General features: G+C 61.0%; 55 protein-coding genes and 6 pseudogenes (2 of these 61 only partly in view). 29 read left to right on the top strand and 32 right to left on the bottom strand.

Features of this window, described 5'->3' with window-relative positions:
* The 8 genes and pseudogenes from ABVK50_RS30155 to ABVK50_RS30120 all read right to left on the bottom strand — a co-directional run.
* Positions 1 to 327, bottom strand: the 5' portion of a protein-coding gene (locus ABVK50_RS30155) for a lipocalin family protein (protein WP_353646615.1). Its footprint begins 39 nt before the window's first position; only the first 327 of its 366 coding nucleotides appear in the window; its start codon is at positions 325 to 327; the stop codon falls past the left edge of the window.
* Positions 328 to 361: 34 nt separating this feature from the next.
* Positions 362 to 1,739, bottom strand: a pseudogene (locus tag ABVK50_RS30150) (FtsX-like permease family protein); the annotation flags it as partial.
* Positions 1,736 to 2,397 (bottom strand): annotated as a pseudogene (locus ABVK50_RS30145) (ABC transporter ATP-binding protein). The pseudogenes ABVK50_RS30145 and ABVK50_RS30150, both read right to left, overlap by 4 nt.
* 1,208 nt (positions 2,398 to 3,605) lie before the next feature.
* On the bottom strand, positions 3,606 to 4,160 hold the full coding sequence (locus tag ABVK50_RS30140; protein WP_353646935.1) for a transposase: 555 nt from the start codon (positions 4,158 to 4,160) through the stop codon (positions 3,606 to 3,608).
* A 145-nt stretch (positions 4,161 to 4,305) separates the two neighbouring features.
* The gene (locus ABVK50_RS30135; RefSeq protein WP_353646614.1) at positions 4,306 to 4,818 is read right to left on the bottom strand and encodes a helix-turn-helix domain-containing protein; all 513 of its coding nucleotides are present in this window, start codon (positions 4,816 to 4,818) and stop codon (positions 4,306 to 4,308) included.
* A 497-nt stretch (positions 4,819 to 5,315) separates the two neighbouring features.
* The gene (locus ABVK50_RS30130) at positions 5,316 to 5,795 is read right to left on the bottom strand and encodes an SRPBCC family protein (protein ID WP_353646613.1); all 480 of its coding nucleotides are present in this window, start codon (positions 5,793 to 5,795) and stop codon (positions 5,316 to 5,318) included.
* A gap of 421 nt (positions 5,796 to 6,216) precedes the next feature.
* Positions 6,217 to 6,597: a VOC family protein gene (locus tag ABVK50_RS30125; RefSeq protein ID WP_353646612.1), complete on the bottom strand. Its 381-nt coding sequence runs from the start codon at positions 6,595 to 6,597 to the stop codon at positions 6,217 to 6,219.
* A gap of 25 nt (positions 6,598 to 6,622) precedes the next feature.
* Entirely contained in the window at positions 6,623 to 7,240 is a 618-nt protein-coding gene (locus ABVK50_RS30120; protein ID WP_353646611.1) for a TetR/AcrR family transcriptional regulator, read from the bottom strand.
* 392 nt (positions 7,241 to 7,632) lie between these two features.
* On the opposite strand from ABVK50_RS30120, the gene ABVK50_RS30115 reads away from it, so the two are divergent.
* From ABVK50_RS30115 to ABVK50_RS30105, 3 genes are read left to right on the top strand one after another with little or no spacing between them, the layout of a single operon-like run.
* Complete coding sequence (locus ABVK50_RS30115; RefSeq protein WP_353646610.1) at positions 7,633 to 8,232, top strand: Hsp20/alpha crystallin family protein; 600 nt, start codon at positions 7,633 to 7,635, stop codon at positions 8,230 to 8,232.
* Positions 8,233 to 8,244: 12 nt separating this feature from the next.
* The gene (locus tag ABVK50_RS30110) at positions 8,245 to 8,649 is read left to right on the top strand and encodes an Hsp20/alpha crystallin family protein (RefSeq protein WP_353646609.1); all 405 of its coding nucleotides are present in this window, start codon (positions 8,245 to 8,247) and stop codon (positions 8,647 to 8,649) included.
* Between the two features lie 25 nt (positions 8,650 to 8,674).
* A complete protein-coding gene (locus ABVK50_RS30105) occupies positions 8,675 to 9,172 on the top strand; it encodes an Hsp20/alpha crystallin family protein (protein ID WP_353646608.1) in 498 nt (165 codons plus the stop codon).
* 393 nt (positions 9,173 to 9,565) lie between these two features.
* Here ABVK50_RS30105 and ABVK50_RS30100 read toward each other — a convergent pair whose 3' ends face one another.
* From ABVK50_RS30100 to ABVK50_RS30075, 6 genes are all read right to left on the bottom strand, one after another.
* Positions 9,566 to 10,303, bottom strand: coding sequence for a Crp/Fnr family transcriptional regulator (locus tag ABVK50_RS30100; RefSeq protein ID WP_353646607.1), 738 nt, complete (start codon positions 10,301 to 10,303; stop codon positions 9,566 to 9,568).
* 147 nt (positions 10,304 to 10,450) lie between these two features.
* Positions 10,451 to 10,645, bottom strand: coding sequence for a hypothetical protein (locus tag ABVK50_RS30095; RefSeq protein ID WP_353646606.1), 195 nt, complete (start codon positions 10,643 to 10,645; stop codon positions 10,451 to 10,453).
* A 448-nt stretch (positions 10,646 to 11,093) separates the two neighbouring features.
* Positions 11,094 to 11,393 (bottom strand): hypothetical protein, encoded by a 300-nt coding sequence (locus ABVK50_RS30090; protein ID WP_353646605.1) that lies wholly within the window; start codon positions 11,391 to 11,393, stop codon positions 11,094 to 11,096.
* 64 nt (positions 11,394 to 11,457) lie between these two features.
* Positions 11,458 to 11,985 (bottom strand): ferritin-like domain-containing protein, encoded by a 528-nt coding sequence (locus ABVK50_RS30085; protein WP_353646934.1) that lies wholly within the window; start codon positions 11,983 to 11,985, stop codon positions 11,458 to 11,460.
* A gap of 78 nt (positions 11,986 to 12,063) precedes the next feature.
* Positions 12,064 to 12,291, bottom strand: coding sequence for a hypothetical protein (locus ABVK50_RS30080; protein ID WP_353646604.1), 228 nt, complete (start codon positions 12,289 to 12,291; stop codon positions 12,064 to 12,066).
* Positions 12,288 to 12,515, bottom strand: coding sequence for a hypothetical protein (locus ABVK50_RS30075; protein ID WP_353646603.1), 228 nt, complete (start codon positions 12,513 to 12,515; stop codon positions 12,288 to 12,290). The genes ABVK50_RS30080 and ABVK50_RS30075 overlap by 4 nt, the downstream gene beginning before the upstream one ends.
* 138 nt (positions 12,516 to 12,653) lie before the next feature.
* On the opposite strand from ABVK50_RS30075, the gene ABVK50_RS30070 reads away from it, so the two are divergent.
* On the top strand, positions 12,654 to 12,911 hold the full coding sequence (locus tag ABVK50_RS30070; RefSeq protein ID WP_353647078.1) for a hypothetical protein: 258 nt from the start codon (positions 12,654 to 12,656) through the stop codon (positions 12,909 to 12,911).
* 6 nt (positions 12,912 to 12,917) lie between these two features.
* On the opposite strand, the gene ABVK50_RS30065 is transcribed toward ABVK50_RS30070, so the two are convergent.
* The 3 genes from ABVK50_RS30065 to ABVK50_RS30055 all read right to left on the bottom strand — a co-directional run bounded on the left by ABVK50_RS30065 (position 12,918) and on the right by ABVK50_RS30055 (position 15,630).
* A protein-coding gene (locus ABVK50_RS30065) for an IS630 family transposase (protein ID WP_353646601.1) occupies positions 12,918 to 13,866 on the bottom strand; the annotation gives its coding sequence in 2 pieces (ribosomal slippage) (positions 12,918 to 13,529 and positions 13,531 to 13,866; 948 coding nt in all).
* Between the two features lie 171 nt (positions 13,867 to 14,037).
* Positions 14,038 to 14,529, bottom strand: coding sequence for a GNAT family N-acetyltransferase (locus ABVK50_RS30060; protein WP_353646600.1), 492 nt, complete (start codon positions 14,527 to 14,529; stop codon positions 14,038 to 14,040).
* A gap of 210 nt (positions 14,530 to 14,739) precedes the next feature.
* Positions 14,740 to 15,630 (bottom strand): AraC family transcriptional regulator, encoded by an 891-nt coding sequence (locus ABVK50_RS30055; protein ID WP_353646599.1) that lies wholly within the window; start codon positions 15,628 to 15,630, stop codon positions 14,740 to 14,742.
* A gap of 49 nt (positions 15,631 to 15,679) precedes the next feature.
* Between ABVK50_RS30055 and ABVK50_RS30050 the strand changes: the two genes are divergently transcribed.
* The 4 genes from ABVK50_RS30050 to ABVK50_RS30035 all read left to right on the top strand — a co-directional run bounded on the left by ABVK50_RS30050 (position 15,680) and on the right by ABVK50_RS30035 (position 19,717).
* On the top strand, positions 15,680 to 15,901 hold the full coding sequence (locus tag ABVK50_RS30050) for a hypothetical protein (RefSeq protein ID WP_353646598.1): 222 nt from the start codon (positions 15,680 to 15,682) through the stop codon (positions 15,899 to 15,901).
* Positions 15,898 to 16,653, top strand: a complete 756-nt coding sequence (locus tag ABVK50_RS30045; RefSeq protein WP_353646597.1) for an SDR family oxidoreductase — start codon at positions 15,898 to 15,900, stop codon at positions 16,651 to 16,653. Before ABVK50_RS30050 ends, ABVK50_RS30045 begins: the two co-directional genes overlap by 4 nt.
* Positions 16,654 to 17,171: 518 nt before the next feature.
* The gene (locus ABVK50_RS30040) at positions 17,172 to 18,191 is read left to right on the top strand and encodes an AraC family transcriptional regulator ligand-binding domain-containing protein (protein ID WP_353646596.1); all 1,020 of its coding nucleotides are present in this window, start codon (positions 17,172 to 17,174) and stop codon (positions 18,189 to 18,191) included.
* 566 nt (positions 18,192 to 18,757) lie between these two features.
* A complete protein-coding gene (locus tag ABVK50_RS30035; RefSeq protein ID WP_353646933.1) occupies positions 18,758 to 19,717 on the top strand; it encodes an alpha/beta fold hydrolase in 960 nt (319 codons plus the stop codon).
* 155 nt (positions 19,718 to 19,872) lie between these two features.
* On the opposite strand, the gene ABVK50_RS30030 is transcribed toward ABVK50_RS30035, so the two are convergent.
* Together ABVK50_RS30030 and ABVK50_RS30025 are read right to left on the bottom strand one after the other, a co-directional pair.
* On the bottom strand, positions 19,873 to 20,796 hold the full coding sequence (locus tag ABVK50_RS30030) for an alpha/beta hydrolase (RefSeq protein WP_353646932.1): 924 nt from the start codon (positions 20,794 to 20,796) through the stop codon (positions 19,873 to 19,875).
* Positions 20,797 to 21,212: 416 nt separating this feature from the next.
* Positions 21,213 to 22,142, bottom strand: a complete 930-nt coding sequence (locus ABVK50_RS30025; RefSeq protein ID WP_353646595.1) for an AraC family transcriptional regulator — start codon at positions 22,140 to 22,142, stop codon at positions 21,213 to 21,215.
* A 350-nt stretch (positions 22,143 to 22,492) separates the two neighbouring features.
* On the opposite strand from ABVK50_RS30025, the gene ABVK50_RS30020 reads away from it, so the two are divergent.
* The 4 genes from ABVK50_RS30020 to ABVK50_RS30005 all read left to right on the top strand — a co-directional run bounded on the left by ABVK50_RS30020 (position 22,493) and on the right by ABVK50_RS30005 (position 26,891).
* Positions 22,493 to 23,152, top strand: coding sequence for a (2Fe-2S)-binding protein (locus ABVK50_RS30020; protein ID WP_353646931.1), 660 nt, complete (start codon positions 22,493 to 22,495; stop codon positions 23,150 to 23,152).
* A 1-nt stretch (position 23,153) separates the two neighbouring features.
* Positions 23,154 to 24,158 (top strand): xanthine dehydrogenase family protein subunit M, encoded by a 1,005-nt coding sequence (locus ABVK50_RS30015; RefSeq protein ID WP_353646594.1) that lies wholly within the window; start codon positions 23,154 to 23,156, stop codon positions 24,156 to 24,158.
* A complete protein-coding gene (locus ABVK50_RS30010; protein ID WP_353646593.1) occupies positions 24,155 to 26,320 on the top strand; it encodes a xanthine dehydrogenase family protein molybdopterin-binding subunit in 2,166 nt (721 codons plus the stop codon). Before ABVK50_RS30015 ends, ABVK50_RS30010 begins: the two co-directional genes overlap by 4 nt.
* 151 nt (positions 26,321 to 26,471) lie before the next feature.
* Positions 26,472 to 26,891, top strand: a complete 420-nt coding sequence (locus ABVK50_RS30005; protein ID WP_353646592.1) for an ester cyclase — start codon at positions 26,472 to 26,474, stop codon at positions 26,889 to 26,891.
* Between the two features lie 95 nt (positions 26,892 to 26,986).
* Here the strand turns inward: ABVK50_RS30005 and ABVK50_RS30000 are convergent, their stop codons facing one another.
* The gene (locus tag ABVK50_RS30000; RefSeq protein WP_353646591.1) at positions 26,987 to 27,928 is read right to left on the bottom strand and encodes an AraC family transcriptional regulator; all 942 of its coding nucleotides are present in this window, start codon (positions 27,926 to 27,928) and stop codon (positions 26,987 to 26,989) included.
* A 118-nt stretch (positions 27,929 to 28,046) separates the two neighbouring features.
* Between ABVK50_RS30000 and ABVK50_RS29995 the strand changes: the two are divergent.
* The 5 genes and pseudogenes from ABVK50_RS29995 (at position 28,047) to ABVK50_RS29975 (ending at position 31,465) form a co-directional block, all read left to right on the top strand.
* A pseudogene (locus ABVK50_RS29995) lies at positions 28,047 to 28,519 on the top strand (MarR family winged helix-turn-helix transcriptional regulator).
* Positions 28,500 to 29,041: pseudogene (locus ABVK50_RS29990) on the top strand (cytochrome b/b6 domain-containing protein). Before ABVK50_RS29995 ends, ABVK50_RS29990 begins: the two co-directional pseudogenes overlap by 20 nt.
* Before the next feature lie 29 nt (positions 29,042 to 29,070).
* A pseudogene (locus tag ABVK50_RS29985) lies at positions 29,071 to 29,257 on the top strand (transposase); the annotation flags it as partial.
* Between the two features lie 166 nt (positions 29,258 to 29,423).
* Complete coding sequence (locus ABVK50_RS29980; protein ID WP_353646590.1) at positions 29,424 to 29,627, top strand: hypothetical protein; 204 nt, start codon at positions 29,424 to 29,426, stop codon at positions 29,625 to 29,627.
* A 533-nt stretch (positions 29,628 to 30,160) separates the two neighbouring features.
* Positions 30,161 to 31,465, top strand: coding sequence for an amidohydrolase family protein (locus tag ABVK50_RS29975; protein WP_353646930.1), 1,305 nt, complete (start codon positions 30,161 to 30,163; stop codon positions 31,463 to 31,465).
* A gap of 363 nt (positions 31,466 to 31,828) precedes the next feature.
* On the opposite strand, the gene ABVK50_RS29970 is transcribed toward ABVK50_RS29975, so the two are convergent.
* The 6 genes from ABVK50_RS29970 to ABVK50_RS29945 all read right to left on the bottom strand — a co-directional run bounded on the left by ABVK50_RS29970 (position 31,829) and on the right by ABVK50_RS29945 (position 37,662).
* The gene (locus ABVK50_RS29970; protein ID WP_353646589.1) at positions 31,829 to 32,812 is read right to left on the bottom strand and encodes a bile acid:sodium symporter family protein; all 984 of its coding nucleotides are present in this window, start codon (positions 32,810 to 32,812) and stop codon (positions 31,829 to 31,831) included.
* Between the two features lie 116 nt (positions 32,813 to 32,928).
* The gene (gene ggt / locus ABVK50_RS29965) at positions 32,929 to 34,521 is read right to left on the bottom strand and encodes a gamma-glutamyltransferase (protein WP_353646588.1); all 1,593 of its coding nucleotides are present in this window, start codon (positions 34,519 to 34,521) and stop codon (positions 32,929 to 32,931) included.
* A 37-nt stretch (positions 34,522 to 34,558) separates the two neighbouring features.
* Entirely contained in the window at positions 34,559 to 35,251 is a 693-nt protein-coding gene (locus ABVK50_RS29960; RefSeq protein WP_353646929.1) for an ABC transporter permease, read from the bottom strand.
* Entirely contained in the window at positions 35,248 to 35,958 is a 711-nt protein-coding gene (locus tag ABVK50_RS29955) for an ABC transporter permease (protein WP_353646587.1), read from the bottom strand. Before ABVK50_RS29955 ends, ABVK50_RS29960 begins: the two co-directional genes overlap by 4 nt.
* Before the next feature lie 76 nt (positions 35,959 to 36,034).
* A complete protein-coding gene (locus ABVK50_RS29950; protein ID WP_353646586.1) occupies positions 36,035 to 36,886 on the bottom strand; it encodes a transporter substrate-binding domain-containing protein in 852 nt (283 codons plus the stop codon).
* Between the two features lie 104 nt (positions 36,887 to 36,990).
* Entirely contained in the window at positions 36,991 to 37,662 is a 672-nt protein-coding gene (locus ABVK50_RS29945) for a GntR family transcriptional regulator (RefSeq protein WP_353646585.1), read from the bottom strand.
* Between the two features lie 216 nt (positions 37,663 to 37,878).
* On the opposite strand from ABVK50_RS29945, the gene ABVK50_RS29940 reads away from it, so the two are divergent.
* From ABVK50_RS29940 to ABVK50_RS29925, 4 genes are all read left to right on the top strand, one after another.
* Positions 37,879 to 38,949, top strand: a complete 1,071-nt coding sequence (locus tag ABVK50_RS29940) for a LysR family transcriptional regulator (protein WP_353646584.1) — start codon at positions 37,879 to 37,881, stop codon at positions 38,947 to 38,949.
* Between the two features lie 239 nt (positions 38,950 to 39,188).
* Positions 39,189 to 41,528: an aminotransferase class III-fold pyridoxal phosphate-dependent enzyme gene (locus ABVK50_RS29935; RefSeq protein WP_353647077.1), complete on the top strand. Its 2,340-nt coding sequence runs from the start codon at positions 39,189 to 39,191 to the stop codon at positions 41,526 to 41,528.
* 66 nt (positions 41,529 to 41,594) lie between these two features.
* Positions 41,595 to 42,692, top strand: coding sequence for a polyamine ABC transporter substrate-binding protein (locus ABVK50_RS29930; protein ID WP_353646582.1), 1,098 nt, complete (start codon positions 41,595 to 41,597; stop codon positions 42,690 to 42,692).
* Between the two features lie 223 nt (positions 42,693 to 42,915).
* Positions 42,916 to 43,887, top strand: coding sequence for an acetylxylan esterase (locus ABVK50_RS29925; RefSeq protein ID WP_353646581.1), 972 nt, complete (start codon positions 42,916 to 42,918; stop codon positions 43,885 to 43,887).
* A gap of 458 nt (positions 43,888 to 44,345) precedes the next feature.
* On the opposite strand, the gene ABVK50_RS29920 is transcribed toward ABVK50_RS29925, so the two are convergent.
* Positions 44,346 to 44,978, bottom strand: coding sequence for a tyrosine-type recombinase/integrase (locus ABVK50_RS29920; protein WP_353646580.1), 633 nt, complete (start codon positions 44,976 to 44,978; stop codon positions 44,346 to 44,348).
* A 257-nt stretch (positions 44,979 to 45,235) separates the two neighbouring features.
* Entirely contained in the window at positions 45,236 to 46,153 is a 918-nt protein-coding gene (locus ABVK50_RS29915; RefSeq protein WP_353646579.1) for an NADP-dependent oxidoreductase, read from the bottom strand.
* 222 nt (positions 46,154 to 46,375) lie between these two features.
* Here ABVK50_RS29915 and ABVK50_RS29910 point away from each other — a divergent pair, with 222 nt between their 5' ends.
* From ABVK50_RS29910 to ABVK50_RS29890, 5 genes are all read left to right on the top strand, one after another.
* The gene (locus ABVK50_RS29910; protein WP_353646578.1) at positions 46,376 to 47,251 is read left to right on the top strand and encodes a LysR family transcriptional regulator; all 876 of its coding nucleotides are present in this window, start codon (positions 46,376 to 46,378) and stop codon (positions 47,249 to 47,251) included.
* A 103-nt stretch (positions 47,252 to 47,354) separates the two neighbouring features.
* Positions 47,355 to 47,804 (top strand): peptide-methionine (R)-S-oxide reductase MsrB, encoded by a 450-nt coding sequence (msrB, locus tag ABVK50_RS29905; protein ID WP_353646577.1) that lies wholly within the window; start codon positions 47,355 to 47,357, stop codon positions 47,802 to 47,804.
* Positions 47,801 to 48,313 carry a peptide-methionine (S)-S-oxide reductase MsrA gene (gene msrA / locus ABVK50_RS29900; RefSeq protein ID WP_353646576.1) on the top strand — a complete coding sequence of 171 codons (513 nt, stop codon included), beginning with the start codon at positions 47,801 to 47,803 and terminating at the stop codon, positions 48,311 to 48,313. The genes msrB and msrA overlap by 4 nt, the downstream gene beginning before the upstream one ends.
* Before the next feature lie 39 nt (positions 48,314 to 48,352).
* A complete protein-coding gene (locus ABVK50_RS29895) occupies positions 48,353 to 48,769 on the top strand; it encodes a hypothetical protein (RefSeq protein ID WP_353647076.1) in 417 nt (138 codons plus the stop codon).
* 337 nt (positions 48,770 to 49,106) lie between these two features.
* Complete coding sequence (locus ABVK50_RS29890; RefSeq protein ID WP_353646928.1) at positions 49,107 to 49,634, top strand: AAA family ATPase; 528 nt, start codon at positions 49,107 to 49,109, stop codon at positions 49,632 to 49,634.
* Positions 49,635 to 49,689: 55 nt separating this feature from the next.
* On the opposite strand, the gene ABVK50_RS29885 is transcribed toward ABVK50_RS29890, so the two are convergent.
* From ABVK50_RS29885 to ABVK50_RS29870, 4 genes and pseudogenes are all read right to left on the bottom strand, one after another.
* Complete coding sequence (locus tag ABVK50_RS29885; RefSeq protein WP_353646574.1) at positions 49,690 to 50,130, bottom strand: GNAT family acetyltransferase; 441 nt, start codon at positions 50,128 to 50,130, stop codon at positions 49,690 to 49,692.
* Positions 50,131 to 50,441: 311 nt separating this feature from the next.
* Complete coding sequence (locus ABVK50_RS29880) at positions 50,442 to 51,242, bottom strand: SRPBCC domain-containing protein (RefSeq protein WP_353646573.1); 801 nt, start codon at positions 51,240 to 51,242, stop codon at positions 50,442 to 50,444.
* Positions 51,243 to 51,253: 11 nt separating this feature from the next.
* A complete protein-coding gene (locus ABVK50_RS29875) occupies positions 51,254 to 51,844 on the bottom strand; it encodes a helix-turn-helix domain-containing protein (protein ID WP_353646572.1) in 591 nt (196 codons plus the stop codon).
* A 216-nt stretch (positions 51,845 to 52,060) separates the two neighbouring features.
* Positions 52,061 to 52,222 (bottom strand): annotated as a pseudogene (locus ABVK50_RS29870) (VOC family protein); the annotation flags it as partial.
* 119 nt (positions 52,223 to 52,341) lie between these two features.
* Between ABVK50_RS29870 and ABVK50_RS29865 the strand changes: the two are divergent.
* The 3 genes from ABVK50_RS29865 to ABVK50_RS29855 all read left to right on the top strand — a co-directional run.
* Positions 52,342 to 52,542: a hypothetical protein gene (locus ABVK50_RS29865; RefSeq protein WP_353646570.1), complete on the top strand. Its 201-nt coding sequence runs from the start codon at positions 52,342 to 52,344 to the stop codon at positions 52,540 to 52,542.
* A gap of 261 nt (positions 52,543 to 52,803) precedes the next feature.
* Positions 52,804 to 54,240, top strand: coding sequence for a site-specific integrase (locus ABVK50_RS29860; RefSeq protein WP_353646569.1), 1,437 nt, complete (start codon positions 52,804 to 52,806; stop codon positions 54,238 to 54,240).
* 60 nt (positions 54,241 to 54,300) lie between these two features.
* Positions 54,301 to 54,666: the 5' portion of a DUF3168 domain-containing protein gene (locus tag ABVK50_RS29855; protein WP_353646568.1), read on the top strand. 39 nt of this gene lie beyond the right edge of the window; 366 of the gene's 405 nt are visible here — the first part of the coding sequence; the start codon lies at positions 54,301 to 54,303; its stop codon lies beyond the right edge, outside the window.

Genomic DNA, 54,666 nt, shown 5'->3' with positions numbered 1-54,666 from the left:
CTTGCCGTGATGGGTGCCGTTCACCCGCACCGGACCTTTCCCGTAGGGAATGCTGAGCCCCATCCACGCATGAGTGTTGAGCGCGGAGACGGTGATATCTAGGCCGCGGTCGGACAAGGCGAGGCGCCAGCGCGTGGGAACGTCGCGCCCCTCCACCCGGCTGGTCTCGAGCGGTGTCGCCTCAAACTTGTCGTCGCCGTAGGGTGCCGGGGCACCGTCCGCCCCGATCCAGGTGGCAGAGGTGAAGCCGCCGCCCGCGGCTTCACCTCTGGCGGAAAGCCCATCAGCTTCTGCCCCGTGTCGAAGGAGAGCGAGAACCAGTCCCATCCGGCCTGGTCCTCCGCTAGCGGCTGCGACGACGATTCGCGGCCATGGCGAGCAACAGCGCCATAAGCGCCAACCCGAGGCCGGCCAGCTGCTGGCGCGTGTCGGCCCAGAACCATTGCGCCATGGCGCGGACGGACTGCCCCTCGCCGAGGCGCAGGATCGTGGCGAGACAAAACGGCAGCGCAAGTGCTGCGCCGAGCAGCAGGCAGGCGAGCAGCGCGAAACCAGCGGCCAGCCCGACTCCGGTGATGGCCAGCACCCCCGCTGCCGCGAGCAGCACGACCGCGGCTGCAGCCTGCAGCTTTCGCGTCCGTCCCGAGACCAGCGCCCAGGCGCGCCCGCCGGCGCTCACAAGGACCGGCATCCGCGCCAAGCGCCACAATGCGCCCGCGGAGGCGAGTAGTGCGCCGCCCAGCGCCATGGCTATTCCCGAAAGCCACCATTCCGGACGGATTTGCAGCGTGCCTGCGACGCCGGCGCCATAGAGTCCCCTGAGCGTCGCGGCCACGTCCGGCAGCAGGAGCGCTGCGATGAGATAGCCGAGCGCGGTGCCGAGCGCGCCCGCAAGCGTCGCCAGCACGACAAGCTCCAGCACCATCAGCACGATCAGGTGGCGGAGCGGCACGCCCAGCGCGCAGGGTGCGGACCATCCCGCGCCGCTGCTCGAAAGCAAGACCGATCGCACCGTGGACGATGAAGATGCCGACCGCGAAGCTGAGGAAGCCGAAGGCCGTGAGGTTGAGATGGAAGCTATCGGTGAGCCGGCCGACATCGGTCGCGCCATCCGCGCGCTGGAGCAGGAGGTCCGGCGCGATCTCGGCCAGCGGCCGTTGTCGCAGGGGCTGCTCCGGCAGGACGATCAGACGACTGATGAGCCCGGCCCTGCCGAGCAGTGTCTGGGCGACGCCGATGTCGGCGAGTACGGTACTTGGTGCAACCGCCTGGTCGACCAGAATCGGGTTGGGCAGGTTCGCCGCAAGAAGTGTCGCCATCTCCGGGCCGGCGACCAGCGTGTGCGCGCGCAGGAAGCCGTTGAGGTCGGTGCGCGCCAACGCCGCGCTCGCAGCCGAGCCCGGCGGCGCGGTCAGCGGATCGACGCCGACCAGCCTCAGGGCGGTGCTGCCGACGCGCAGCCTTCCCTCCACGACGGGGCTGACCAGCCAGCCGGCGCGGCGCAGCGCGACGAAAAGCTCCTGGGGAATGGAACCACCATCGCGAGGCAGAAGCTGGTCGAACTGGCCGTCGGCCAGCGTGGCGGCAGCCGCATCGTAGCTGGCGCGCGCCTCGGCGTTGATCGCCTGCACACCCGACCAGAGGGCTGTCGCCAGCGCGAGGCCGAGCACCAGCGTCAGCAATTGGAGCCGGTTGCGTCGCCAATGCGAGGCCAGTGCCGAGAGGACCGCGCCCGTCATGCAAGGCGGCCCTGACTGAGATGCGCCCGGCTCCCGAGACGTGCTGCAAGGCGCGGGGAGTGCGTGACCATCAGGAGCGCCGCGCCGGTCTCCGCCACAAGCGCGAGGAATTGCTCCATCACCTCGTCCGCGGTCGCCTCGTCGAGGTTGCCGGTCGGTTCGTCCGCGAGGATCAGCTTTGGCCGCGCCGCAAGCGCGCGGGCGATCGCAACGCGCTGCTGCTGGCCGCCGGATAGCTGCTCCGGATATTTCTGCAGCTGCGACTCCAGACCGAGCGCACTGGCCAACCGTGAAAGCTCCTGCGGTTCCGGCTTGCCGTTGAGACGCGCCTGGAAGGCGATGTTGGCGGCAACGTCCAGAGAGGGATGAGGTTGAACTGCTGAAAGACGATGCCCACCGCGCTTCGCCTGAGTCTCGCGCGGCCGTTATCGTCGAGCTTAGTGGCCTCTTGCCCGTCGAGCAGTACGCGCCCGCCGTCGGCAGCGTCCAGCCCTGCCACGAGGTGTAGCAGCGTGCTCTTGCCCGAGCCGGCTTCGCCGGTCAGCGCCAGCGTCTTGCCGGCGTCCAGCGAGAACGTCACGCCGCGCAGGACGGGTACCGGGCCTTCCGGGCCAGGATAGGACTTCAGTAAGTCTCGATCAAAAGCAGCATGCAGCATAGCTATCTTCTGTAACGAAAAGGGAAGCCGGCGATTTGAACCCTGCCCAAGAGTACTGATAGGCGTCCGTTGATGTCATCGATGATGAAGGTGGCGACGCATCGCGCTTCAACGAGCGCTTCTGTGCTCTTTCAAGAGGCTGTCGGTGGAGCCAAACGCACGAGCTGGCTTTTCGACGCAACAGGACCGATCGCTCGGATATTCGGCAATTCGGGCCACACCATGCATGTTACCCGACTGCGGGCCCAGCAGGGTATAGCTATCATGAAGGGCGACTTCCTCTCGGCACGAAAGCGAACGGCAAATGCAAAGCCGCCTGCGCGCACCAAGACGATCAGCAATTATGCGCGGAGCATCAGCGAGAATTCATGCACCTTCAACCGAGCGGCTGCTTAGCTCCATCAGGACCGCCGCACTGGCGCGGACATCAGGCAGTCCGGAGAACCAGCTCATATCCCTCTGGTCAACCGTGGAGGTCCTTCTGAGCGAATTCAAGGACGAAGCGAGAATCGTTCATTACGCATCCCTGATCGCACCGTGTATTGTGTCCCGCCATGGTCGCCGACAGGTTAATGCGGTCTATGAAGAACTCCTCATCGGACACCGAACGAAACTCAACCGGCTGCTGCGGGCAATGCTCCAGACTACAGGGGAATGCAGGGCTACCGGGCGTTCTCACAGCTCATGTTCCTTCCCGAGCATGCCGACCGCCGGACGATCCTGACCGGCATCCTAAAAGACAACCCTCTAGCACTTCACAGGGTTTGGAAGCTCCAGAGTGACTATAAAGATGTAAAGTCGGCAAACCGGACAATTTGCGACCATGCGGACTGCGTCCGTTGGCAGATCCATCGGGTTTACAGGGCGCGTAACCAGCTTGTGCACGCCGGGCGGACGCCGAGCTACCTAGAGTCGATAATACTCAACTTGGCCGAATACTATCGGTCTTCGATCGCTACGATCGTGAATCGAGCCCAACAGGAGGACGGAAAGTCGGACATCGATCAAATCGTTGGCGAGATCGGCATCAAGTACTCAAGTACGGCATTTTCCGAGACGCGTATGCCGCCGAGCAACGACTCCCCCTGACCTCTGACCAAGTGGCGATGCTTATGGACTGGCTTTAGTTCGCATCAGAACGGCCGCTTCTCAACAACAGCATCTCGTAAGCTGCCAGTCCGTTCTCGGCCCCAATCGCTGACTAAGGATCAGCGCCATCGTGGATCTTTACAATTGTTGCTGACAGAGAAGGCGGGCGGCACCAATTCCTTCCCCCATATTCGCTTACCAGCGCGCTTAGGGTGGCGTTGGAAATGGACGTTGGGTTCGGCGAAATAAGTGTCGATCGCAATTCTTGTTTCGTCGAGCGAACCGTAGTCGCTGTTGTGAATGACAGCTCGCGCCATACCACTGAACACCGATTCGATCACGTTCAAGAACTGGGCGCCTGCCGGCAGAGGAGCGGTTTCGACGCGCGGGAGCCGGGCGGCTTCCGCAGAGGCGTTGTGCTCGTCAATCCGCTGAAAGAGCTTCTTAGAGACGTGCCAGGAGGCAACGTCCCACGAGAGGAAGAGCGTCCGACTATCGGCATACCGCTCCAGCAGCAGATCCAGCATTCGGATCATCTCCGTTGTGTTCTTCCGCAGGCTATAGAAGTGAGTGACTTGGTTGCTTTGCAGCTCCAATGCGGCCGTCATGATCATGCAGCCTTTCGATTTCTGCCACTGGGGCACAACCCGGTGCCGGCCAGGTGGGTCAAGCATGCGACCGGGTTTCATCTTGACAGAAAATGGGCCGAACTCATCGATTGGAGAAAAAGGCCTCGTTGGATGCGAGCCTACGCAGTATCGATTGAACCACGTCCAGTTTTTCACGGTAGGCAGGATCCTTCGACGTCAGGACAGTTCTCTAGTTTTTCCATTTCCATCCCGCGTTGCGGATGATCTGGCTCACAATCTGTGCGCATGCCGCGAATCCTTGGTCGGCGAGCACCTTCCTCAGATCACGCATGATCCAGGACGTGCGGTTAATCCCATGATCCATCGGCGGCTCATGCAAAAGGCGGAAAACCGCATCCTTGAGGTCCTCTTGCTCAGCCTTCCGCTCGCCTCGCGTCTCCGGCGCGAGGAGTTGCTCCACGCCTCCCTGGTGATAGGCCCGGAGATACCGACGGGAGGTCCTCCGATCCAATCCGAGGCAAACGGCGATCTGATTGTTAGGGAAGCCTTGCTCATGTGCGAGCGCCGTGATGGCGCGGTCACGCTGTCGCTTCTGCGGCATATGCACGTTGCCCAGAAGTCGCGCGATCGCCTCCGGGTCGCCCGGGATCGGCTGTAGCAGGTGGCCGCCTCTCAAGCGCTCGATCCACTCTGCTACCTCCCGCTTTCGTTCAGCTTGACGATCTTGATGAAGCCGCAGCAAATCTTCGAAGATTCTTGTGGAACGAGGGCGCACAACCGATAGGTTCTCGCGGTCCGCACTATTGTCAGGCTTCTATAGCGTTCCGGCCACCCGCCGCGTGCACATCCAGATCAACCTGCGGAACTTGGACGCTGCGGCAGTAACGGCGTACAGCAGAATAGCCGCCGGCATACCCATGATGGTCCCGAAGGGTCCGAAAAATGGAGGCAACGCTTCTGCGATCGCGCTGTAGCCGAGATTCATCTTCGACTAGCATGGTATCAATCAGGCTCCGGTACGCGCTGATCGACGTCGGCAGCTCGGTGCGGACGAATTGGCCCGGTGCTTCCTGGCGCACCATTTTCCTGACAGTCTTGCGGCTCAGGCCTTTGGATCGGGGAACCTCCCTGATCGATTGACCTTTCGCGAGGACACGACGGCGGATGTCAGCCCATCGGATAGGATCCGTGTACATTGGATCGCCTCGTTTCGTGATTTGCAGGCTCTCGATATAACGCCTATGCGCCATCCAGGTAGTACGCCTTCTGCGCCGGGTAGTAGTCTTCGAACGACGGCAGCGCCTTGCCCTCGCGCGCGGCGACCAGCATGTCGAGGTAGTACTCCCAGCCCGGCCCTACGTCGCCAGCGAGTTTCCGGTCGCTCAGGTGCTGCACGAAGCGCAGCTCGGTCGTGTCGTCCGTCTGCGTCAACGTCAGCTCGATGCGCCACTCGCCGTAGTCATCCTTCATCGTGACGACAAGGCGGCGCGGCGCCTCGCATTCTTGGATCGTCACATTCGTCCACGGCTGGCCCTTCTCATGGACCAGTTGCAGCCGCACGATCTTGCCCGGGCCGGCGTCGCCGTCCCAACTGCCGAACCAGAGCGCGGTGTTCTCGGACTTCGTCACGCTCGTCCAGACGTCATCGATGGGTGCGCGGAACGTGCGCGTGAGGATCAGGTCGTTGCCACGAACGCGGCCAGTGGGCTTTGGGCTCATGCTGTCTCCTTCTTGTTGTTGTTCGCTGGTTCGCGACCCGCGCGAACTTCTGCAGTGACTTCAATCGTCCAGCGCAATCTCGCGTCGACCGCTGGAAGGTTCATTGGGGGCTACCCGAGAGTGGAGAGCTGACGATCAATGCCGAAATCGCACGTGTCCATAGCACGTTGTTCCATTTCCCGATGTCGGCAAAGGGCGCGAAAGCCAATATCTCTGTGGCGCTTCGGAACTGCATTTACGCAAATCAGGAACGATATCTTTCGCCCTGCCCCTACCTGCCACAAAGCAGCGGATTGGGCGGCTAGGTCGCAGCTAGTGGTGAAATTCTGACGCTTGGTACCGGGCCGAAATACCGGTTTCGGACCCGAAGCGAACTCTTGCTTCAGCGCGCTCTCCCACTCACGCGAGTTCCCTGCAGGCGCTATCTTGTGCCGGCAACGCCGATCAAATGGCCTTCCGGGTCCTCGAACTTGCCGACCACGAGCTCTCCGCTCGGCGAACTGACCGGCCCCAGACGTCGTGTTCCGCCAAGGCTCTCTGCTTTGCGAAGCGCGGTTTCGACATCATCGACGCTAACATAGAATGTTACATGGCTGTCGTAGCCATCGCCCCCGGCAACGCCGCCGGCGATACCGTCGCCGTTCTGATCGCTATGGACGAAGCCGTAGTCCGTGGGATTGGAAATTGCTTCCGATACCGGACTGCTGGTATCGAAAGTCCATCCGAACAGCTCGGTATAGTAGCGCCGGAGCTTTTCCGGCTCCTTGCCTATGATCTCGAAGTGAACAACTGGCTGTCCCATATCCGATCCTTTCCTTTGCGGGTCTTCAGTTCGGGAAACCGTATGATCTGTCGGCGAACAGAAGCTTGAGATAGCGGCGCAGGTGATCGAGGCTTTCGGCCGCGGCCTTCGCGTCGCCTCTGGCCTTGGCAAGAATGAATCCCCCCTGGACGACTGCCTCCATATGCAATGCTAGGCTCTCCGGCGTCCACTCGGCCGGTACGCCGTATTTGTCCATCGCTGCGCGAATATCTGCCTCGATCGATCCTACGCCCGCTTCGAGGCTTTCAGCGCAGGCCGCTCCGAGAGCCTCATGGGTGCGATACGCCTCCTGAATGATCGTTCCGGCGAAACAGGTGAAATCGGGCAAATCTCCCGCCAGTAGCGCCTTGCGAAAATCGACATAGGCGATGAGCCGGGCGAGGGGGTCGGCTTCCTCGCGGAAAGGCGCTTTGGCGAAGATGCCGGCCGCCCGCGCGTTCCAATGCGCCACGGCTGCAAGCGCGAGGTCTTCCTTACTCTTGAAGTGGTGAAAGAAACTGCCCTTGGTCAGCCCCGCCTCGGCACAGACGTCTTCAATACGCGTTGCCGCATAGCCCTTGGTCCGGACCACCTTAATCGTCGCATCGAGGAATCTCGTTCTGGAGTCGTGCTGTCGCAGCATGTTCCGTACCCACTAGTCGGTATATAGTATACCGACTAGTGGGTACGGATCAAGCGCCCATATGGTCTTCTTGTCAGGCACTCGATCTGTTTGCCAAACGCACAGGATCGCCGAGGCCATGTCCGGCGCGCCTCAACCATTCAAGGGAACGGATTCCCCCACCCAAATCGGGTGTCTGTGTCGGGTACCAAGCGTCAGATCCTCACCACTAGGAACGGTCAAGCTGATGGTACTTCAAAGATCAGCGGCGCCTCTTGAAAGGCGATTTGCCCTCACCTAACTCGTTTCTGCCGGATGCCGCTATCGGGGCCTGGCACGGGAACGACGGTCCGATCACTTGGTGGACCGAGTTCGGTTCATGTCGCTTCGCAAGGAGGATGTGTTCCGGCGTTTTGCCCGAACCCTCCTTCTCGTGCTTGCGAATTCGCGCGATCGACCGCCTCGGTTTCTGCCTTGATCGCCACCCCAATTGCCTCCGATTGATTCTGCATCCGGTCAGCACGCGTATTTTGCGCGTGGCGAGATCGTGTCTGGTCGTGAATCGAAGGAGGATGCACATGCTGTTATCGGATTTCGGCCGCATCGGGTTCGACCCGTTTCTGGAAATGCGGCGCATGCAACAGGAAATGAACCAGCGCCTGACCGGGCTGACGGCCGGTGCTGCTCAGGAGTTTCCCCCCGTCAATCTTTGGGTTGGCGAGGACAGCGTGGCGGTTACCGCCGAACTGCCGGGCATCGCGCCCGACGAAGTCGATCTCACGGTGCGCGAGAACACGCTGACATTGAAGTGCGAACGCGAACCGCGGACGGAGGATGAGAAATCCGTCTGGCATCGACGCGAGCGCGCCTACGGAAGCTTCTCGCGCACGGTGCAACTGCCGTTCCGCGTCGATCCAGAACAGGTCGAAGCGCGCTTCGCCAATGGACTGCTTGAGGTCGAACTACGCCGGCCGGAGGCAGATCGGCCGAAGAAAATACAGATAAAGGGATGAGAGGAGGCAAAAATGGCTCAGGAACTGAAGGCGACCGAGCGTCAGTCGCCCACCACGCTTGACGGTGCCGAGCGGACCCGCTCACGCCCGGTGTTCGTGCCGCGCACCGATATTTTCGAGACCCAGGACAACGTCGTCCTTCTCGTCGATATGCCGGGCGTCGCTCCGGATGGGGTGGACATCACGCTCGAGAAGCGAACGCTGGCGATCCGTGGCTACGCGGCTGATCAACAGCACCAGAACTATCGCCAAGTCTACGCCGAATATAGCGCGGGCGACTATGAGCGTGTTTTCGCGCTGTCCGAAGACATCGATCGCGATGGAATCGAGGCGTCGCAGAAGAACGGCGTACTGCGTCTGGTGTTGCCGAAGGCCGCACCGGCCAAGGCCCGCAAGATCCAACTCAAGATGGCTTAGCCAACGGATCATAAGGAGGTTGACGATGCAGATCAGAGATCTGACTCCGTGGGGCAAAGATAAAGGCAGCGAGACCGCGAAGCGGGACGAGGACAACGCCGTCTCTTCCCTGCAGCGCGGCGTGAATCAGGTATTCGAGGATTTCTGGAGGCGGTTCGATCAACCGTTCGGCGCATTCGGACGCCGGGATGCCGGCGGACCAACCGACATTGTCGAAACAGATAGTACCCTTGAGATATCGATCGAGCTTCCAGGAATCGACCAGAAGGATGTTGATGTTTCGCTGACGGACAATGCTCTTACCATCAAGGGCGAGAAGAAGAGTGAGCGGGAGGAGAGCAAGAAAGGTTATCACCTGTCGGAGCGGTCTTACGGCTCGTTCTATCGCTCGATTCCGCTGCCGTCAGGTGTCGACACCAACAAGGCCAACGCCGAATTCAAGAATGGCGTCCTGACCGTGACGCTCCCGAAGAGCCAAGAAGCCCTGTCGCGCGTCAAGAAGATTGACGTGAAAGCCAACTGAATTCATCGATATTGAGATGCGGCGGACCACTGTCCGCCGCATCTTGGATTTTTGCTTCGATTTGCGCTGTGTGTGAACCGCGAGTGCTGCTCGGGCCCTTGGCATTTAATTTGAGAATCCGCGCCGGCAACTAATGACATCGAATTTTCCGAAGACGGGGCATGAAATTCAACGGATTCATGACCTTCCGGCTGATGCAATTGCAGTTAAATTGAGAATCTGAGCTACCCATTCTCGCAATTAACTGCCAGACCTAACCGAAACGACCACATTCTCACGACTAACTGCCAAGCGACACTCGCGCTTTGCCCTGCAAAAGCTTCGCCGGATGAACATCGGCCGCAACGCCACTGCATGGGTTCACATGCCGTTAGAGCGATAATCGTCCGTGTCTTAGGCCGAAGCCACGGACGCCCCACCGTCGCGACCTAGAAGCCGATCGTACTGCGCTTTGGGCTCGCTGTAGGTTTCGCCCGCCAGTTCGATCAATCCGTCGCGATCCCGGATTACAATTTCGCCTCGGTTTGCCCGGATCAATAGCTTGCCCTCCAGAACTTGGATACCCACTGTGACGCCGGGCCGGCGAACACCCAGCATGACCGCCAAAAAATCGTGCGTGAGCGGCAGAGAGTCGCCGGCTACCCGGTCATGACACATCAGGAACCAGCGGGCTAAGCGCTCCTCAATTGTAAGGCGCGCATTCGCAATGGCTGTATAGGCCGTCTGGACGCCAAGAGCTTCCACATACCGCAGCAAAAATTCGCGCAGCGTGGGGCTTTGTTTCAATGCGTTCCGGAAGGCTTCTGCCGGGATTCGTATGGCTTCTCCCGGCAATTGCACGACGCAGTCATGAATGGACGTGTCATCGCCCAACACCATCGACGTTCCGGCCATGCCTTCGAACCCGAGCAAACCTGCTTCGGCATTACCGCGCCCTGCCATCTTTACGACGATCGACGCTACGCCTTGTTCCAAGAAGTGGACGAAGCGAACGAGCGAACCTCGGCGTTCGAGGCAGTCCTTCAGCTTCAGACCCACACGTTCCATGTGTGGTTCAAGCAACGCTAGGTCGCGCCCGCTCATGTTGCACAGAAGCAGATTGTTGTAGGGATCATTTTTTGGAACAGGCATTCGGCTCTCCCCGTGTTTGGGGCAAGAGCTCACCTGCCACTCTTGGCGCCCGCGCCCTTGACGACGTGCAAGCGATTTCGAATTGTATGCTACCGGACAAAGTTTAGCAAACGGCCCAACGTCACCCGTAGTCGACGAGGTGCAATGTCATTTCGTCTTTTGCCGATCTGCGGTGACCTTCACCTTGAACGCGAGAACGGCCTCTACCAGCGGCGGGCTTTGTTCTTCCCTGACCTCCACAACCAAATCGCGACGCAACGACCCGGGAAGAACATCCTTCGCCATCTCGGCAACAACCGTCTCTGCCTCGGCGACAGCGTCATCGAGGCTTTCCAGTTCCATGCCCTGATCATCCGGGAAAAGGCGGCCATTGTCCCGAACGTCGAAATAATAGCGGGTCATGCGGCCTGAACCGCCGCCAACTTCATGTGTTCCGTCTTTTTTCATACCCACACACTTGCGGCTTAGGCAGCAAAGAGATCAGCGGCAATGCCAGCCGCGGGAATAGCCATATGAGACCGCTATTCGGGTCAGCTCCAATTCGCGCTCCACAACGCCGTTTGCCACAAGCGGCCCTTGACCGCTCCCCGCGCGTTACCGCCGCATAATGCGATTGCCACGTCCGCGGCCACTTCCATATCGGCCACGGCTTCGCCGTCCGGTGCGGGATGCGGAGCGGTCATAGAAGAACCCGTTGATGCGGGCGGTGCGGAAAGCGGGAAGTTTGACGGCAGGCGAGCGGCAGGCAATTCGCCTGTATCAACAGTACGGACAAGGGACCTTGATCTTATCACACGGGAAGGCTCGCAGGTTGGACAGTGAGGAATAGCCCGTGCCAAAATCGTCCGTCGCGATCTCGGGCGCCGAGGCCCATAAGCTTTGCGCAGACGCGCGAGCGCAGGCCCAAATCTTTGATAAGAGCTTCGGTAATTTCCAGTTCGAATGGATCGAGACCGGTTTCTTTCAATACCTCCTTGACCGACTCCGGCAGGTTCGCGCCACGGAGTTGAGCAGCCGAGACGTTGACGCTGATCGTCAGCGCTCGTTGCCATGGCCGCGAGCGAAATAGGGGCAAATTGGGGGAGTTCATTGACGTGCAGGAAGCGGCCCCCGGCAATGACCTGCCGGGGGCCAACCCCTTCCGCCCAAAGCGGTTATGCGGCGTGTTCCAATGCGCGTTCGTTCACACCGCCCTCGCCAAGGGCGGAGAGTGCTTCGTCTGTTTTCGTCTCTTCCTCGAGCGTGGCTTTCAGGAGTTCCACCGCTTCGGGTTTTCCAAGCTGTTCCGCCCACGCGATGAGGGTGCCGTAGCGGGCGATCTCGTAATGCTCGACCGCCTGGGCCGCTGCCACTAGGCCCGCGTCCAGGGCCGGGGCACCCTTATACTCTTCGAGGATATCCGAGCCTTCTTCGAGGATGCCGTCAATGGCCGGGCAGGTCTTGCCCCGAGCGGACTTGCCGAAGATTTCGAACACCTGGTCGAGACGTTCGACCTGTCCTTCGGTTTCGGCGCGATGTTTCTCGAATGCCGCCGTCACCTCTTCGGACTCTGCTCCCTTCGCCATTTTCGGCAGGGCCCTCAATATCTTCTTCTCGGCGTAATACAGGTCCTTCAAGCCGTCGAGGAATAGGTCTTGAAGACCCTTCTGATCCGTTTTTGAGGCCTTCTTCGTGGTTGCCATTGTGGTCGTCTCCGGATTGGAAAAAGCCTCGCTATGTCGGAGGCCACTGATAACCCGCCGCTCCAATACTTGTTCCCATCATTTCGGAGTATCGAGCGGTCGACCGTCCATCAACTTCGCGATGCCCTTCTCCAGCGGCCCGACTTCCTCCTCAACCTCTTCAAGCTTAAGCTGCGCCGACCTAGCGTCTTTGCGAAACGCCTTGGCCAAGTCAGGCGCCGACCTCTGCGGCGCGCCGAGGACGCGCGGTTTGTAGATATGCTCTTTCGCCCATTTGCGAATGAAGGCCAGCCCTTTGAAGCTCATGCCGTACTCCCTTTCGGCACCGCAACCGTCAGCTCGTCGGTGATCGCTTGCTCTAGATCGACCACCGCCTCTTCAAGTTCCTCGAGCGGAACGCCGGCTTTCTTGGCATCGGTCGCACATTTTTTTGCGAGAATCCGTGCCGACTTTTCCGGCGCCTTGAGGTGCCGGTCGGTAACTTTGGCATCGAGCCATTTGTCCATGAAGTCTTCGGCGCGTTTGCTCATTTTGAGCCTCCAAGCGAGCTCCTTGGCGGTCAATCGACAGAACGCGATGCTATGCAAAAGGATGCTGGGAAATGATCAGGATACGAACGGCTGGGCCCGACGGTGGCCGATACTACGAACGTCGCCGATGCTGTCGCCATGCTCGACGAGCAGGGGACAGCCATTCGAGGCCTGGTAACGGACGTGACTCTTGGTTCGCCCGAATTGACGGGATGGGATATCGCCAGGCGTGCGCGAGAGCAGGATCCTAAAATGCCAATAATCTACACGACCGCTGAGAGCGCTGATCGGTGGGCTGCAATGGGCGTTCCCGACAGCATTCTGATCCAAAAGCCTTACGCGACGGCGCAGATTACGACGGCGATTTCGCAGCTTTTGAATACAGCGACGCCCTAGAGCATTTCAGGTTTTGACGGAAGCGTACCCTGCATTTGCGAAGTAGTTGGTGCATTCGGCGGGTTCGATGGTTGTGACGAGGTGGCCAATGTGTCGCCAGGTGTCCTCGATGGTTCGCTTCTGCGCGGCGCGCATCCAGTGCTTGATCTTGGCGAAGGCCTGCTCGATCGGATTAAGGTCGGGCGAGTAGGGCGGCAGGTACCAGAGCCTGGCGCCGGCGGCGCGGATCATCTGCCGGACAGCGGCCGACTTGTGGGAGCCGAGATTGTCCATGACGACGATGTCGCCGGGCTCAAGCACCGGCACGAGCTGCTGCTCGACATAGGCGCGGAAGCACTGGCCGTTGATCGGCCCGTCGAAGACGCAAGGCGCCGTCAGTCGGTCGCAGCGCAGCGCGCCGAGGAAGGTCAGCGTGCGCCAGTGGCCATGCGGTGCGAAGCCGCGCAGGCGCTTGCCCTTCGTGCCCCAGCCGCGCAGCGGCGCCATGTTGGTCTTGATCCAGGTCTCGTCGATGAAGACCAGTCGCTTCGGGTCGAGGCCGGCCTGAAAGGATCGCCAGCGTTGCCGGCGGCGGGCAATGTCGGCGCAGGCCTGCTCAAGGGCGAACAGCGTTTTTTTTGAACCGCAGCCCCTCACGGCGCAGGAACTGCCACACCGTGTCGTGCGACACCTTAACCCCCCGCGCCGCCAACTCTTCCTTCAGCCGGTGCAGCGACAGATGCGGCGTCTGATTGATCCGCTCCACGATGAACGCTCGGTGCGGCTCCAGAACACGCTTGCGGTGGCCGCCCATCTTGCCGGGCGCGACAGATCCACTCGAACGATAGCGCTGAGACCACTTCACCGCCGAGGACACGGCAATGCCGAAACGAGCCGCGACAGACCGGCAGCTCTCCCCTGCCTCGATCGCACCCACAACACGCTCACGAAGATCATTCGAAAGAGGTCGTGTCATCAGATGCTGGCCTCCTCTCCAGCCAGCACCTTGAATCACAAAATCGGCCAAACTGGAATCCCCGTCGATTCCGTCAAACGCTGAACCGCTCTAGGGGGTGCAGATTACGACGGCGATTTCGCAGCTTTTGAATACAGCGACGCCCTAGGGGGTAATGATCGGAGCGAACCACTATGTGGCGCATGTAGAGCGGGTCGCGTTGCGCTGAACAGGTGCTCCCGGCATACGGCTCATCATAGATCTTTCTTTCCGAAGAAGGACGCGTGCCTGCCACTCAATCCCGAGCGGAACTCGGCCGAATTCCGCATAGCCCTGCCGAATGTAGAACTCAGGCGCCTGGAAACTGCTCGTCTCCACGACTGCTTGCTTGCAGCCACGTCTCCTTGCTTCTTGCTCAACAGCTATGAGCAGCTGAGTGCTATAGGATTGGCCGCGCAAACGCGCGGGCAGGAAAAACATGTCGAGGAAGAGAAGCCCGAGCTCGGTCCGTCCCCAAAGGCCGCCCAATGCTGCGCCTGAGGCATCGCATAACTTGGCTCCGATGCGAGCACGATCATCCGTTCCAATTACTGCCACGTCGTAGTGATAGAGCGCCGCAGCAGCTTCAGCCTTCGCGGTTTCATCTATCGACAGAATGATCCTGAACTCTTGCGTCGTGGCCATTTTCGGATTTTCCCCGGAACACTGGCGAAAACAGTATGAACTTTCGACTTCGGCTGACGTTCCTGATGCGTGGTTCAAAAAGTCTTTGTGTTTGGCACCTTAAAAAGAGGCTTCCCGCTTCACGACCAAGGAATGTCCGACGCAGCATTTCTCGGTGCCTACATATAGGCGAACTTCACGGTCCTAAGCTTGCTAGTGTTTTGTTTGCATCTAAGCTGCTTGTGCTTTGCTCAACGTAGCCTTCATGTCCCGAGCGGGCGGTAAGCCGAACATGCGACCATATTCCCGGGTGAACTGGGAGACGCTCTCGTACCCGACCGCAAACGCCGCGCTGCTCGAGCTCGCCCTCTGCGACAGCATCAGTCGCCTAGCCTCGATCAGGCGCAACTGTTTCTGGAACTGCAAGGGCGAGAGAGATGTCACAGCGCGGAAGTGCTGGTGGAATGACGACTGGCTCATCCCCGCAACAGACGCAAGATGTTCCACCCGCAGCGGCTGCTCGAACTCGGTTCGAAGCACCGCGACGGCTCGAGCCACCCGCTGCAGCTGGCTGTCTGGCAGGCCGAGCCGCCGGATCGCCGGTCCGTGGCGTCCGACAAGAAGCCAGTAATGCATCTCGCGCATCAGTTGCGGACGCAGCACCGGCACGGCTGACGGACGCTCGATCAGACGCATCAGCCGCAGGGCTGCGTCAGCAACCTCGGCATCGGTCGGCGCAACGCGCACCGGCGCGTTGTCGCCGACTAGCACGGCCTTCATCTCCACCGCGAGATCGGCGATCACTGCTGGATCCAGATCCAGGGCAAGCGCGAAATAGGGCGCGGCGACGCTGGCCCGCGTAATCTGGCTCACTGTTGGCACGTCGGCCGTGATCAGCAGCGAATCGCCGGCGCTGAACGTAAAGGCCTGGCTTCCCATCGCGACGTGCTTGGTTCCCTGCAGCACGAGACAGACAAGCGGCCGCGAGATTGCGTAGTCCAGACCGGTGGGCGCGGTCGCGCGAATGGTCGTCGGGCCAGGAATCGGAGTCCGGGCGACGCCGGCCGGACCATCATTGGCTTCGGCATAGCGGCGAACGGCAGTCAGGAGCGCATCGGTCATGGTGCAATTCTAATTGCTCCCCCACGATGGGTAAACCCGCGTTGTAGGAATGGGCAAAGAATCGGACCGTTCGGGCAAGAGCTGCCCGACGCCTTCTGCGAGATCGTCAACCGCGTTCTTCTTCTGCGAGCCGATGATCGATCATATTGGTCCTGGACTGCTGGGCAAGCTCACTTCGGAGGAACAGGCAAAGATCATCGTGGTTCCGGCAACAACGGCCAGTTCTTGCTCGATATTGGAGCCGTCACAGCAAGAGGAGTTGAACCAATGACCAAGATTGCCCTTGTCACCGGTGCCAGCCGCGGGCTCGGCCGGAATACCGCACTCAGCATCGCGCGCGAAGGCAGCGACGTGATCATTACCTATCAGAGCCGTGAGGAAGATGCACAGGCCGTCGTTGCCGAGATCAAGGCAGTCGGTCGCGAGGCGATGGCTTTCCGACTCGATGTCGGCGACGTATCCGAGTTTGCTGCATTCGCAGAGCGCCTGCGGCAGGCGCTGCGCCAGAATTGGCAGCGCTACACTTTCGATTGCCTCGTCAACAATGCCGGTCATGGCGATATGGCTTCCATCGCGGAGACGACTGAAGCACAGTTCGACAAGCTGGTGGACGTCCACTTCAAGGGCGTGTTCTTCCTGACCCAGGCTCTGCTGCCTCTGATCGCGGACGGCGGCCGGATCGTAAACATGTCCTCCGGCCTGACCCGCATCTCCTTCCCGGGCTTCTCGGTCTATTCTGCCGTGAAGGGTGCGGTCGAGGTGCTCAGCGTTTACATGGCGAAGGAACTTGGCAGCCGCGGCATTGCCGTCAACACAGTGGCGCCGGGCGCGATCGAGACCGACTTCCTTGGCGGCGCGGTCCGCGACACTCCGGACCTCAACAAGACCTTCGCGGACATGACCGCGCTGGGCCGCGTCGGTGTGCCGGACGACATCGGGCCGATGATCGCGGGCCTGCTGACTGAGAACAACCGCTGGATCAACGCTCAGCGGATCGAAGTGTCCGGCGGTCAGGTGATCTGATAGGGTGTGATGATCGCACCGATCATGCCCGCGAACCGGGTGAGTTGCATTGCCCGCCCTCATCGTCCCGATCAGGGCCGTAAGATGATCGGCCGCACTTGTGTCGGCCGACCATCGCTGCACAATCGCCTTATCTTTCAGGCCGCGGGTGACCTATGATGTGATCTTCAGCGGCGATGACATGCCTGATAACTCCCCGGATCTTTGCCGTCTGCGCTATGCGTTTCTTGCTTGCGGTTGAGGCATGGGAGTTTCCGCACGGCAGCCGACGCACTCGAGACATTGTGGCGCCAACTGCAAGTCATTTGGCGCATTTTGCTGTTCCCCCTTCAATGCGGCCAGATAAAATGAATCGAGACCACCGCTTCCCGTGAGAGCGGGGTGCGGGCGGCAGATCAAATGTGGGCAATCGTCAGCCTCGTCAGATCTTATGGGGTCGAGAGTGATCGCAGCGCTCGATGAATGCGCTGAAAGGAAAGGCGGTGGCCGTGAGCGGAATTCCGGCGGATCGGTGCAAGATGCCCCAGGCGTTCTGGCGGGCCTTTTCGGAGGCCGGGCTAAAGCCGTCCGCCATTCTGCGTCAGGCCCGGCTGCCGGCGATCCTCCACCTGAACCCTCGAGCGCTTTTGTCTACGGCTCAGATTTTTGCAATCTACAAGGCAGTCGAGGTTCTCACCGATGATCCCGGCTTCGCCATCAAGTTCGTCAAGGCGTTCGATCGTTCTGGACATCAACCCGCATTTTTGGCGGCGTGTTACGCAGCCGACTATCGCAACGCATTGGGTCGCATAGTGCGTTTCAAGCGGCTCAGCCCATCCGAAAGGTTCCTCATCTCCGAGCGTGACGGCGAATTCACTCTGTCAAAGGAATGGCCCTATTCGCCGGAGCCGGAGCCCGCGATCTCCATCGATGCCTCGTTCGCCTTTGTGATCGAACTCGGGCGCAAAGGCACTGGCCAGCATATCACGCCCGTTCGAATCGATTTCGCTCGGCCTGGCCCTCGCAGCGCGGATCATGAGGCATATTTCGGATGCCCGATCCGGTATGGGGCACGAAGGAACTTGATCGTGTTGAGGTCCACTGACCTCGACCGGCCCTTCCCGGGCCACAACTCGGAATTTCTCGACCTGCTCATGCCGGGCCTAGCCGCTGCGCGAAGCGATCTGGACGCTGAGTGCACGTTCTCCGAACAGGTAAAGATCGTTCTCAAGCGGAACCTTGCGAGCGGTCGGCCCGAGGTGGCCGAGGTCGCCCGCGACCTCGGCACGAGCGAGCGGACTTTGCAACGCCGCATCACCGAGGAGGGCACCACATTCCGAGCGCTTCTTTCTGAAGCGCGGCGTGAGTTGGGAGAGCAGTTGCTGTCCGATCAGTCGATCAGCATCGATGAAGTCGCAATTCTCCTGGGCTACCAGGATACCAGCTCATTCTACCGCGCCTTCAAGGACCGGGAGGGCGTGACGCCGCACAGTTGGCGGAAGCAGAACGCCCAAGGGGCCGGTTTTCGAACAGCGCCGGCTGGGGCGCTTCCGTACTGACTGGGTGGCCATGGCCCGTATTCGATTCTGAAGCCAGCATCGGGCGCGAAACGCCGCTAACGAGCGAGCGACACGATGGTGCCTGACGGACCGCAAGGGCGCGGGACGGTGCGACCGCGGTGGCGCCCGGCACCTCCCTCCGCATTGGGAGCAAATCTGATTGGCGCGATCTGCAAGTAGGTTGGCGCGAGAAGCGAATGCGAGGGGTGAGCCTCTGAACGTACGGTCATCGGGCGATGCACGACGACCGCGCTCGCCGCCAGGGACGCTCTCGAGGCAGACGGGTGTCTGCTCCGGGGCCGGCCACGTGCTGGTCCGACGCAACCACAAGTTCAACCCATGAACAGGCTGAAGGGCCCGACCGCTGAAGCGTGAGGCATTGACTGGAGAGAGACATGCAAAACGACTCCGACCTCGAGCGTATCGCTGAGCCCAGCAGGCCCGACCATCCAACGTTCACCCGGCGAAACGCGCTTATCCTCGGCGCAACCGTTGTGGCCGCTGCATGCGTAGACGCTCGCGTGAATTTACTCCTGGCGGCAAATCACAAGAGCAAGGACCATCCCATGAACAATCCACTCAATACAGCTGAATACATCCCGGTAAGCGCGCCGACCTCGTTCATTTGCGTGAGCCCGATTGTCTTTTCGGTGCCTGGGCGCGAGACGGAGCTGCAGCTGAAAGTCTCGGTGCCAATAAGTGGAAGCGAGTTGCCGATTGTCCTCCTCTCGCACGGCCACGGACAATCGACCTATCTCTCCTCGCTGCGTGGTTACAGCCCGCTCGCGGACTTTTACGCTGCGCACGGATTTGCCGTCATCCAGCCCACGCACCAGGACTCGAAGGCCCTCGGGCTCGACCCGAATGGGCCGGAAGGCCCATTGTTCTGGCGATCCCGCGGCCAAGACATGCACTTCATCCTCGACCATCTGGAGGAGATCGAGGCCGCCTTTCCCGGGCTCGGTGGCCGGCTGGACCGGAGTCGCGTCGTCGCAGTCGGACATTCGTTGGGCGGCCATACCGTGGGCATGCTTGCGGGCATGCGGGTCAAGGATCCCGTCGATAGCAAGGAATGGAATCTGATCGATCCGCGCGTTAAGGCGGCCGTTTTGCTCGCGCCGCCTGGCAACGGGGCCGATCTCGCGGCATTCGCGTCCCAGCACTATCCGGTGCTGCGGAACAACAGCTTCTCCGAGATGACGACGCCGGCCCTCGTGGTCGCTGGCGATCAGGATCAGAGTCCCCAGTTTTCTGATCGACAGGATTGGCGTGCCGACGCGTACACGTTCAGCCCAGGCCCGAAGAGCCTGCTCACGATGTTCGGCGCGAAGCACGCACTGGGCGGTGTTTCCGGTTATGACGTGCGCGAGTCACAGGACGATGATCCCGAACGACTTGGTGTCGTCCAACGGGTCACCTGGGCATATCTTCGCTCCGCGCTCTATCCCGGAGATCACGCGTGGCGCGAGGCGTCCGCGGCGTTGTCGATCAGACCCAATCCGCTGGGCAAAATCCAATCCAAGTGAGGTGTACGGGCGACGATTACCGCAACTAGCCAACAGTGCCCAGTGATTCACCTATTTCGGGCATGCAGACGCCTGCCCTTCACGACGACTCCGAGCTGGCGCGTGCTGCCTGCTTGATCCAGAGGCGCCCACATCGGGCGTCTCCAGCAGTCCGGTCAACTCATGAAGCGAGCAAACCAATTGAGTATCTCGCTGGGCTCCCTTTGAAAATAGGTGTAGCCGTCCCACCGTCGGGTTGTTCCTTCGATCCAGAACAGCTTTTTGTCCGCAGCCGGCATGTTGTCGTACATGGCCTGAACGTCCTCCGGCCTCGTGTAGACATCCTCGCGGACTTGGTACAGCAAAGTTGGAATCGTTACGCTTCTCGCCCAAAGAACGGGCGAGAAATCATCGAGCCTAAAGCTCGTGTGAAGACGGATACGTTCTTCCAAATCGTCAATGTACCTGGCCGGAATGCCGAGCCGCTCCAGCCCACGTTCGAGTGCGACGCGGCTGGACAACGGCTGCGGGGCGACCATGCAACGCACATCCGTGAAGTGTTCTGGACGGCGTGTCATGGCGAACATGGTGGCATTGCCACCGACACACCGGCTGAAAAGCCCAATCGTCATGTTGCGCGTGTCTTCGCGGGTCCGCAGGTAGTTCAGCGAGCCGATGACATCTCGGGACTCGAAGCGCCCGACAGAGAAGATGCCGCCATTGGCTGTGCCGCTCTGACCGAAGTTGCGCAGATCGTATGCCAATATGTTGTAGCCGGCATCATGAAGGATCTTGTAGTCCGGCACGAAGTCCACCTCGAAATCATTGCCGGCCGAGCCGGCGAACGAGCGCCAAGGTTCCAGATGCGAGGGAAGGCCGGCGCGATTGAACCAGCGCGGATGGTTCGCGATGATGATCTTTTCAGACCCGGCTGCCGGAATGAACCATCCCTCGAGCGGAATACCATCCTCCGACGGGAAAAACACATCCTCGTATTTCAAGCCCGCCTCAGCGGGGAAGTGCATGATCGGCGCGCGTGGCCAAGAGCGAAAGCCGTCGGCGATGGTCTGCAGCGTCTGTTCGATCTCACTCTGCGGCATGCCGGTCCGCTGGTCGGCCTGCTTCGGTTTGTCGGGCGATATGGGCATCGACTTACCTCTCTGTGTTTGCGCCGGGTCGGCGGCCGAATGGGCTGTCATGAGCACTGGTGTAATCGCGCCTGCCAAAACCAATCGGCGGCGAGAAATTCGCGCTTGCGATCGAGAAGCCTTCAAGAGATCACGATCGAGCATGATGTGCCTTTCTCTTCGGCGGCGGGCAGCGCGTAGGTGACTGCTCGTTGCAGCAGAGCCATCCTGATTGCCCATCTGTCTAAGGAAACGCTCTTCTAACTCGAGGGTTTTGCTCCATCCTGCACGAGTTTTGTCTTATTCTCCCGGTGTGCCGGTGGCTCATGGGCGGGTGGCTCGTCAGGATTTGTCGCTGTGCTCACTTGAGCACAATTTTCACGCCGAAATTAGGTGAGCTCGACCGCATCGCCCTTGTCCGTTCGCCCGTTGCTTGGTCCGGATCGAGCGCGGAGCGCGTCGCGCTTGGGCGGCATCTGAAAAAGACGGCTATAGTCGCGCGTAAACTGAGAAACGCTTTCGTAGCCCACCTGGAACGCAGCGCTGCTTGCAGAAGCGTCTGTTTCCAGCATCAGTCGGCGCGCCTCCATGAGACGGAGCCGCTTTTGATATTGTCCCGGCGTCAGTGACGTCATGTGCTTGAAGTGTTTGTGGAAGGCGGTGAGGCTCATTGCTGCCGCCTCCGCGAGCCGCTCGACCGGCATGCGCGATCGGTACTCGGCCCTTATAATTGCGATTGCAGCGGCAAGGCGGCTCGCGTGACTCGCCGGATCACAAAGCGCCCGCATGGCGTCGCCGTGCCGTCCCGATAACAGCCAATAATGCAGCTCACGCATGATGCCTGGACGCAAGAGCGGAATGGAGTCGGGTCGATCAAGCAAGCGCATCAGCCGCGACATGCAATCCAGTGCAGCGGCGTCAGTGTCATCAGCAAACAAGGTATGTGCCACCGCGTGCCGTTTGACGGGCGCGTCGTCCAAACGCGCTGCGACTTCACAAAGAAGCGCCGTTTCCAGTTCGACAGCGATGGCAAGATAGGGTTCGCTCGGGCTTGCCTGTATGATCCGTGTGGCGAGCGGCATGTCCGCGCTTATTATGACGTACTGCCCGGCCGAAAAGACCCGCTCTTCCCGCCCCACGATCATGCGCTTTGCACCTTGCAGGACCAGGATGACAATTGGTCGGCAGACTGCCTGCAAGTCGCCGGTCGGTGATTCCACACACTTCATCATCAATCCCTGCACCGGCGTCAGCGCCAAGCCGTGGGAATCTGCATGTTGGCGAGCGTAAGCCTGGATCGACCCCTTAAGGAACTCCACGCGCTACCTCCCTTGAATTTGGCTCAGATCTAGTACCGACATGAGCCGAGATCACCCGCGCGACAGGATCAGGCAAGTTTTGTGTAGCCGTTGGCAAGCTTCCGCCCAAACTTTTCGATAGAACTGCGGTGACAGGGATCGTCGCTTGCACGCCGGACAAGTCCACTGGCGAGCTCTTCGGATCGCACGCCTCCCACGGATCCCTTCAGCTTTGGAACGGCCTGAATTTGCCGCCCGGCTGCAATGGCGGCCAGACGCCATCGTCTGGCTCCCGGTAGCCCAAACGTGTGGAGCAGCGCGCCATGAACACGACGATAAATTGAGGCCATGCCATGACCGGAAGCGAGCATATGCCAGCCAACGGCCAAGCCGACAAGGATGAGGACGGCTTCGGCTCAAGTACTTTGATCCTATCCCGCCGCAGTGCGCTGCAAGGAGGCTCCGCCATAGTCGCCGCCTCCATCTTCGCCGATCGCTCCACGCCCGCGGAAGCGGCCACCACTCTGCAACCATCGCCGCTGCCGGTGGCGCCCGCCCATGCGCTGACTTTGCACACGACGGTCAACGGCACCCCAATCGAGGTGGAGATCGACGCGCGTACATCCCTTCTGGACTTGCTGCGCGAGCGCCTCGCGCTGACAGGCGCGAAGAAGGGCTGCGACCACGGTCAGTGCGGTGCGTGTACGGTTCATGTCGACGGGCGGCGCGTGGCGTCATGCCTCACCCTGGCCGCCAAGATCGAGGGTCGCGAGGTACTTACCATCGAAGGCTTGTCCGAAGGGGATACGCTGCATCCCATGCAACAGGCCTTCATCGATCATGACGCGCTCCAGTGTGGCTACTGCACGCCCGGCCAGATCATGGCTGCTGTCGCGTGCGTCAACGAAGGCAACGCGACCTCGAAGGAGCGCATCCGCGAGTACATGAGCGGCAATATCTGCCGGTGCGGCGCCTATGTCGGCATCGTCGCCGCGATCGAAGACGCTGCCGCAAAGATGCGGAGGGACTGAGATGCAATCCTACAGCTATGTGCGGCCCACAACACCCCAGGAGGCCGTCGATGCATTCGCCCGCGCCGGCGACGGTGCGCGATTCATCGCTGGCGGAACGACGCTCTTCGACCTGATGAAGCTTAGTGTCGAACGGCCCCAACACCTGATCGACGTCACCGCGATCGGCGGCTTCGACAGGATCGAGACAGACGGCGATCGGCTGCTGTTCGGGGCGCTTGCGCCGATGAGCGCGGTTGCGACCAATGAACTCGTTGCACGCGACTATCCGGTGCTCGCCGAGTCGCTGTGGAAGGCTGCGTCACAGCAGGTGCGCAACATGGCGACGGTCGGCGGGAATCTGCTGCAGCGCACGCGCTGCATGTATTTCAGGAACGGCGCGAACGGCATCTATCCCTGCAACAAGCGCGACCCCGGCAGCGGATGCGCTGCCATTGGCGGGATCGATCGCGGCCAGGCCGTGCTTGGAACCAGCGATGCCTGCACCGCCGTCTCGCCCGGCGACTGGCCGGTTGCTCTGGTAGCGATGGACGCTTCTGTCGAAATATTAGGACCGAACGGAACACGCTCGCTGCCGGTCTCTGACCTCTACCGGCTGCCGGGCGACACGCCGCACCTGGAGTTCACGCTGGCTCCAGGTGAGATGATTGCAGCAATCGAGATCCTGAAAACCAAAGCCGGCGTTGCTTCGGCCTATCACAAGATCCGCGATCGCGAGTCCTACGCCTTCGCGCTCGCCTCGGCAGCGGTCGCTCTGGAAATGAGCGGCGACCGGGTCGAACGGGCGCGGATCGCGCTGGGCGGCGTGGCCACCCGGCCCTGGCGGGCACCAGAAGCGGAGAAGGAGCTTGCGGGCAAGCGTCTGACGCCTGAAGTCGCGCTTGCTGCCGGCCGCGCCGCTTTCGCGGAAGCGCGTCCGGGACGGCAGAACGGTTTCAAGATCGAACTTGGCGCGCGTACGCTGGCCGACGCGCTGCTCATCGCTGCTGAAAGGGGCCGCTCATGAGTACCGCACCATTTTCTGGCCGCGCACGTGTCGACGCGCACGCCAAGGTGCGCGGTGCGAGCACCTATGCCGCTGATACACAATTCCCCAGACTACTCTACGCGATGACGGTACCCTCCCCGATCGCCAAGGGCACGATAACCTCGCTTTCCATCGAAGCTGCCATGCGCGTGCGGGGCGTCGTGCGCGTTCTTACCTCGGCCGACTTCCCGCCGCCGCTGCCACCGGGTGACCACGGCGACCTTCCGGGCACGCCTCGACCAACGCTGGAAACCCAGATCGCCTATCGCGGGCAGCCCGTTGCCATTGTCGTCGCGGAGACGGTTGAAGCGGCCATCGAGGGTGCCGAGGTGGTCAGGCCCAGCTTTGAGCCGGAGCCCTTCGCCTGCGTCATCGGCAGCCCCGGCGAAAGCCGCGAACCGGCTGAGGATCTGACCGCCGGCGACGCGGCGCAAGCCCTAGCCGGCGCCGCGACGATTGTGGAAGCCGAGTATGTGTCTCCCACGCAGCACCACAATCCGATCGAACTGCTCTCGACTACTGCGGTGTGGGCGGACGAACGGCTGACAATCTACGAAGGCTCGCAGAACACGGGCGCGATCAAGGTGGCGGTTGCGCGCACGCTCGGGCTCGATCCGGCACAGGTTGATGTGAAAAGCCCAACTGTCGGCGGGGCGTTTGGTCAGAAGGGCTGGGTGCAGCGACAGACGGCGCTTGTTGCCCATGCTGCCATGTTGATTGGACGGCCCGTTAAGCTTGTCCTGCCACGCGGCCAGGTTTTCCATCTCGCGACCTTTCGGCCCAACACGCGGCACCGAATCCGTTTGGGGGCGGATGCCAACGGCAAGATGATTGCCGCGCGCTATGAAGTTGAGCAGCAGCAATCGCGTAACGGCGGCTTCCCCGCTACCGACTATCATGAAGGGGCGATACGACTTTACGGGATCGCAAACTATCACGGCGCCGCCACGAACATTCGTATGGATACGCAGCCGCCAGGTCACATGCGGGCGCCCTACGAGCACCCTGCCTGCTTTGCCTTTGAGGGCGCGGTCGATGAGCTGGCGTACAAACTCGGCCGCGATCCCGTCGAGTTCCGGATCGCGAACGATACGCAGGTCGATCCTCATACCGGAGCGCCGCTATCGTCCCGGTTCCTGAACGAGTGTTTCCGCCAGGGCGCCGAGCGCTTCGGCTGGGCGCGCCGAACGCCCGCCCCTGGATCGATGACGGATGCTGACGGCACGCAGATCGGATGGGGTGTGGCGTCGGGCCTCTACCCGTCGCTGATTCATCCGGCGATTGCGACGCTCAGGATCGGTGCCGACGGCAGCACGCGCTTCGCAATCGCCGGTCACGAGTTTGGCCAGGGTATCCGCACCGCGCTTACGGCGGTGCTGACGCGCGAGCTGCAGATCGAGGCAGACAGGCTGGACATTGCCATCGGGGACACGACGGCTGCGCCGCAGCATCTCACCGCAGGATCATGGGGAACGGCCAGCGCCGTACCCGTCGCGGCGATGGCCGTCGAGCGGATGCGATCGGCTGTTTCCGAGCTGCTTGACGGCCGCCCGATCACTGGCAATCTCCATCAGCAGCTCGCCGCCGTGCGCCGTCCGTTTTTACAGGTCGAGGTCTCGCAACTTGGACCGGGCCAAGACGCCGCGGCACTTGAAGAGCTGAAAAGCGGCGGATTCGCGGTAACCGGTCCCGCATACCCAAACTTCACGACGATGAGCTACATCGCGCATTTCGTAGAGGTACGCATCGAGCCGCGCACCAGGCGCGTCCGCGTGCCGCGGGTCGTGAGCGTGGCCGATTGCGGGCGCGTCATCAGTCCGCGCACGGCAGCCAGCCAGGTGCGTGGCGGTGTCGTCTGGGGAATTGGCCACGCCCTCCGGGAAGCGACCGAGGTGGACCCGCGATATGGCGGATATCTCAACAATGACCTTGCCGATTATGTGCTGGCGGTGAATGCCGATATCGGGGAGATCGAGGTCGGTTTCATCGACGAGCCCGATCCGCTGTTCAACGCGCTGGGTGTCAAATCTCTGGGCGAAGTGGCAATGGTCGGCGCCGCGGCGGCGGTCGCCAATGCGGTCTTCCACGCTACCGGCAAGCGGCTGCGCGAGTTGCCGATCCGTATCGAGCATCTGCTGTAGGTCGAACGATGTCCCGCCGGGTGAGCACATGCGACAGATGAACCGCCGTGAAATCGCTGTCGCGGGCGCCGCGGCCGCATTTGTCGCGCCGTGGGCGGCCGCCAAAGCAGCCTCCGGGACTCAGCAAGGTGTTCAGATGGTGCCCGATCCAATGTCCTCGAGTCGATTCGCCGAACCTCTGATCCGGATCGGAGAAATCGCTATCGCCAGAGAGAATGACGCCGCGCTCGACGGCTATTTCGCCCCGGACTTCAAGATCCACGGGCCTGGAGGCGAGCTGACCTACGAGGAGCTCAAGGCCTATTTCGCCGCCCTTCGCGCCGCCTTCACAAACCTTCAGGTTCAGCGTGCGGCAATCGGCGAGAGCTCATATCTGGCTGCCCGAACCATTTTTTCAGGAACCTTCGCCAACGTGCTCACCCAATCGCCTGTGGGGCCGTTGCAGCCGCACGGCAAGCCGGTCGAATGGGAGGTCATGAACCTCTTTCGCTACAATGAGCAGGGCCGTCTGGCGGAAGAGTGGGTGCGATATGACGTCCGGGATCTCCTGCAGAAGCTCGGCGCCGAATGAGCGATAGTCGGACGGAAGTTCGATTTGAAGCATCATCGCTTCCCGACACACCGCATGACGCGTCGTTAGGGACTCCAGGCTGACCTCGATGACGATCACGAGATCGCCAATTGTTCCAAAGGGACTCGATCCACTCCTCCTTCAAGCCTGCGCGATGCGCCTCGGACGCGCAGAGCGTCGCGCTTCGGCGGTGCCTGAAACATTCGGCGATACTCGCGGGTGAACTGCGAAACACTCTCATAGCCGACTTCGAAAGCTGCGCTGCTCGCCGAAAAGCCCTCGTCGAGCATGAGTCTGCGCGCTTCGATGAGCCGGAGTCGCTTCTGGTATTGTCCTGGCGTCAGTGACGTCAGGTGTTTGAAATGCTTATGGAAGGCAGTGAGGCTCATTGCTGCTGTCTCCGCGAGCCGCTCGACCCGTATGCGTGACCGATATTCGGCTCTGAGCGTCGCAATGGCCTCGCCGAGGCGACTGGCATGGCTGCCCGGATCGGCAAGTGCGCGCAAATCGGGACCGTGGCTGCCTGACAGAAGCCAATAGTGAAGCTCGCGCAGGATCCCGGGGCGGAGCAGTGGCGCCGCCTCGGGCCGATCCAGAAGGCGCATCAGGCGGACAGCGCAATCCAATGCCGCGGCCTCGGTGTCACTTGCGAACAGAGTGCGGATTGCGGATGGGCGCGGCGCGCGGGCGCTGCCGAGCTGAGCCGCAACCTCACGCAGGATCGCCATCTCAAGCTCGACCGCGATCGCCAGATAGGGTTCGTTCGGGCTCGCTTGCTCGATTTTTCCCACCACCGGCATGTCAGCGCACACGATCACGGACTGGCCGGCGGAAAAGACGCGCTCCTCCCGCCCGACAGTCAAGCGCTTGGCGCCCTGCAGGACGAGGCAAACCAGCGGCCGGTAGATCGAATGAAGCGTACCCCGCGGCGTCTCGACGCACATCATCCTGAGGCCCGGCACAGGCGTCAGCGCTAAGCCGTCGCCGTTGCCATGAGCGGAGGCATATGCCCGAACGGCCTGTTTGAGTGAGTCCATGCGATCTCTCCTGCAACGCAGATCGACCATAGCATAGGTGCGGTCGGACATCACCTAGACTGTAGAATCCGGCAAGTTTTGCGGATGCTTGGGCAAGCCTAAAGATAGGTGATGACAAATGAACGATGCCCCTCGCACCCCGGACGGCGAAGCCTTGACCGATCCGATCCTCACCGTGTTCCGGGTGAACAACCTGACGCTGACGTGGGGCGACCGGCTCGTCGCGCCGCTCGGGCTGACCAGTGCTCGGTGGCAAATTCTCGGTGCAATTGCCCTCGCCGACCGTTCGCAGCCAGTGGCATGGCTCGCCCGCGATCTCGGCGCGAACCGGCAGAACGTCCAGCGCATCGTCAACGATCTCGCAAAGGAAGGCTTGGTCGAGTTCCAGCCCAATCCCATCGTCGGGCGCACCTCGTCGTGCTGACCGAGAAAGGACAGCGAACCTACGACGCTGCGATCAGGGCTTACGACCCGCGTGCCAACGCGCTCGCAGAAGGGCTACCGATAGAAGACATCAAAACCACGCACCGCGTCATGCTGGCGCTGCGGCAAAAACTTGAAGGCGACATCGATGCTGAAAAGCACGGCTGATCGCTATGGCGCGATCCCCATCACGATCCACTGGCTAAGTGCGATCCTCATCTTTGTAGCGATTGGCACCGGGTCTCAGGCAGGCAACGCTATCGACCCGGCATCCAAGGCCGCGTTCCTTCGCATACATATACCGGCAGCGATCATTGCCTTGCTGCTGACCCTGTTTCGCATCGCTGGTGGTGGTTCTCCGACAGGAAGCCCTTGCCGGTAAAGGGCTCGCCGAAATGGCAGGAGCGGCTAGCGCGCGCTGTTCACCTTGTGCTCTATGTCGTCATCCTTGGCATGGTCACAAGCGGTATCGGCATGATTGGGTTGAGCGGCGCTGGCCCGACTGTGTTCGGCGACGGCGCAGGTCCGCTGCCGAACTTTCACGATTATCCGCCGCGCGTTCCTCATGGGCTAGGTGCCAACCTTCTGCTCGCGTTGCTTACCGCTCATGTAAGTGCAGCGCTCTATCACCAGTTCTTTCGCCGCGACGGGTTGCTCTGGCGCATGTGGTATGGGGGTGAGGTTGCCTGAGTCATAGCCGGATAATGGTGGCAGTCGGGCAGGGACGCATCTCGAAGGCCGGCGATACGGATGTGCGGCGTGTACTCTACGAGGCGGCGTCGGCTTTGATGACGCGCTTTAAGAGCAAGGACAAGCTCAAGACGCGGGGAACGGTGCTCGCGAAAGGGGGCAGTCACAGTGGTACGCAAGATGACGGTGATCATGCTCGCCATGTGGACGGACGGCTGGGCCATTCTGGCTTGAAGCTCATGGGATCAAGCCGTCCCGCAGCGCGACGAAGGGGCCGAGCTATGCAGACGATGCTCTGTTGATTCAGGGAGCCATTGCCGGTCAGGGTTTGGCTGTTGTGCGGGATGTATAAGCGACGGACGCACTGGCGGCCGGCAGCATCATGCTCGCGATCAACGCGCCCGTGCCGACGCCGGCAGGCTACTTCGTCGTTGTTCGTCCCAACAGAACCAACATTCCGAAGATCGCGGCATTTCGTCAATGGATCATGCACGAAGCTGGAGTCGCGCCGACAACTCAGTTTTGCCACGGCAACACCGTGGGTCCGCAATGGGCCGCATCCCGACCATCCTTGCGCTCGGTATGAGCGTCCGGACCTGGGCGCGACCTCGCTACAGCTTAGTCGTTGGCGATGTCTGCTTTCGCGTAGTGACGAAGGCATTCTCTACGGCCGACTTTCGGGCGCGTAGCGGGTAGTTTCCGTCCCCCCAAGTTGAGCCGTTCAGAGATTCGACCGCTCAGATGTCCGCAACCGACCTCAAAGCGGAAGTCCCTCGGCCGAATTTTTACACTCAAGACCCGCAGGCGTCGCTTCGTCAGAATCGTCTGCTCGCTTCCTAAAGCAAACCTTGCACTGCTAGCCCTGGTATCATCGCGATCGGCCTGACGTTCGATACGTCCCTTCACTGCGAAAGAGACCAGTCTGGAACGCTTCTTGACGCCGATGCCGTATGAGCTACAACTTTATCTTGTGCCGTGACCTCCCGAAGCCGGAGAAGCGCCGTGTATCCCAAATTTTTCGAACTGCGGGAGATGATCAAGGTGGTGGCCGTGTCCTGCGCCGCAGCCGTTTTCACTCCTGCCCGAACGGCCTTCATGATGCTTCGCCCCGGCCGAAAAATGCTTGCGGGCGCTTTCGTGCTCGGACTTTGCGCCACTGCGGCCGCTGATGACGTGCTTTTCGAAAACGTCCGCATCTTCGACGGAAAGGGCGCCGCCCTTTCGGCTCCGTCGAATGTGCTCGTCGAGGGCAATGTGATCGCGCGGATCTCGACAAGTCCCATCGAGGCTGAAGGCGCGCAGCGCATCGCCGGCAACGGGCGAACGCTGATGCCGGGGCTGATCGACGCGCATTGGCACGCGATGCTGATTGCGACCGGGCCGGCTGAGGCAATGGGCGACGTCGGCTTCGCCAATCTTGCGGCCGGCGACGAGGCGACGGATACGCTGATGCGCGGCTTCACCACCATTCGCGACGTGGGCGGGCCGGCGTTCGGTCTCAAGCGCGCGATAGATCAGGGCATCATCGCAGGACCCCGCATCTATCCGTCCGGCGCCATGATCACGGTGACCAGCGGGCATGGGGATTTCCGCCAGTTCAGCGACTTGCCGCGGAGGGTCGGCGGCTTGTTCACCCCCATGGAGAGGAACGGCGGCAGCATCGTCGTGGACAGTCCCGACGAGGTGCGTTTGCGTGCCCGCGAGCAGTTCATGCAGGGAGCCGTGCTGCTTAAATTGACGGCGGGCGGCGGAGTGTCGTCGCCCCACAGCCCGCTCGACGTCACCACTTTCACCGCGCCCGAACTGCGGGCGGCCGTTGAAATTGCCGAGAATTGGGGCACCTACGTCGCCGCGCACGCCTTCACCTCGGATGCGATCCGGAAGTCTATCGCGGCCGGTGTGAAGTGTATCGAACACGGCTTTCTCATGGACGAGGAAACCGCCAAGCTGATCGCCGAAAAGGACGTTTGGCTGAGCTTGCAGCCGCTTCCCGAATTGATGAGGACAGGCCTCCGGGAGGGTTCGGTCGAGCGCGCCAAGGCCGATGAGGTGTGGCCCGGCATCGGCAGGACCTACGAACTGGCAAAGAAGTACAAGATCAAGACGGCGTGGGGAACCGATGTCCTGTTCTCGCGCGCGCTGGCGAAGCAGCAGGGGGCAATTCTCGCCTCGCTTGTCCGTTGGTACACGCCTGCCGAAGCGCTCGCCATGGCGACCGGGACCAATGCCGAACTGCTGGCTCTGTCCGGCAAACGCAATCCCTATCCCGGCAAGCTCGGCGTGGTCGAGCAAGGCGCGCTCGCGGACCTATTGCTCGTCGAAGGCAATCCGCTGGAGAAGATCCACCTGGTGGCCGATCCTGCCAACAACTTCAAGATCATCATGAAGGACGGCGTGATCTATAAGAACACGCTGACCGAGTGAGGAATAACTGAGCCGCCTGTCTTGTCTGGGCGCCGCCGATGGCCTGCTGGCGTAGAGCGCTGGCATTCCACAGCCGAGCAATAAGGAATGGCCGCTTTCCACCCCATCGAGGACGTGCCCGACAAGGCGCTGGAAACCTGCAAGCGGAAATCGATTCCGTCTTGAGCGGGGCCGCGAGCGGACAGGCAGCTTTCAGCCGCAGTCTTGAATTTGCCGACGTTGGCGTCGGCGTGGACATAGTCGTGACAAAGCCCTGAGTAGCCGTTCGTGCCAACTTCGGAAATGATTGGGTTCGGTTCCAGCGTCTCGGCGATACTCCGCGCCTTGTCATCCACCGACCAGTGGCGACGCCCGCCAATTTGCCTAAGAACGGATCACACTGCGCTGGGAGACGACGGCCAGCACCGACAACTGGATCAGGTGAAACAACATCAGCGGCAGCACGATGAGCGCGATTTGAGCTGCGTCGAACAAGATGCCGGCCATCGGCAGCCCGGTCGCAAGGCTCTTGGTTGAACCGCAAAAAAGAAGCGCCAGACGATCACCTCTCGGGATGCTTGCAAATCGGCTCACGATGAAGACGACGGCCATCACGACACCGAGCAGCAGAACGCAAAGAACGACCAGAAAGGTTATGTCGGACCAGGAAAGACGTTGCCATATCCCGGCGGCAACCCCTGCGGAGAAGGCGGAATAGACAATCAGCAGGATTGAGCCGCGATCGACAATCATTGTCGCCTGCTTGTTCCGGTTTAGGACATCCGCCAGCAACGGCCGCAACAATTGCCCCAGCAAGAACGGAAAAAGGATTTGCTGCGCGATCTTCCAGACGGCGCCGAACGGGTCGCCCTCACTCGTGCTGGTATGGAGCACTATAGCGAGCAGAATCGGGCAGAGCACCACGCCTATCAAATTCGATAGCGAAGCCGCGCACAGGGCGCCGGCAACATTGCCGCCGGCAACCGACGTAAATGCAATGGAACTCTGCACGGTGGACGGCAGGCAACCGAGATAGATGAGGCCGAAGCCGATCGCTGCCGGGAACCAGGCGTGCGAGAGGCCGAAAAGACCCAGGGCAAGCACGGGGAAGAGGATATAGGTGCAGGCCAGGCAGCCTGCCTGAAGCTTCCAGTTCGTCAGGCCGGCAAGCGCGGCGGACAGCGAAAGCCTGGCGCCATACAGGAAGAACAGCAGGGCTATCGCCCAGAAAGTCACCTCTGAAAGCCCCTTTGCAAATCCGCCTCGCGCAGGAACAAAGGCGGCAAGGACCACCGTTAGGATCAGGATGATCAGGTAGCGATCCAGGCCGACGCGCTTCAGCCCGGCCTCAATAGTCCCCAGCAGCATGGTTGGCCGAACTCCGCGTCTTGATTGGAAATGAATGTCGCTGGGCGAGCCCCTGCGTCAGATGGCGGGGTTTGCGAAGTCTCCGGCAGAACGATTCAATTTGATCGGACATCGCTCTAGATTCCGAGCGCAACGCCGTCTTTTCTCGATTCCGATGCACCGGTCAGGGTGTCGTTCTCCCAGTCGATGCGGATCGCTTGCGCGCCGCCGATCGGATCCTGCGCCGGAGTGAAGGTGAAGCCTCGCCGTTCGAGTTCGGCTTTGGTCGAGCTGTCCAACGTGTGCTCCGCCTCGACCTCGGTCCCGCGGGAGGTCGGCATCACGCGCGGCAGGTCGATCGCCTCCTGGAGGTCCATGCCGTAGTCGAGGACCTTTGCGATCAGATGGGCATGGCCGAGCGCCTGATAGTAGCCGCCCATCACGCCGAATGGCATCTCCACCCTGCCGTTGCGGGTCGCCATGCCGGGGATGATCGTGTGAAGCGGACGCTTCGACGGTCCGATCAGATTCGGATGGCCGGGCTTGAGCGAAAAACTCTGGGCGCGATTGTGCAGGATGACGCCCGAGCGAGGCGAGACGAGGCCGGCGCCGAAACTATCGAAGATCGAGTTGATGAAGCTTGCCGAGTTTCGATTTCGGTCGACGACCGAGATATAGACGGTGTCGCGATGGAGCGGCATTTCGAAGGGCGGCAGGTCGGTCAGCGCCTTTCCCAGGTCGATCATTGACGTAAGCTTGTCGGCCAGCGCGTCCGACAGCAACTCATCCACGGGTACATTCGCCTTGACCGGATCGGCGATCCAGGCGTCGCGGGCGGCATAGGCAAGGCGCGTTGCTTCGATCTCGACATGCAGCCGGTCGGGCGATTGCGGATCCCCTTTCGCTTCGAAGCGGCTCAGGATATTGAGGATCAGGAGAGCGATGATCCCCTGGCCGTTCGGCGGACATTCATGGATCCCATAGCCGCGAAAATCGGTGGCCACTGGGGTCACGTACTCGCCGCGCGCCCCACTGAAGTCTTCCATCGTGTGGAGACCGCCGAGCGAATTCAGATAAGAAACCATGTCCTCGGCGACCGGTCCCTCGTAGAATGCGCCGCGTCCCCCGGCAGCAATGCGTTTCAGTGTTGCCGCCAACTCCGGCTGACGGTGAACCTCGCCGATCTTTGGCGCCTTTCCGCCAGGGAGGAAGATCCGCGCAGCCGTCGCGTCGGCCGCGAGCAGTCTTTGTTCGAGAGACCAGTCGCGGTGAACGCGGGGGGCGATCGCGTAACCTTCCTCGGCAAACCGGATCGCGGGCGCGAGCACATCGGCAAAGGCGAGCCGGCCGTGATCGGAGTGGAGGCGTGTCCACGCTTCGATCGCCCCGGGGATCGTTACCGCTGCGGGCGACTGGCGTGGCACCTCCACCAGTCCTTGCTCATCGAACCAGTCGGCAGTGAGGGCCGCCGGGGTGCGGCCGGACCCGTTATAGGCGATGACCTTGTCGGAACCATTGGGCGCATAGAGCGCAAAACAGTCGCCGCCGATTCCCGTCGAACCAGGTTCGACGACGCACTGCATCGCGCAGGCGGCAATGGCCGCATCCATGGCATTACCACCCGCCTCCATGATCTGCAGCGCCGTGAGGGTGGCCGAAGGGTGCGAGGTCGCTGCCATCGCATGGCGCGACACGGCAACGGATCGCGTCGGCTTCTCGAAGTTGCGCATTTCATTCATTCTCTTTGTGGTTGCCACAAGGCATGTCTCAGGCCCGCGCCCGGTAGGGCGTGAGCCAGGTTTCCAGCGCGTTCAGTGCCGTGATGATTGTGAAATTGAGCGTGAGATATATCGCGCCGGCGGCCACAAAGACCTCGACGGCGCGATATGTTTGCGAAATGAGCCCCTGCGCAATGCCAGTGACCTCCATCAGCGTGATGATCGATGCCAGCGACGTGCCCTTGATCATGAGGATGATCTCGTTGCTGTAGCTCGGGATAGCTTGGCGTAGCGCCAAAGGCAGAACGACGAGGCGCAACGTTAGGAGCCGGGACATGCCGAAGGCGGAGGCTGCCTCGATGAGGCCACGCGGCACGCCTTGCATCGCCCCGCGCAGGATCTCGCTGCCATAGGCAGCGGTATTGAGGCTGAGCGCGATGATGGCGCACCAGTAGGGCTCGCGGAACAGCCACCAGAGCCCGATCGCCTGGAGCGATGGACGGAACTGGCCGAGGCCGTAGTAGATGAGGAAAATCTGTACAAGCAGGGGCGTGCCGCGAAAGACCGCCACGAAGGACCGGATGGGCCATACCAGTATCCAGTGGTTTCCCTGTTGTGCCAGTGCGAGCAGCAGGGCCGCGACGAAGCCGATGCTGATCGACGAGCCCGCAAGCTGCAAAGTCAGCGGCAAGCCGAACAGAAGGGTTGGAATGATATCGAGAAAGAAGGCGAAGTCGATCACGCGTGGACCGTGCCCCGCCACGCCCGGGCCTCGCTGTAGCGGAAAACCGATGCAGTCACGGCCGCAATCACGAAATAGAGCGCGCCCGCCGCTACGTAGAAGACGAAGGGCTCTCGTGTAGATCCGGCGCCGATCTGCGCTTGTCGCATCAGTTCGACGAGGCCTATCACGGAAATCAGTGCGGAATCCTTGAGTACCAGCTGCCAGACATTTCCGAGCCCCGGCAGCGCGTGGCGCATCAGTTGCGGCACGATGACGAGACGCAGCGATTGAAAACGGGTGAGGCCGAGCGCCTTGCACGCTTCGAACTGGCCGCGATCCACGGCCTGGTAGGCGCCGCGATAGACCTCGCCCTGATAGGCGCCCGATATGATGCCCAGGGCCAGCACGCCGGTCGCGAAGGTCGGCAGCCCGATGAAGCCGGCATAGCCGAAGAATTCGCCGAGTTGCGTCAGGGCGATGCTGCCGCCGTAGTAGAGCAGGTAGATCGTCAGGAGATCGGGGACGCCACGAAACACCGTGCCGTAGACGTTCGCGAGCCAAAACGGGATGCTGCGCGACGAGAGCCTGCCGCCGGCGGCCAGCGCGCCGAAGGCGGCGCCGAGGAGAAAGCCGAGGACCGACAACGAAAGCGTGACGCCGGATGCGATAAGCAGGGCGCCTCCCCAGCCGCCCTGCGCCAGCGCGAGAATATGCGTGATGTCCATTATGTCGACCGAAGCCTTTCAGCGCGCTGACTGGCGTAACGGCTCGCGCTGTTTCGCCAGGCACGTGCGCCCGCGCCTACTTGACCGGCGTCACATCCGCCTTCAGCCATTTTTCCGAGAGGCGCTTGATGGTGCCGTCGGCGATTGCGCCGTCGATCGCTGCGTTCAGCATCTCCTTCAGCTTGACATCTTCCTTGCGCAATCCCGCACCGGTTCCGAGGCCGAACAGACCGCCTACGAAGCCCGGCCCGGCGATTGTGAAATCGGCGAACTCAGGCTTTGCGAGCGTCGCGGCGAGCGCTGTCTGCTGTGCGAACAGCGCATCGATGCGGCCAGCCGCCAGGTCGAGGTCGTGCTGCTCGGTCGTCTTGTACTCACGGATTTCGATGGTATCGGCAAAGTATTTCTTCAGGAACTCGAGCATTTGCGTCGCCGCCTGGACGCCGACCACCTTGCCCTTGAGGAGCGGCTTCAGCTTCTCGATCGCCGCGGCGGACGCCTCCTCGTCGTTCAGGTTGTATTTCTCGGCCAGCCGGCCGAGCTTGCCGAGCTCGCTGTCCTTCGCCACGACGAACGCGCCTGGATCGACCGCATAGGGCTGCGTGAAGTCGATGATCTCGAGCCGCTTCGGCGTTATGAACATGCCGGCCATGATCACGTCGAACTTGCCGACCTTCAGCGACGGGATGAGCCCGTCCCAGTCCTGGGCGACGAAGGTGCACTCGATCTTCATCCGGGTGCACAGATCGTTGGCGAGTTCGATCTCGAAACCGTCCAGCTTGCCGTCGGCGGTGGTGAAGTTCCAGGGAGCGTAGGCGCCCTCGCTCGCGATGGTTATCGCCTTGGGCGCCTCCTGAGCCAGTGCGGCGTGCATGAAGCCTAGCATGCCGAATGCGGTCGCTATCGCGGCCAAACGACGAATTTTCATGTGCTTCCCCTTTCATGGGCCGATCTGTCTGATCTGGCGTTCTAGCGACCCTGGCCCGGTCTCGTCGCCGGTTCGAGGGCCATTCTTGTCCGGCCGAGGTTGGTTCACCGGCTCGGAGTCACGAACTCGGCAAGCGTCGGCGCCGTGCCGAGGATATGGTCCTGCACGACCTGTTCCGCGTGGCCTGCGTCGCCCGATCGCAATGCCGCGATCACCGCCGCATGCTCTTCCCGCGCGGAGAGCGGCTTTTTAATGTAGTCGAACCAGATGCGCATGTAGGGCTCGATTACAGCGTGAAGCGCAGAAATCTGGTGGATGAGCTTGGGCCTCTGGCTAAGCGCACATATCCGGCCATGGAATTCCTGATGGCGAACGACCCAGTCGCTGCTGCCGCTCTGGCCCGCGCGCTCCATGCGATCGAGCAGGCGCTCAAGATCTTCGAGTTCCTCCTCGTCGATCCGTGGCATCGCCAGCCTAACCGCCAGTCCTTCCAGAACGGAACGTATCTCGAAAATCTCATAAAGTTCATCGACGGTCAGGCCGGCGACGACACATCCCCGATTGGGTCGCAGAATCACCAACCCGTCGGAAGCAAGCCGGCGAAAGGCCTCCCGCACCGGCATCCGGCTCATGCCGATCTCGGCCGCGATCTCCTCGGGAATGAGACGGTCGCCCGGCTTGTAGCGACCGAGGCGCAGGGCCCGCTGAACGTGCCTGTACGCCTCTTCCTCCGCGGTGGCGGCAGTGCGTGGCTCTGTGGAAAAGGCGGCTGGCATGATGCCTCGTGGATTTCTGTATCCACGTATACTTGTCTAAGCCGGACCTAGCGTCAATACCCGCTCGTTGGCGGCGTCGGTCTTGGCGACTCGTCTCCCTCGATATCGACACAGGGTGGAGTCGCGGCGGCTCCGAGCCTCGCGAAGTTTGCAAATTATCCGGATGGGACGGTCGACGGGGCAGCAGTGGTCTCACCGCAACTGGGGTGGTCCTTGATGGAAGCGCGGAAGGTGTTTGTCGCTGCTAGCAGCTGCAAGGATGGACACTGTCAGCCGGAATGTTTGCCCTCGAGGTGTCCCCGTGGAATGACGGCCCGCGTCGAAAGTCGGCTACCGCGCGCGACTCTGCGAATTTGCCATCCAGTACATTTGATGCAATCTGCAATCATGAAGATATCGGGGTCCGATCTCCACCTGTTTCGTGTCTTTGAAAGCGTGGTCCGCAATGGCGGCATATCTGCAGCGCAGATGGAATTGTCGCTTAGCCAGCCTACAATCTCCAACCATCTGACCGCGCTTGAACAACGGCTTGGCGTGAAGCTCTGCGAGCGGGGGCGTCGCGGGTTTACGCTCACCGACGAGGGGCGCCGGGTCTACGAAATCAGCACGGAAATCAGCGGGATGCTGGACGCCAACTCGGCCCGCCTCTTGCGCCTCAGAAGCGCCTTGGCGGGAAAGGTGGGCATCGGCATTGTCGACTGCATGGCGACCGACCCCAGTTTCCGGATTTCCGACGCGATTGCCGAGCTTTCCGAAACCGCACCGGAGATCGAGTTGAATCTCAAGATCATGCGGCCGAATGACATAACCAAGGCGGTGGCGGAAAACGACATAGACATTGGAATAGGCGGTTCCGACATCAAGGTCGCGAGCGTGAGATACCACATCATCTACCGTGAAGAGCACGCGGTATTTTGCGGATCGTCGCATCCCTTGTTTCAGCGAAAGGAAGAAGAGATCACAAGTGCGGAATGCGACCGCCATCCATGGGTCCACAGAGGCTATTGGTATGGCATCCAGCGCCACCGCTTCGACAACTCGGCCGCAAACCGCGTAGCCTTCGATATCGAAGCGCAGCTCTTGATGGTCCTGTCAGGCGCCTACCTCGGGGTCTTGCCGACACATTTTGCGGGCATCTTCGAACAACAGGGCAGGCTGCGCCGGCTTCCCCTTGCCGATGAAGCCTATTTCGCCGAGATCGAGGTAGCCACGCGCGCGGGTGAGCAGGCCGCCAACGTCACCCATGTCCGGGACACGATCATCAAGGTACACCGGAAGCATTTGTGAAAACAAATGTATTGGTTTTCTGAATGATATTCCAGCGGCGCCGGCGGAGGTCTAGGCTCTAGCCCGGCTGGGGATGCGCAGGGCAAAAATGTCACCTGCGCACCTTCCCTGCCAAATGTGCAGCAGCGATTTTGGCCGCCGGTCGAGCAGTCTGATCCTGCCTTCAGGGGATACAGATGAGCACGGCTACTCTGCTGCTTCGCAATCTTCCCGGTTTTTCCCTGGAAACGACAAGGCGCGTGGTCGCAAGTCGCTATGGGATCGATGGGACATACAGGCAACTGGTTTCCGAACGCGATCTCTCCTTGCGCATCGAGAGCACCGACGGCGGCGACGTCGTCGTCAAGATATCCAATGCAAGTGAGCCCGAAGGCGTCGTGGATATGCAGGTCAAGGCCCTGCAACATATCTTCGAGCGCGATCCGGCCCTTCCGGTGCCTCGCGTTGTCCCTTCCCTCGCAGGCGCCCCCTATGAGTGGATCGAGGACGAGCGCGGCTCCCGGCACATGGTGCGTGTGCTGACGTTCCTTTCGGGCGAAGTCATGGAGCGGGTCGAGAAGGCGTTTTCCGCCCGTACTCGGTTTAACATAGGGGCGACGGTAGGACGGCTTGCCTACGCGCTGCGCGATTTTTTCCATCCATACGCAGGCAGCAATGCGCACCTCTGGGACATTTCACGTGCCCTTACCTTGCGCCCGCAGATCGCAGAGATCTCCGAGGCCAGGCTTCGGCAATTGTGCGCGGAGATTTTCGAGCGCGCCGAGCGCTTTACCCTTCCTCGATTGCTGAAGACGCGCCGGCAAGTCGTGCATCAGGATTCGCATGGCGGCAATATCCTTGTCGATCCGAACGACAGTACATCGCCGGTGGGCATCATCGATTTTGGCGATATGGGCTACAATTCTATTGTGGCCGACATCGTGGCCGCCTCCGAGACATTCTCCAAATTCGATGACGATCCGATCGCCTACCTTTGCGACGTAACGTCAGGTTTCGATTCAACATACCCGCTCGAAGAAAATGAGATCGATCTAATTTTCGATGCGATGCTCCTGCGCCTAGCGATGGCCACTGTCATCGTGGAAGCGAGAGAAGCCACGGGTGAATCCCGCATCCCGCACATCGAGGACGCAAGCCACTACCCTCGAATGATGGAGTTGCTGAGCCGTCAAGGTCGCGCGCAAGCGGTCCGCCGGCTTCGCCAGGCATGCCGGTTTCCGGCGTATGGCGCCGCGAGGGACGACGGCGATCAACTCGCGCATGACTATGACGCGCTCAGGCATGGGCGCGAGGCTCACCTGGGGCCGATATGGCATTTCTACGAAAAGCCGCTGCACATCACGCGCGCTCGCGGAGCCTGGATGTATGCCGCCGACGGCACCGCCTATCTTGACGTTTACAACAACGTCCCTCAGATCGGTCATTGCCACCCGCACGTAGCGAAAGCGATATACCGCCAAGCCAGCGCGCTGAACACCAACACGCGGTACATGTGCGACGTCGCGGTCGAGTATGCAGCGCGCCTGACTGCCGACCTGCCCGATCACCTCGACACCTGCATCTTCGTCAACTCGGGCAGCGAAGCCAACGATCTGGCGATGCAGATCGCCATGTCGCTCAGCAAACACGATGGCGGTTTGATCGTCGACCAAGCCTATCATGGGTGCACCGACCTCACGACGGCGCTCTCCAATGAAAGCTGGCGTCATCTTCCCCCTGATGCCCATCCCAGACGGATCGAAACCCTGATGGCCCCGGATATGTACCGGGGGCCTTTCGCAAACGACCCTGAAGCAGCAGCAAACTATGCTGCCGACGCCGACAGGGGGATCGCTACCCTCCGCGAAAGGGGCCACAGGCCGGCGGCGTTCATGGTCGACACCGCCCTGTGTTCAAGCGGGGTGCTGCGGGCCCCAGAAAACTATTTCAATCTCGTTGCGGAAAAGGTTCGCTCAGTGGGCGGGTTTGTCATCGCGGACGAGGTACAGGCCGGTTGCGGTCGCATTGGAACCTTTTGGGGGTTCAGAGCAAACGGGCTGAAGGACGACAATGTTGATTTCATAACAATGGGGAAACCGGTCGGAAACGGCCACCCTCTGGGCGTCGTCATCCTCAGCTCGGCACTCTTGAAGCGGTTCCTCGATGGCACCTACCCGCTGTTCTTCAGTACCTTCGGCGGCAACACCGTCGCATGCGCGGCCGGCATGGCCGTGCTGGACGTCATCGAACGGGAAGACCTGGTCAGTCGGAGCGCTGACATCGGAGACTACCTGCGGCAGGAGCTTAGGCGTCTGGCCGAACGGCACGCCATCATCGGCGACGTACGCGGACTTGGCATGATGACCGGCGTTGAATTGGTGTCCGATCGTCTCACGAAGGAACCGGCTGCGGCACAAACCGAGCGGCTCGTTCAAGACATGCTTGCCCGGAACATCCTCACAGGGAGGGCCACGCCCAACACGCTCAAGCTCCGCCCACCACTGATCTGGTCTCGAGAGGAAGTCGACATTTTCGTCGGCGCTTTCGACGACTGCCTGGAAAGGCAGCGACAAACTCTGCCGGGGACCCATCTTGAATGATCTCTCGAGCGAGGAACGCATGGCTTGCCGCGGAGTGGCAGGCCGAACCAAGACAGGAGCAACTTCATGAAGAAGCAGCTATTTGGACTTGCTGTCACGATGACGGCAGCGCTGATGTCCACGGGCAGCTCGTTGGCGCAGGACAAGGTCGTCAACGTCTACAACTGGTCTGATTACATCGACAGTTCAGTCCTTGAAAATTTCACCAAGGAGACCGGCATCAAGGTCGTCTACGACACCTTCGATTCGAACGAGATTCTTGAGACCAAGCTGCTAACCGGCGGGTCCGGCTATGACGTGGTGGTTCCCGCCGGACCATTTCTGGCGCGCCAGGTTCAAGCCGGCGTGTTCCAGAAGCTCGACGAGGCCAAGCTGCCGAATCTCGGGAACATGTGGCCCGAAGTCATGAACCAGCTGGCGAAGTACGATCCCGCCAACGAACACGCCGTCAACTACATGTGGGGCACCACTGGCATCGGTTATAATGTCGACAAGGTAAAGGCCCTGCTTGGTGACGTGCCGATCGACAGCTGGGACGTGCTCTTCAATCCGGAGAATGCAGCCAAGCTGGAAAGCTGCGGCATTAATATCGTCGATGCCCCTGACGAACTTTTCGCCATCGCTTTGAACTACCTCGGCAAGGACGGTGACAGCAAGAAAACCGAAGACCTCGAGGCCGGCGGCCAGGTCTTCGCGGACATCCGCCCCTATGTCCGAACCTTCAATTCGTCGGCCTATATCGAGGGTCTCGCCAACGGCGACATCTGCATTAGCATCGGCTGGTCGGGCGACATACTGCAAGCGAAGATCCGCGCCGAAGAGGCCAACAACGGGATCGAGATCAACTATCTGATCCCGAAGGAGGGAACCTTAATGTGGTTCGACAACCTTGCCATTCCGGCGGATGCCAAGAATGTCGAGGAGGCCCACGCGTTCATCGATTACTTGATGAAGCCTGAGGTCATCGCCAAGTCATCCAACTATGTGCAGATGGCCAACGGCAATCTAGCGTCGCAGAAATTCCTCGACGCGGCGGTGTTCAAGAACCCTTCGGTCTATCCGAACGAGGAAACGCTCGACAAGCTGTTCACGACCTCTCCCTACGAGCACAAGGAGCAGCGCGTACTTACCCGATTCTGGACCCGGATCAAAACAGGCGGCTGAGGGGAAACGGATGGGGCGGTCACCGCCCCATTTCTTTTTTCGAACGGCGTCCCGCGGTGGAGGCCTGCCGCCACGAGATAGCCATGCGACAGACGATCGCGGGCGGGGCATGGTGAAATAGCTGGGCCTCTAGAGCGCGGGTTCACGCCGCCGGCGTATCGGAATGCGAAGCCGTTCACATCAATCGCCGACTTTGGTTCCTATGTGCGAATTTGGAGGAAGAATGCCGTTCCTGGATCTGACCCATCCCGAATTGGGCGCCTATGTCAGCATGGTCGCCATGCCGGGCGACTTCGCCCGGTTCTGGACGTCGACCATCGCCGAGGCCCGCCAGGCCGGCAGCGAGGTCAGCATCGTGCCGGCCCAGACCACGCTCAAGGCGATCCAGTCCTTCGATGTCACCTTTCCGGGATTTGGCGGTCATCCGGTCAAAGGATGGCTGATCCTGCCGACACACCACAAGGGGCGCCTGCCCCTCGTCGTGCAGTATATCGGCTATGGCGGCGGCCGCGGATTGCCACATGAACAGTTGCACTGGGCAGCGTCAGGGTTTGCCTATTTCCGGATGGATACACGTGGGCAGGGGGGCGATTGGAGCGTCGGCGATACCGCCGATCCGGTCGGCTCGACCTCGTCCTTTCCCGGCTTCATGACGCGTGGCGTACTGGACAAGAACGACTACTATTACCGACGCCTGTTTACCGATGGCGTGCGGGCGATAGACGCTCTCGTAGGGCTGGACTTCGTCGACCCCGAACGCATCGCGGTCTGCGGCGACAGTCAGGGCGGCGGCATTTCGCTCGCCGTTGGCGGCATAGACCCGCGCGTTAAGGCTGTAATGCCCGACGTGCCGTTCCTGTGCGACTTTCCGCGCGCCGTGCGGGTGGCCCTGCAGGATCCCTACACGGAAATCGTACGCTTCCTGGCGCAGCATCGAGAAAAGAAGGCGAAGGTCTTTGAAACGCTCAACTATTTCGACGGCGTCAACTTTGCTCGCCAGTCCAAGGCGGCGGCGCTGTTTTCGGTAGCCCTGATGGATGAGGTCTGCCCGCCCTCAACAGTTTATGGCGCCTTCAATGCCTATGCGGGCGATAAGACCATCGTAGAATATGAGTTCAACAACCATGAAGGCGGGCAAGGCTACCAGGAGCGTGAACAGATGGTGTGGCTTAGCGGGCTGTTCGGTGTCGGCTGATGACTATCGGTCCAGCACCGGATGGTCACTGTCAAACGCGTAACGCTCTGGCTGACTACAGGTTGGCGAAGATGGTCGTCCCCATCGATGTTGAGAACATCAGCGCCGAGGTTGGTGCATTCAGCTCACGCGTGGCCGGCCGATCCATAAACCCTCGGTCATTGTCTTCCCGGTTCAGAAATCTGGCGCCTTTGACATTGTTGTCACGGTCTCGGCAACGCCAGAGACTGCCCAAACGACTGATGGGACGTCCGCTTTTTAGTCTGGCAGTGTTCATAGCTCGATGACCGCAATGGGGGCACGTTGCGGTCGACGTGCGGCGGCCATCTGAATGGCCGCTTTCCCAGCTTCGCCGGCGAGAAGCGGTCGGGCAGGAATCCACCGACAATGAACGGAACAGCAAGATTGTCGGGCGCGTCGGAGTGGTCATCCGCACTGCGTCGGATGACCGCCCAATGTCAGATCTCGGTTCGCTCAGCGAGCAGCAGCGCGTCCTCAACATCGACGCCGAGATATCGGACAGTGTTCTCGATCTTGGAGTGACCGAGCAGGATCTGGATGGCGCGGAGATTACCCGTCGCCTTATAGATCATTGATGCCTTCGTGCGCCGAAGCGAGTGAGTGCCATACTCTTCTGGGCGCAATCCGATCGCAGTCACCCACTCGTCGACCAAGCGGGCGTACTGCCTCGTGCTCATGTGGTTCGCGTGATCGATGCGGCTCGGGAAGGCATAGTCCTCGACCGTTCCTCCACGCCTTTCGAGCCAAGCCAGAAGACTGGCTCTGACGTCGCAGGTGATCTCGAACTGAACTGGACGACCTGTCTTCTGCTGCACGACGATCGCCCGGGTCCGGATTTCCGGCCCGGCGACCAGATCTCCAATCCTGATCTTGACCAGATCGCAGCCGCGAAGCTTGCTGTCGATTGCCAGGTCGAACAGGGCACGGTCACGAATGCGTCTCCCTCGATCGAGGAAGAAGCGCACAGCCCAGATCTGTTTCTGTGTGAGCGGACGCTTTGTCCCTACCGTTTTTCCAGCGTTCCAAGCTGCGCGTTCGCGACTGGTATCATCGTATTGAGAATGGCCCATGTGAGTTCTCCTCGGCCGTGATTGGCCAGAGGAAGAACGGCATCGCCAGCATCACCGCTCAGGGGCCGGAACCGGACTGTCCGGTGCTGGCGTCACATCGCGGGGAACTGCCGTTCGCCCCGACGATAAACGCTCGTAGCAGGCTGAAATGACCGTGCCGGCCCGTTTCCAGGATGAAGCGCTTCATTCAAGCCAAGAGTGCGGGACCAATCGGGCAATAGACGTGTTACAGGTGGCGGAAAATTATCCACGGGCCCTCACGGATGAACTCGGATGATCGTCTTCCCAGCGCTTCGCCCGGTCGCGTTGAAGGCGGCAACCGCGTCGTCAAGGGTCGAGATCTTGCCGATGTTCGTCCGCAGTCGTCCGTCCCGCACACGCTGGACGATTTCTGCCAGTTGGGCGCGATCGGACTCGACGACGAAGTCGACCGCCAGGCCGTCTGCGGGTCGCGCCTCGGCCGGTCCGACGACGGTCACCAGCGTTCCTCTGGCTCGGATCAAAGCCGCGGATCGCTTCTGTATGTCACCGCCGATGACATCAAACACCAGATCGACTTCGCCGACGTCTTCCAGCGCATCCGTTTCGAGGTCGAGGAATTCATTTGCACCGAAATCGAGCGCTTTCTGTCGGTCGGCGGCGCGTCCGGTGCCGATGACATAGGCGCCGGCCTCTCGTGCGAGCTGCGTCACCATAGACCCGACTGCGCCGGCCGCGCCATGCGCCAGGACGCTCTGCCCCGCCCGAAGGCGGCCATGCTGGAACAGCCCCTGCCACGCCGTCAGGCCAGAGATGGGCAGGCTCGCGCCCACCGTGAAATCGACATCCCCCGGCAAGGGCGCCAGGTTGCGGGCCGCCATGGCGACATACTCCGCCAGCGTGCCGTCGCGGTGCCAGTCCGCGAGGCCGAACACGCGCTGTCCCACCGACAGTCCCGTGGTGCCATAGCCGAGGGCGGTGACGACGCCGGCAAGCTCGTGCCCGGGGATGGATGGTGTACGGTCGTGGTCACGGCGATCAGCCCAGGTCGAAGGCCAACCGAGTTCGGTGTTCACAAATCCCGCTGCATGAACGCGGACAACGACGTCGTTTATCGCCGCCTGCGGCTCGGGTCGCTCCACCAGCTTCATCCCGGCCGTTCCCGCAGCCTGATCGGTTACAACGATTGCTCTCATCGGGATGCCTCCTCCGTCGCCTGTCTCTGGTGGAAATGCCGCCTGCCGGCCGGTATGGGTAGCGAACCGGTAGCGGTCATCGATGATTTCAACTGTCGCAGCGCGGAACGGAAATTGCCAATAGCCGGCGTGCATAGTTTCCATGCGGATCGGCCATTGCCGCACTCGGCAGCGCGCTGGCCGACCTGACGGCGGCACCGGAGATGCGGTGAGGGAAGAGCGATGGAACTCAACCAGATTCGATATTTCCTGAACCTGGCGGACACCCTCAACTTCACCGAGGCAGCCATGCGGAGCGGCGTGTCCCAGCCGACGCTCACCCGCGCGATCCAGCGGCTCGAACAGGAGCTGGGCGGAACGCTGGTCTATCGCGATGGGAAAGACAGCCGGCTGACGTCGCTTGGCCGCGACATCCGATCCGAATTTGCCGCGATCGCCGACAGCGAGCAGCGGGTCCGGGCGATATCGCTCAACCGGGTACGCGGCCGCCGCGAGACCCTGACGCTGGGCATCGTGAACACCATCGCGCCGGCGCTGATCACCGGCTTCGTTTCGCACGCCCTCCGCCAGATGCCGATGCTTGAACTGGTCCTCCGGCCGATCACCCGCGACGAAGGGCTGGATCGTCTCCTCGGCGGTCAGATCGACGGGTGCTTCTGCACGGACCCGACAGCCGGAAACAGCAAGATCGCCACCGTCGAGATGTTCAGCGAGCGGCTCCTGCTGGCGATGGCGCAAGGGCACAGCCTGGCGAGACAGCGCTCGGTCTCGCTGTCGGACCTGTCCGAGCAACCGTACCTCGATCGGCTCCAGTGCGAGTTCCGCACGCGCGTTCAGAACCATCTGCACGAGCGCGCGATCATCATGATACCGCGGCTCAGATCCGAACGTGAGGATCTGATCCAGCAGGCCGTGGCGGAAGGCGCTGGCGTCTGCATGCTGCCGGAGCGCTCGGCAATCGTCGACGGCCTGGCGTTGCGCCCGGTCGATACGCTGGATCTGTCGCGCACGGTCGCATTCCAGTCGATCTCAGGATCGGGAACGGCGGCGGCGCTGCGGCAGCTCCGCGTGCTGATCGAGCGTCACGCGTGGTCATGAATTCTTCAGACATGCCGGCGGCACATCGAAATTATAGTCGCGGCGTATTGGACACCTTCGGGCCGGGTATCCATCTTGGGGACAGGAATTCGATGGAGGACCCATGGCCACCTACAAGAAGACAGAAGCCGCGATCGCCAGCCTGTCGCCCGAGGAGTTTCGGGTGACGCAGCAGAGCGGCACCGAGCGGCCTGGGACCGGCGCGCTCCTCTACAACAAGGAGCCCGGCATCTATGTCGATATCGTCTCGGGCGAACCGCTGTTCGCATCGTCGGACAAATACGAATCCGGCTGCGGGTGGCCGAGCTTTACCAAGCCGATCGAACCCGCGAACGTGGACGAGCTGCGCGACGACAGCCATGGCATGATCCGCACCCAAGTGCGTTCGACGCATGGCGACAGCCATCTCGGTCATGTTTTCACGGACGGGCCGAGCGACCGCGGCGGCCTGCGCTACTGCATCAATTCCGCCTCGCTGCGCTTCGTGCCGCGCGAGGAGATGGAAAGCCAGGGTTACGGAGAATATCTCAACCAGGTGGAGGACATCCGATGACGACTGAACGCGCTGTTCTCGCCGGCGGCTGCTTCTGGGGCATGCAGGACCTCATCCGCAAGCTGCCGGGCGTGGTCTCGACCCGTGTCGGATACACGGGCGGCGACGTGCCGAACGCGACCTATCGCAATCACGGCACCCATGCCGAGGCGATCGAGATCATCTTCGATCCCGCGAAGACCACCTACCGCCGCCTGCTTGAGTTCTTCTTCCAGATCCACGACCCGACGACGCTGAACCGGCAGGGGAACGACCGCGGCACGAGCTATCGCTCGGCCATCTATTTCACCAGCGATGAGCAGAAGGCCGTCGCGCTCGATACCATCGCCGATGTCGATGCATCGGGACTGTGGCCGGGCAAGGTCGTCACCGAAGTCGAGCCGGTCGGCGATTTCTGGGAGGCCGAGCCCGAGCACCAGGATTATCTCGAGCGCATCCCGAACGGCTACACCTGCCACTTTGCCCGCCCCGATTGGGTGCTGCCGCACAGGGAAAGCGACGCCGCCTAGCCGATCCGGTGCTCGCGGCGTCGCGCGGCGAGTTCCCGCATGGAGGATTTCATGGAAACGGGAATCGTCGGCCTGCATGCTCCTCCGCTGGAGGATATCCGTTGGATAGATGAAGATGGCGCCGGGCGCGGCCCGTTGTCCCTGGCCGAACTGGGACAGGGTTTCAGGATACTGTATTTCTTCCAGGATTGGTGTGCGGGCTGCCATGCGCATGGCTTTCCCACATTCGTGACCCTCGCCGAAAAACTTCGCGGCAAAGGAGTGTCGGCCTGGCGGCTATCCAAACCGTGTTCAAAGGTTCGGACGTCAACACCTTCGATCGTCTGCGGGAGAATCAACAACGATATGGGCTGCGTGTTCCCTTCGGGCACGCCGCCGCCGATCCTGCCTCAGCAGACACCATGCCTGCGATCATGGCGGCATATCGCTCCGGAGGAACCCCGTGGTTCGTTGTGATCGCGCCCGATGGCCGCGTCGTGTACGACGGGTTTGGGCTCGACGCCGAGAACCTTGTCCAGGCACTTTGGCCGCTAGCCGCTCAATAAAAGAGCCCGGATACGCAGCCTGCCGGTCCGCCGTGGCCGTCTCAGGTTTTCTGGAAGTCTGCGCACGACCAAGTAAGCGTGCATCAGGCGCAAAGCCGATTGGGCAAACTTTGTCTGGACGGGGGCCGTGAGCGACCCGTCAGCTTACGGGATGGTTTTGTTGAGAAGCGGCCGTTCTGGTGCCGACCGAATTGCGGCCGGTCAAAGAGCGTTGCGGTACCCCCATAAGCAGTCGTAGCTTGCGCATTATGACCCTCGATGATCTTGGACCACGTATCTGCATCATGGGCCCGTCTAACAGCGGGAAATCGACGCTAGCGAAAGCCATCGGTCGAGCGCGTGATCTGCCCCCAATCCATCTCGATCAGCTGCATCATCGCCCAAATACAGACTGGCAGCCCCGTTCGTATAACGAATTCATCGGGTTGCACGATGAGGCCATATCCGGCGAGCGCTGGGTGATGGATGGCAACTATTCTCGGTGCCTCCCACAACGGCTGGAACGAGCGACAGGCGTGATCCTGCTCGATGCTTCGACCGGTCTCAGTCTTTTGCGGTACGTTCGTCGTTGTTGGTTTGAACGCGAACGTGTCGGAGGACTGGAAGGTGGCAAGGACAGCGTTAAATGGGCGATGATCCGGTACATCGCTTTGACCACACCTGCAAACCGTAAGCGCTACGACGCGCTCTTCGCGACCGTACGCCTGCCCAAAGTTAGACTTGCTACACCGCGGTCGCTCGGAAGCTTCTATCGTTCAGAGGGACTCGACCGATAGCGCCCGGATCTCGGACGCACCTTTCTGCGGGTTCCCCGAAAGCCGACGTTTGATTTTAGCTCGCGGGCGATGATGTCGAGGGAGGAAGATGTTTGCTCATGCTAATCCGTGGCTCGATCCGATATCCTGACCTTTCGTAGAACTCGACCGTGGCCGCGTTTGATTCGACTACCTGCAAATTCACCTTTATGCAGCCGAGAGCCGCAAGGCGACGTTCGGCCTCTACGAGAAGGTCTCGCCCAACTCCACTATTGCGATGCGACCTCAACACTGCAATACGCGAAATCCATCCCCGATGCCCTTCATAACCAGCCATCACGGAGCCAACAACTTTATCTCCGTCGAGAGCGACGAGCATTAAGTCAGGCTGAAACCTGAGTTTTTCGGCGATTGCAGTAACAGCAGCGTTCCAAGGCCCATCATTGGGAAATGCTTCTTTCCAGAGGTTATCCACGCCGGAAAAGTGCTTGCTCTCGTATGTCGTTATTAATCTCATTTACTGACCACTGATTAGATTGCCGTCCCGTGCATTACCTCAACAGTTCTGCACCGTTCTACCCCATGATTTAGCAAAGAGGCTGGCGGTGCAAATCGAAGGGCCGATTCCGGCCAAATAAGCCTGTCAGGCTACGCGTCTGATTTTGCAAGTTGCTCCCCGAAAGCTGCCTTTCGGCTTACCACCAGGTCAGCCGATCCGCATCCAGCCGTGTCGATGTTTGCCCCTTCCGACAGAAATCGACCTCGTTGCGGTCGTCCCGCTCCCTGCTGTCGCTGCCCAAAACCTGCAATAGCCTCCAACACTCGTCGCTAAGCCCGGTTGAAGGTTTTTCCGAGCCACTCGCGCCACTTGGATTCGCTCGTCGCCGTGCGTTGTTCGACATCGTCGCCGTAGAAATAGAACGCCAAGCTGGCGTTGGTGGCATCGCCGATGCCATAGGTGCCGATCAGCGCGATGCCGGGACCGGGCTGGCTCAGCCGCAACAGCAAATAGCGCTGCCTTTCGTCCTGCTCCACGCGATCGACGATGCCAGACAGTTTCTCGGGCGTTTGCAGGGTCCACTCCTCTGCGACATCGGTGCCGGCGAGACCGAACGCTTCGATCAGTTGCTTCCAGACATCGAGATGGGGCGCTTTCACGCTCGTCATGACAAGAAATGACGCAGCCTTCATGCCAGCGAAATGCGCGAGATAGATGCGCAACACCTGGAAGAAGCCGGGCCAGCCGCCCTCGAAGCCTTCCAACTGGTCGTCCCAGTCATCCGCGGAGGCGAACAGCGAATGGACCATGCGAACGACGCAGCGGTCGCCCGATCTGGCCGTCACGGTGATTTCGGTGGCGACCGGCGGTGCGCCCTCGGCCCAGTCGCGTTCGACATAGCCGAACCGCGAGGGCGGCTCCCAGACCGTCACCTCGCCCTTGGACTCTCCGTTGGGGCCGAAGTTGAAATGAATCGTCCCGCCGACGCGCTCGTCGATCGTGGTCCGCGTGAACCAGGCGGTGTTGCCGGGGCCGGTGGCCATCGCCTGCCACACCAGTTCGGGCGTGCCGGGCACGACCAGTTCCATCTCGACCCAGCGCTTGCCGCTGTCATCCTTCTTAATGGGCATGAGATATCCTTTCAGGGTTTGGCGTCGGCCGGCGCGGGGTAGGATGCGACGACGAGCCGATGCGGCCGACCGCCCGGCGCGCCGGCGTCGTGATAGCGCGCCGCAAGCGCCGCGATGGCATTGGCGAGATCGGTTGTGAAGGCTGCACGGTCGGCAGGCGACCGGAAGCGGATAACGGTATCGATCGAAAGGGTGGCGAGACGCTTGTCCTTCTTGCGGGCGCTACGCCACAAATCGCCGACCTCGCGCACGATGCGCGCCGCGAGCGCGATGAGATAGCTGGCTGAGAGTCGGTCGCTGTTGCGGGCCGGATCGGCACCGATGGGACCCAGCGCCGCCGGCGAGACGATATAGGACGAGGCCGTGGCGACCATCAGCCGCTCGGTGAGCCCGCCCCACCGACGTTCCTCTGCCGCCTCGACCAGCCCGTGGTCCTCCAGAGCCCGCAGATGATAGTTCACCTTCTGGCGCGTAAGGCCCACTCGCGTGGCGAGCGAAGCAGCCGAAGCCGGCTGCGAAAGCTCGGCCAGCAGGCGCGTCTTAATCGGGTCCAGCGCGACCGCTGCGGCGGCGGGTGTATCGATGACGTCGATTTCGAGCATGCACAATCATCGCATTGACAGGTTTTTTTGTCAATGCGTGAAGGATGTCCCACTGCTGGGAATGTATACGTCATTTGCAATCGATGTCCTGGGAGGGCGGGCGGCAGCTTGGCGGTGATTGGCCGTCTGCCGTGCACGATATCGCGCTATCGCGTGAACGATGACGCCGTCGAAAGGCAGAATTCGTCGCCCAGCCGTCCCCGTCAAAGCTGATGGCTATTTTGCGGAGTAGGTAACGGCCTCAATCTTGTGACCGTCTGGATCGCGAACGAAGGCTCCATAATAGTTCGCATCGTAGTCTGGCCGCAGCCCCGGCGCACCGTCATCTCTGCCACCGTGATCTAGCGCTGCTGCGTAGAAGCGGTCGACCATCGCGCGGTGTGGATAGATCCCCGCCACAAATCCCGGAGATCTGTGGTTTGTGGTGATTTTCTGCACCATTTTATCCACGCCCAAACAGCCAATAGGAAAATCCTCCTGTCAAACAGGAGGTTCTTATGGACTCGCAGCATGTTCTCATCGTGGTCGCGGCGGTTACAGCTCTCAGCGGTGCTACAGCTACCATTCTCACCCTAACGGTCGACGCCAGTAAAAGGCCACTCATACAGAGCCTGGTGGAAGGCCTGATGCGGATAGCTCTGCTCGGTGCTGCGACCCTTGTCTCGCTGGCAGCAGATGGCGTGCAGATATGGGTGTAGCTTCGCCTGTTGCCGTGGTGCTAGGCTCCCTCCCCTTCGCGGGAGGGAATGCCGATGCGAAAGCGCAGGCTGTTGTTCTGGACGGTTATGGCCGTGCTCACCGCGTTGCAGCTCGCGAGCATCGTCGGCCATCATCTTAGTTGATCGTCAGGCGACTGGGGCTGCTGAATGCCTCCTGACTGATGGACTAAAGACCGACCTCCGCTGTCAATAAACGTTTCGAGCTCGTTGCTGCCCGTGTGGAACAAAAAGGAGCTCACCATGCCCAAATACGATTTCAGCCAGCAATCGGCTCTCGACAGCCTTCAAGCGAGAAATGCACGCTATTGGCAAGGAATAGCTGTCGGTCGATCACTCGGCATCTACGTCTCTCCTCAGGGAGTTCAGCTCTGGAAAGCCCGCTATCGCTCCACCTCCGGGCTATACAAGGAAACCACTCTCGGGCTTGCTTCGGGTGTCGATGACGCCCTCTCCTTCGACCAGGCAATAGCTGCTGCAGAAGCATGGTTCAGCAGCGATCCTGTCAGGTCGAACGCTGTCAGCCGGCATGCGGTCCGATACAACGGAGAACTGACCATTTGCCCTTGCGGCGATGAGTTCACGGTAGGGCATGCTCTCCGCGACTACATCGAATGGAAGCGGATGGCCGCTGCCCAATCGCACTTCGAGACTGTGGTAACGCTGATCAATCACCATCTCGTGCCCCGTGTCGCAAACCTAGCTTTGGCGAAATTTACCGCGAAAGACTTCCACAAGCTCTGCCTCAGCGTTCTGGAGACGCCGCCGAAGTATGGGAACCGGAAGCTCGGGCCTAAACGGCCTCTTGCGGATCTGGACCCGGAGGCTTTGCGGCGCCGAAAGAAGACTATGAACACGCTCGTGAGCATCCTTCGCGGCGCGTTCGGCCTAGCCTGGGAAAACTGCGAGATCGACAGCGACCGACCAGTGCGATGCCTCAAGCACCTGCCGAACTTCGACCGACCGAGATCCGTTTTTCTTTCACGGCCGGAATGTGCCGAACTGGTCGAAGCCAGTAGACCTGATCTGCGGCAATTGATCCTCGGTGCCCTGTACACCGGCTGCCGTGTCCGGGAGCTAACGAATCTGCGCGTCCGCGATGTCGCCCAGGAGGGGTACGGCATCTACATCGCACCGTCGAAAACCTATCGGCCCAGGTTTGTCTTTTTACCCGACGAAGGCATGGCATTCTTCTTGTCGGCGTGCAGGGAAAAGAAGCCGGATGAACTCGTATTCCTCAATGCGGACGGCAGGCAGTGGAGTGACCGCTACAAGCATCTCTTTCGTGATCTGATTGACCGGAAAGGCCTTCCGCGCGACACGGTTTTCCATTCGCTTCGCCATACCTACGCCAGCCAGCTCGTGCAGGCGGGCGCATCCTTAGCCGTGGTCGCCAAGCAACTCGGCCACGCCGACACTGCAACAGTAGACAGGATTTATGGGCACCTGGCCCCGGATCAGACCGAAGCGGAGTTGACATTGAGGTTTGCGCCGCTGAACTCGACCTATGTGCTCGAGGCGACGACGGCTGATATTGAGCTCGTCGAAATCAAGGCAAGATTCCGGGGAAAGAACCATCGCTTATACAGCAAGGTTGAGGCCCCCTCCTCATGGCCGCGATCAAACTTTTCCAGATTCTCCGGCGACATGCTTGCTCAGTTGCCACATTATGGCGAATGAGCAATGCTATGCTTTGAGGGATGGCATAATGGCTTCTCGATCTGATGTCATGGAGAGGCTATGACAGATCTTGCAGGCGAATTGCGAGCCGTGCTCCTTACACGCTTGCGCGAGTGCGAGGCGTTCTCCAAAGGCGTTGCTGGGGCAATTGCAGACCAAGAACGAGACGAATATCCATTCGCGTGGGTTGCCGTCACGCAGTCGGTGGAGCGTCCTGAACTGCTTGCCACGGTCCATGTTTGGGTCCGAGAAGGACATGCCGCAGCTGTGCAGCTTGTCCAAGCCGCGCAAGCTGCGCTCAGCGACGCTCCATCGATCAAGAATGCTTCCATCGCCTCATGGTCTCTAAGTCATTCAGAGTTTCGTTATGATAACGACCATGAGGCTCAGCATGGCATAGCCAGGTTCTTGGCGGAGTTTGTCGAC

Origin of the sequence: Mesorhizobium sp. WSM2240, assembly GCF_040438645.1 — a bacterium.
Classification (GTDB): Bacteria; Pseudomonadota; Alphaproteobacteria; order Rhizobiales; family Rhizobiaceae; genus Allomesorhizobium.
This window is presented reverse-complemented; position numbering and strand designations above follow the sequence as displayed.

Excerpts from the sequence above, each read along its gene's own strand:
- ABVK50_RS30140 (WP_353646935.1), bottom strand. The coding sequence starts at position 4,160 with ATGCTTGACCCACCTGGCCGGCACCGGGTTGTGCCCCAGTGGCAGAAA.
- ABVK50_RS30130 (WP_353646613.1), bottom strand. The coding sequence starts at position 5,795 with ATGAGCCCAAAGCCCACTGGCCGCGTTCGTGGCAACGACCTGATCCTC.
- ABVK50_RS30125 (WP_353646612.1), bottom strand. The coding sequence starts at position 6,597 with ATGGGACAGCCAGTTGTTCACTTCGAGATCATAGGCAAGGAGCCGGAA.
- ABVK50_RS30120 (WP_353646611.1), bottom strand. The coding sequence starts at position 7,240 with ATGCTGCGACAGCACGACTCCAGAACGAGATTCCTCGATGCGACGATT.
- ABVK50_RS30110 (WP_353646609.1), top strand. The coding sequence starts at position 8,245 with ATGGCTCAGGAACTGAAGGCGACCGAGCGTCAGTCGCCCACCACGCTT.
- ABVK50_RS30105 (WP_353646608.1), top strand. The coding sequence starts at position 8,675 with ATGCAGATCAGAGATCTGACTCCGTGGGGCAAAGATAAAGGCAGCGAG.
- ABVK50_RS30100 (WP_353646607.1), bottom strand. The coding sequence starts at position 10,303 with ATGCCTGTTCCAAAAAATGATCCCTACAACAATCTGCTTCTGTGCAAC.
- ABVK50_RS30095 (WP_353646606.1), bottom strand. The coding sequence starts at position 10,645 with ATGGAACTGGAAAGCCTCGATGACGCTGTCGCCGAGGCAGAGACGGTT.
- ABVK50_RS30090 (WP_353646605.1), bottom strand. The coding sequence starts at position 11,393 with ATGAACTCCCCCAATTTGCCCCTATTTCGCTCGCGGCCATGGCAACGA.
- ABVK50_RS30085 (WP_353646934.1), bottom strand. The coding sequence starts at position 11,985 with ATGGCAACCACGAAGAAGGCCTCAAAAACGGATCAGAAGGGTCTTCAA.
- ABVK50_RS30080 (WP_353646604.1), bottom strand. The coding sequence starts at position 12,291 with ATGAGCTTCAAAGGGCTGGCCTTCATTCGCAAATGGGCGAAAGAGCAT.
- ABVK50_RS30075 (WP_353646603.1), bottom strand. The coding sequence starts at position 12,515 with ATGAGCAAACGCGCCGAAGACTTCATGGACAAATGGCTCGATGCCAAA.
- ABVK50_RS30070 (WP_353647078.1), top strand. The coding sequence starts at position 12,654 with ATGCTCGACGAGCAGGGGACAGCCATTCGAGGCCTGGTAACGGACGTG.
- ABVK50_RS30060 (WP_353646600.1), bottom strand. The coding sequence starts at position 14,529 with ATGGCCACGACGCAAGAGTTCAGGATCATTCTGTCGATAGATGAAACC.
- ABVK50_RS30055 (WP_353646599.1), bottom strand. The coding sequence starts at position 15,630 with ATGACCGATGCGCTCCTGACTGCCGTTCGCCGCTATGCCGAAGCCAAT.
- ABVK50_RS30050 (WP_353646598.1), top strand. The coding sequence starts at position 15,680 with ATGGGCAAAGAATCGGACCGTTCGGGCAAGAGCTGCCCGACGCCTTCT.
- ABVK50_RS30045 (WP_353646597.1), top strand. The coding sequence starts at position 15,898 with ATGACCAAGATTGCCCTTGTCACCGGTGCCAGCCGCGGGCTCGGCCGG.
- ABVK50_RS30040 (WP_353646596.1), top strand. The coding sequence starts at position 17,172 with ATGCCCCAGGCGTTCTGGCGGGCCTTTTCGGAGGCCGGGCTAAAGCCG.
- ABVK50_RS30035 (WP_353646933.1), top strand. The coding sequence starts at position 18,758 with ATGAACAATCCACTCAATACAGCTGAATACATCCCGGTAAGCGCGCCG.
- ABVK50_RS30030 (WP_353646932.1), bottom strand. The coding sequence starts at position 20,796 with ATGCCGCAGAGTGAGATCGAACAGACGCTGCAGACCATCGCCGACGGC.
- ABVK50_RS30020 (WP_353646931.1), top strand. The coding sequence starts at position 22,493 with ATGCCAGCCAACGGCCAAGCCGACAAGGATGAGGACGGCTTCGGCTCA.
- ABVK50_RS30015 (WP_353646594.1), top strand. The coding sequence starts at position 23,154 with ATGCAATCCTACAGCTATGTGCGGCCCACAACACCCCAGGAGGCCGTC.
- ABVK50_RS30010 (WP_353646593.1), top strand. The coding sequence starts at position 24,155 with ATGAGTACCGCACCATTTTCTGGCCGCGCACGTGTCGACGCGCACGCC.
- ABVK50_RS30005 (WP_353646592.1), top strand. The coding sequence starts at position 26,472 with ATGTCCTCGAGTCGATTCGCCGAACCTCTGATCCGGATCGGAGAAATC.
- ABVK50_RS30000 (WP_353646591.1), bottom strand. The coding sequence starts at position 27,928 with ATGGACTCACTCAAACAGGCCGTTCGGGCATATGCCTCCGCTCATGGC.
- ABVK50_RS29980 (WP_353646590.1), top strand. The coding sequence starts at position 29,424 with ATGCTCGCGATCAACGCGCCCGTGCCGACGCCGGCAGGCTACTTCGTC.
- ABVK50_RS29975 (WP_353646930.1), top strand. The coding sequence starts at position 30,161 with ATGCTTGCGGGCGCTTTCGTGCTCGGACTTTGCGCCACTGCGGCCGCT.
- ABVK50_RS29970 (WP_353646589.1), bottom strand. The coding sequence starts at position 32,812 with ATGCTGCTGGGGACTATTGAGGCCGGGCTGAAGCGCGTCGGCCTGGAT.
- ggt (WP_353646588.1), bottom strand. The coding sequence starts at position 34,521 with ATGCGCAACTTCGAGAAGCCGACGCGATCCGTTGCCGTGTCGCGCCAT.
- ABVK50_RS29955 (WP_353646587.1), bottom strand. The coding sequence starts at position 35,958 with ATGGACATCACGCATATTCTCGCGCTGGCGCAGGGCGGCTGGGGAGGC.
- ABVK50_RS29950 (WP_353646586.1), bottom strand. The coding sequence starts at position 36,886 with ATGAAAATTCGTCGTTTGGCCGCGATAGCGACCGCATTCGGCATGCTA.
- ABVK50_RS29945 (WP_353646585.1), bottom strand. The coding sequence starts at position 37,662 with ATGCCAGCCGCCTTTTCCACAGAGCCACGCACTGCCGCCACCGCGGAG.
- ABVK50_RS29940 (WP_353646584.1), top strand. The coding sequence starts at position 37,879 with ATGGAAGCGCGGAAGGTGTTTGTCGCTGCTAGCAGCTGCAAGGATGGA.
- ABVK50_RS29930 (WP_353646582.1), top strand. The coding sequence starts at position 41,595 with ATGAAGAAGCAGCTATTTGGACTTGCTGTCACGATGACGGCAGCGCTG.
- ABVK50_RS29925 (WP_353646581.1), top strand. The coding sequence starts at position 42,916 with ATGCCGTTCCTGGATCTGACCCATCCCGAATTGGGCGCCTATGTCAGC.
- ABVK50_RS29920 (WP_353646580.1), bottom strand. The coding sequence starts at position 44,978 with ATGGGCCATTCTCAATACGATGATACCAGTCGCGAACGCGCAGCTTGG.
- ABVK50_RS29915 (WP_353646579.1), bottom strand. The coding sequence starts at position 46,153 with ATGAGAGCAATCGTTGTAACCGATCAGGCTGCGGGAACGGCCGGGATG.
- ABVK50_RS29910 (WP_353646578.1), top strand. The coding sequence starts at position 46,376 with ATGGAACTCAACCAGATTCGATATTTCCTGAACCTGGCGGACACCCTC.
- msrB (WP_353646577.1), top strand. The coding sequence starts at position 47,355 with ATGGCCACCTACAAGAAGACAGAAGCCGCGATCGCCAGCCTGTCGCCC.
- msrA (WP_353646576.1), top strand. The coding sequence starts at position 47,801 with ATGACGACTGAACGCGCTGTTCTCGCCGGCGGCTGCTTCTGGGGCATG.
- ABVK50_RS29895 (WP_353647076.1), top strand. The coding sequence starts at position 48,353 with ATGGAGGATTTCATGGAAACGGGAATCGTCGGCCTGCATGCTCCTCCG.
- ABVK50_RS29890 (WP_353646928.1), top strand. The coding sequence starts at position 49,107 with ATGACCCTCGATGATCTTGGACCACGTATCTGCATCATGGGCCCGTCT.
- ABVK50_RS29885 (WP_353646574.1), bottom strand. The coding sequence starts at position 50,130 with ATGAGATTAATAACGACATACGAGAGCAAGCACTTTTCCGGCGTGGAT.
- ABVK50_RS29880 (WP_353646573.1), bottom strand. The coding sequence starts at position 51,242 with ATGCCCATTAAGAAGGATGACAGCGGCAAGCGCTGGGTCGAGATGGAA.
- ABVK50_RS29875 (WP_353646572.1), bottom strand. The coding sequence starts at position 51,844 with ATGCTCGAAATCGACGTCATCGATACACCCGCCGCCGCAGCGGTCGCG.
- ABVK50_RS29865 (WP_353646570.1), top strand. The coding sequence starts at position 52,342 with ATGGACTCGCAGCATGTTCTCATCGTGGTCGCGGCGGTTACAGCTCTC.
- ABVK50_RS29860 (WP_353646569.1), top strand. The coding sequence starts at position 52,804 with ATGCCCAAATACGATTTCAGCCAGCAATCGGCTCTCGACAGCCTTCAA.